Source organism: Mycobacterium sp. E787, from assembly GCF_001668725.1.
Classification (GTDB): Bacteria; Actinomycetota; Actinomycetes; order Mycobacteriales; family Mycobacteriaceae; genus Mycobacterium.
Genome location: NZ_LZKL01000123.1, coordinates 1 through 53,401, shown reverse-complemented (window position 1 = coordinate 53,401; position 53,401 = coordinate 1). Strand labels below are relative to the sequence as shown.

General features: G+C 69.1%; 46 protein-coding genes, 3 pseudogenes and 1 riboswitch. Of the genes and pseudogenes, 23 read left to right on the top strand and 26 right to left on the bottom strand.

The genetic code is table 11. The annotated features are described in order from the left end of the window. Positions 1 to 511, top strand: a pseudogene (locus tag A5705_RS24280) (hypothetical protein); the annotation flags it as partial. A gap of 17 nt (positions 512 to 528) precedes the next feature. Here A5705_RS24280 and A5705_RS24275 read toward each other — a convergent pair. Beyond that, positions 529 to 1,143, bottom strand: a complete 615-nt coding sequence (locus A5705_RS24275) for a TIGR03086 family metal-binding protein (protein WP_068280475.1) — start codon at positions 1,141 to 1,143, stop codon at positions 529 to 531. A gap of 50 nt (positions 1,144 to 1,193) precedes the next feature. Between A5705_RS24275 and A5705_RS24270 the strand changes: the two genes are divergently transcribed. Further along, positions 1,194 to 1,625, top strand: a complete 432-nt coding sequence (locus tag A5705_RS24270; protein WP_067872161.1) for a MarR family winged helix-turn-helix transcriptional regulator — start codon at positions 1,194 to 1,196, stop codon at positions 1,623 to 1,625. Here A5705_RS24270 and A5705_RS24265 read toward each other — a convergent pair. After that, a complete protein-coding gene (locus A5705_RS24265; RefSeq protein WP_064952447.1) occupies positions 1,622 to 1,768 on the bottom strand; it encodes a hypothetical protein in 147 nt (48 codons plus the stop codon). The two genes, A5705_RS24270 and A5705_RS24265, sit on opposite strands and share 4 nt — an antisense overlap. Beyond that, a complete protein-coding gene (locus A5705_RS24260; protein WP_067872158.1) occupies positions 1,765 to 2,343 on the bottom strand; it encodes an HhH-GPD-type base excision DNA repair protein in 579 nt (192 codons plus the stop codon). Before A5705_RS24260 ends, A5705_RS24265 begins: the two co-directional genes overlap by 4 nt. Positions 2,344 to 2,431: 88 nt before the next feature. Here A5705_RS24260 and A5705_RS24255 point away from each other — a divergent pair, with 88 nt between their 5' ends. Further along, positions 2,432 to 2,935 (top strand): nuclear transport factor 2 family protein, encoded by a 504-nt coding sequence (locus A5705_RS24255; protein ID WP_067872190.1) that lies wholly within the window; start codon positions 2,432 to 2,434, stop codon positions 2,933 to 2,935. Between the two features lie 24 nt (positions 2,936 to 2,959). On the opposite strand, the gene A5705_RS28275 is transcribed toward A5705_RS24255, so the two are convergent. After that, positions 2,960 to 3,136 (bottom strand): DUF5302 domain-containing protein, encoded by a 177-nt coding sequence (locus A5705_RS28275; RefSeq protein WP_197516864.1) that lies wholly within the window; start codon positions 3,134 to 3,136, stop codon positions 2,960 to 2,962. A 41-nt stretch (positions 3,137 to 3,177) separates the two neighbouring features. Further along, positions 3,178 to 3,621, bottom strand: coding sequence for a PPOX class F420-dependent oxidoreductase (locus A5705_RS24250; protein ID WP_068280472.1), 444 nt, complete (start codon positions 3,619 to 3,621; stop codon positions 3,178 to 3,180). A gap of 32 nt (positions 3,622 to 3,653) precedes the next feature. On the opposite strand from A5705_RS24250, the gene A5705_RS24245 reads away from it, so the two are divergent. After that, positions 3,654 to 4,175: a DUF1697 domain-containing protein gene (locus A5705_RS24245; protein WP_068280469.1), complete on the top strand. Its 522-nt coding sequence runs from the start codon at positions 3,654 to 3,656 to the stop codon at positions 4,173 to 4,175. Positions 4,176 to 4,196: 21 nt separating this feature from the next. On the opposite strand, the gene A5705_RS24240 is transcribed toward A5705_RS24245, so the two are convergent. Further along, positions 4,197 to 4,562, bottom strand: coding sequence for a GntR family transcriptional regulator (locus tag A5705_RS24240; protein ID WP_067872149.1), 366 nt, complete (start codon positions 4,560 to 4,562; stop codon positions 4,197 to 4,199). Between the two features lie 37 nt (positions 4,563 to 4,599). Here A5705_RS24240 and A5705_RS24235 point away from each other — a divergent pair, with 37 nt between their 5' ends. Both A5705_RS24235 and A5705_RS24230 read left to right on the top strand, forming a co-directional pair. Beyond that, entirely contained in the window at positions 4,600 to 5,313 is a 714-nt protein-coding gene (locus tag A5705_RS24235) for an NAD-dependent deacylase (protein ID WP_067872146.1), read from the top strand. A 102-nt stretch (positions 5,314 to 5,415) separates the two neighbouring features. Next, on the top strand, positions 5,416 to 6,330 hold the full coding sequence (locus A5705_RS24230; RefSeq protein WP_068280466.1) for a hypothetical protein: 915 nt from the start codon (positions 5,416 to 5,418) through the stop codon (positions 6,328 to 6,330). A gap of 3 nt (positions 6,331 to 6,333) precedes the next feature. On the opposite strand, the gene A5705_RS24225 is transcribed toward A5705_RS24230, so the two are convergent. Continuing rightward, positions 6,334 to 6,975: a methyltransferase domain-containing protein gene (locus A5705_RS24225; RefSeq protein WP_067872140.1), complete on the bottom strand. Its 642-nt coding sequence runs from the start codon at positions 6,973 to 6,975 to the stop codon at positions 6,334 to 6,336. A 156-nt stretch (positions 6,976 to 7,131) separates the two neighbouring features. Next, the gene (locus tag A5705_RS24220) at positions 7,132 to 9,456 is read right to left on the bottom strand and encodes an MMPL family transporter (RefSeq protein WP_068280463.1); all 2,325 of its coding nucleotides are present in this window, start codon (positions 9,454 to 9,456) and stop codon (positions 7,132 to 7,134) included. 307 nt (positions 9,457 to 9,763) lie between these two features. Between A5705_RS24220 and A5705_RS28925 the strand changes: the two genes are divergently transcribed. Further along, on the top strand, positions 9,764 to 9,895 hold the full coding sequence (locus tag A5705_RS28925; RefSeq protein WP_255361745.1) for a hypothetical protein: 132 nt from the start codon (positions 9,764 to 9,766) through the stop codon (positions 9,893 to 9,895). Positions 9,896 to 10,025: 130 nt separating this feature from the next. Here the strand turns inward: A5705_RS28925 and A5705_RS24215 are convergent, their stop codons facing one another. Both A5705_RS24215 and A5705_RS24210 read right to left on the bottom strand, forming a co-directional pair. Next, the gene (locus A5705_RS24215) at positions 10,026 to 10,778 is read right to left on the bottom strand and encodes a 3-hydroxyacyl-CoA dehydrogenase (RefSeq protein WP_068280460.1); all 753 of its coding nucleotides are present in this window, start codon (positions 10,776 to 10,778) and stop codon (positions 10,026 to 10,028) included. A 43-nt stretch (positions 10,779 to 10,821) separates the two neighbouring features. Then, positions 10,822 to 11,904, bottom strand: coding sequence for a CaiB/BaiF CoA-transferase family protein (locus A5705_RS24210; RefSeq protein ID WP_068280457.1), 1,083 nt, complete (start codon positions 11,902 to 11,904; stop codon positions 10,822 to 10,824). Positions 11,905 to 12,159: 255 nt separating this feature from the next. Here A5705_RS24210 and A5705_RS24205 point away from each other — a divergent pair, with 255 nt between their 5' ends. After that, positions 12,160 to 12,972, top strand: a complete 813-nt coding sequence (locus A5705_RS24205) for an enoyl-CoA hydratase (protein WP_067872127.1) — start codon at positions 12,160 to 12,162, stop codon at positions 12,970 to 12,972. Positions 12,973 to 13,048: 76 nt separating this feature from the next. Beyond that, entirely contained in the window at positions 13,049 to 14,416 is a 1,368-nt protein-coding gene (locus A5705_RS24200; protein WP_068280454.1) for a DUF2867 domain-containing protein, read from the top strand. Here A5705_RS24200 and A5705_RS24195 read toward each other — a convergent pair. Then, on the bottom strand, positions 14,379 to 15,101 hold the full coding sequence (locus tag A5705_RS24195) for a CPBP family intramembrane glutamic endopeptidase (RefSeq protein ID WP_067872121.1): 723 nt from the start codon (positions 15,099 to 15,101) through the stop codon (positions 14,379 to 14,381). The two genes, A5705_RS24200 and A5705_RS24195, sit on opposite strands and share 38 nt — an antisense overlap. Continuing rightward, complete coding sequence (locus tag A5705_RS24190) at positions 15,098 to 16,243, bottom strand: NAD(P)H-binding protein (RefSeq protein ID WP_067872117.1); 1,146 nt, start codon at positions 16,241 to 16,243, stop codon at positions 15,098 to 15,100. The genes A5705_RS24195 and A5705_RS24190 overlap by 4 nt, the downstream gene beginning before the upstream one ends. Before the next feature lie 56 nt (positions 16,244 to 16,299). Between A5705_RS24190 and A5705_RS24185 the strand changes: the two genes are divergently transcribed. Genes A5705_RS24185 through A5705_RS24175 form a run of 3 tightly spaced genes read left to right on the top strand, consistent with a single transcriptional unit; the run spans position 16,300 to position 18,916 of the window. Then, positions 16,300 to 17,388: a type III polyketide synthase gene (locus A5705_RS24185; RefSeq protein ID WP_067872114.1), complete on the top strand. Its 1,089-nt coding sequence runs from the start codon at positions 16,300 to 16,302 to the stop codon at positions 17,386 to 17,388. A gap of 14 nt (positions 17,389 to 17,402) precedes the next feature. Continuing rightward, a complete protein-coding gene (locus tag A5705_RS24180) occupies positions 17,403 to 17,906 on the top strand; it encodes an isoprenylcysteine carboxyl methyltransferase family protein (protein WP_067872111.1) in 504 nt (167 codons plus the stop codon). After that, positions 17,903 to 18,916: an NAD(P)/FAD-dependent oxidoreductase gene (locus A5705_RS24175; RefSeq protein WP_067872107.1), complete on the top strand. Its 1,014-nt coding sequence runs from the start codon at positions 17,903 to 17,905 to the stop codon at positions 18,914 to 18,916. The genes A5705_RS24180 and A5705_RS24175 overlap by 4 nt, the downstream gene beginning before the upstream one ends. Before the next feature lie 80 nt (positions 18,917 to 18,996). Here A5705_RS24175 and A5705_RS24170 read toward each other — a convergent pair whose 3' ends face one another. The 9 genes from A5705_RS24170 to A5705_RS24130 form a co-directional block, all read right to left on the bottom strand. Further along, a complete protein-coding gene (locus A5705_RS24170) occupies positions 18,997 to 19,800 on the bottom strand; it encodes a crotonase/enoyl-CoA hydratase family protein (protein WP_255380884.1) in 804 nt (267 codons plus the stop codon). Continuing rightward, positions 19,797 to 20,942 carry a thiolase family protein gene (locus A5705_RS24165; protein WP_067872104.1) on the bottom strand — a complete coding sequence of 382 codons (1,146 nt, stop codon included), beginning with the start codon at positions 20,940 to 20,942 and terminating at the stop codon, positions 19,797 to 19,799. The genes A5705_RS24170 and A5705_RS24165 overlap by 4 nt, the downstream gene beginning before the upstream one ends. Positions 20,943 to 21,099: 157 nt before the next feature. Then, entirely contained in the window at positions 21,100 to 22,584 is a 1,485-nt protein-coding gene (locus A5705_RS24160; protein WP_068280451.1) for an aldehyde dehydrogenase family protein, read from the bottom strand. 78 nt (positions 22,585 to 22,662) lie between these two features. Next, the gene (locus A5705_RS24155) at positions 22,663 to 23,880 is read right to left on the bottom strand and encodes a cytochrome P450 (protein WP_067872099.1); all 1,218 of its coding nucleotides are present in this window, start codon (positions 23,878 to 23,880) and stop codon (positions 22,663 to 22,665) included. Between the two features lie 9 nt (positions 23,881 to 23,889). Next, positions 23,890 to 24,870: an SDR family oxidoreductase gene (locus A5705_RS24150; protein WP_068280448.1), complete on the bottom strand. Its 981-nt coding sequence runs from the start codon at positions 24,868 to 24,870 to the stop codon at positions 23,890 to 23,892. Next, a complete protein-coding gene (locus A5705_RS24145) occupies positions 24,863 to 25,990 on the bottom strand; it encodes a spirocyclase AveC family protein (protein ID WP_068280444.1) in 1,128 nt (375 codons plus the stop codon). Before A5705_RS24145 ends, A5705_RS24150 begins: the two co-directional genes overlap by 8 nt. A 4-nt stretch (positions 25,991 to 25,994) precedes the next feature. Next, the gene (locus A5705_RS24140) at positions 25,995 to 27,113 is read right to left on the bottom strand and encodes an ABC transporter substrate-binding protein (protein WP_068280441.1); all 1,119 of its coding nucleotides are present in this window, start codon (positions 27,111 to 27,113) and stop codon (positions 25,995 to 25,997) included. A 64-nt stretch (positions 27,114 to 27,177) separates the two neighbouring features. Next, a complete protein-coding gene (locus tag A5705_RS24135) occupies positions 27,178 to 28,020 on the bottom strand; it encodes a CbbQ/NirQ/NorQ/GpvN family protein (RefSeq protein ID WP_068280438.1) in 843 nt (280 codons plus the stop codon). Continuing rightward, complete coding sequence (locus A5705_RS24130) at positions 27,981 to 29,720, bottom strand: nitric oxide reductase activation protein NorD (RefSeq protein ID WP_082956666.1); 1,740 nt, start codon at positions 29,718 to 29,720, stop codon at positions 27,981 to 27,983. Before A5705_RS24130 ends, A5705_RS24135 begins: the two co-directional genes overlap by 40 nt. A gap of 115 nt (positions 29,721 to 29,835) precedes the next feature. On the opposite strand from A5705_RS24130, the gene A5705_RS24125 reads away from it, so the two are divergent. The 9 genes and pseudogenes from A5705_RS24125 (at position 29,836) to metE (ending at position 40,784) form a co-directional block, all read left to right on the top strand. After that, the gene (locus A5705_RS24125; RefSeq protein ID WP_067872083.1) at positions 29,836 to 30,834 is read left to right on the top strand and encodes an SDR family NAD(P)-dependent oxidoreductase; all 999 of its coding nucleotides are present in this window, start codon (positions 29,836 to 29,838) and stop codon (positions 30,832 to 30,834) included. An 11-nt stretch (positions 30,835 to 30,845) separates the two neighbouring features. Further along, positions 30,846 to 31,991 (top strand): acyl-CoA dehydrogenase family protein, encoded by a 1,146-nt coding sequence (locus A5705_RS24120; RefSeq protein WP_068280434.1) that lies wholly within the window; start codon positions 30,846 to 30,848, stop codon positions 31,989 to 31,991. Then, entirely contained in the window at positions 31,988 to 33,082 is a 1,095-nt protein-coding gene (locus tag A5705_RS24115; protein ID WP_068280431.1) for an acyl-CoA dehydrogenase family protein, read from the top strand. Before A5705_RS24120 ends, A5705_RS24115 begins: the two co-directional genes overlap by 4 nt. Continuing rightward, positions 33,082 to 33,728 (top strand): annotated as a pseudogene (locus A5705_RS24110) (nitroreductase family protein). The gene A5705_RS24115 and the pseudogene A5705_RS24110 overlap by 1 nt, the downstream one beginning before the upstream one ends. A 133-nt stretch (positions 33,729 to 33,861) precedes the next feature. Beyond that, on the top strand, positions 33,862 to 35,142 hold the full coding sequence (locus A5705_RS24105) for a TetR/AcrR family transcriptional regulator (protein WP_068280428.1): 1,281 nt from the start codon (positions 33,862 to 33,864) through the stop codon (positions 35,140 to 35,142). Positions 35,143 to 35,219: 77 nt separating this feature from the next. Next, complete coding sequence (locus A5705_RS24100; protein ID WP_067872184.1) at positions 35,220 to 36,062, top strand: SDR family oxidoreductase; 843 nt, start codon at positions 35,220 to 35,222, stop codon at positions 36,060 to 36,062. A gap of 28 nt (positions 36,063 to 36,090) precedes the next feature. After that, entirely contained in the window at positions 36,091 to 36,747 is a 657-nt protein-coding gene (locus A5705_RS24095; protein WP_068280425.1) for an SDR family oxidoreductase, read from the top strand. 141 nt (positions 36,748 to 36,888) lie between these two features. Continuing rightward, positions 36,889 to 37,743 carry a cytochrome P450 gene (locus A5705_RS24090; RefSeq protein WP_068280422.1) on the top strand — a complete coding sequence of 285 codons (855 nt, stop codon included), beginning with the start codon at positions 36,889 to 36,891 and terminating at the stop codon, positions 37,741 to 37,743. Positions 37,744 to 38,170: 427 nt separating this feature from the next. Continuing rightward, positions 38,171 to 38,377: riboswitch (cobalamin riboswitch) on the top strand. A gap of 136 nt (positions 38,378 to 38,513) precedes the next feature. Then, positions 38,514 to 40,784: a 5-methyltetrahydropteroyltriglutamate--homocysteine S-methyltransferase gene (metE, locus tag A5705_RS24085; protein ID WP_067872060.1), complete on the top strand. Its 2,271-nt coding sequence runs from the start codon at positions 38,514 to 38,516 to the stop codon at positions 40,782 to 40,784. Between the two features lie 55 nt (positions 40,785 to 40,839). On the opposite strand, the gene A5705_RS24080 is transcribed toward metE, so the two are convergent. The 3 genes from A5705_RS24080 to prpD all read right to left on the bottom strand — a co-directional run bounded on the left by A5705_RS24080 (position 40,840) and on the right by prpD (position 47,744). Beyond that, the gene (locus A5705_RS24080) at positions 40,840 to 42,606 is read right to left on the bottom strand and encodes a DUF3556 domain-containing protein (protein ID WP_068280419.1); all 1,767 of its coding nucleotides are present in this window, start codon (positions 42,604 to 42,606) and stop codon (positions 40,840 to 40,842) included. Between the two features lie 132 nt (positions 42,607 to 42,738). Next, positions 42,739 to 46,122, bottom strand: coding sequence for a pyruvate carboxylase (locus A5705_RS24075; protein WP_068280416.1), 3,384 nt, complete (start codon positions 46,120 to 46,122; stop codon positions 42,739 to 42,741). Between the two features lie 116 nt (positions 46,123 to 46,238). Then, positions 46,239 to 47,744 carry a 2-methylcitrate dehydratase PrpD gene (gene prpD, locus A5705_RS24070; RefSeq protein ID WP_067872182.1) on the bottom strand — a complete coding sequence of 502 codons (1,506 nt, stop codon included), beginning with the start codon at positions 47,742 to 47,744 and terminating at the stop codon, positions 46,239 to 46,241. A gap of 125 nt (positions 47,745 to 47,869) precedes the next feature. Between prpD and A5705_RS24065 the strand changes: the two genes are divergently transcribed. Together A5705_RS24065 and A5705_RS24060 are read left to right on the top strand one after the other, a co-directional pair. After that, positions 47,870 to 48,931, top strand: coding sequence for a diguanylate cyclase (locus A5705_RS24065; RefSeq protein WP_156738204.1), 1,062 nt, complete (start codon positions 47,870 to 47,872; stop codon positions 48,929 to 48,931). 142 nt (positions 48,932 to 49,073) lie between these two features. Then, positions 49,074 to 50,450, top strand: a complete 1,377-nt coding sequence (locus A5705_RS24060; RefSeq protein ID WP_067872048.1) for an FAD-dependent oxidoreductase — start codon at positions 49,074 to 49,076, stop codon at positions 50,448 to 50,450. Between the two features lie 824 nt (positions 50,451 to 51,274). On the opposite strand, the gene A5705_RS24050 is transcribed toward A5705_RS24060, so the two are convergent. Both A5705_RS24050 and A5705_RS24045 read right to left on the bottom strand, forming a co-directional pair. Further along, positions 51,275 to 52,381 (bottom strand): PPE family protein, encoded by a 1,107-nt coding sequence (locus A5705_RS24050; RefSeq protein WP_067872042.1) that lies wholly within the window; start codon positions 52,379 to 52,381, stop codon positions 51,275 to 51,277. Between the two features lie 21 nt (positions 52,382 to 52,402). Then, positions 52,403 to 53,401: pseudogene (locus tag A5705_RS24045) on the bottom strand (hypothetical protein); the annotation flags it as partial.

Genomic DNA, 53,401 nt, shown 5'->3' with positions numbered 1-53,401 from the left:
GGCCGGTGCCGGTCCCGCGCCGGCCGCCGCCCCGGGACCGGCACCGGCCCCCGCTCCGGCGCCGGGCCCGGCGCCGGCCGCGACGCCGGAGTTCGGCCCGGACGCCCCGCCCACGCAGGACTTCATGTATCCCTCGATCGGCACCAATTGCCTTGCGGACGGCAGTAGTTCGATCGCGACCGCGCTCTCGGTGGCGGGGCCGGCCAAGATTCCGACCCCGGGGCCGGGGCCCGGCCAGACCGCATATGTGTTCACCGCGGTCGGCACGCCCGGGCCCGCCGAGGTGCAGAAGCTGCCGTTGAACGTCACCTGGGTGAACCTGACCACCGGCAAGTCCGGGACGGTCACGCTCAAGCCGCGCACCGACATCAACGGCGACGGGCCGACGACGTTGACCGCGATCGTCGACACCGGCTCGGGCAGCATCATGTCGACGATCTTCGGCCAGGTCACCACCAAGGAAAAGCAGTGTCAGTTCATGCCCACCATCGGCTCGACGGTGGTGCCGTAGCGTATTCGCTTGTGCCGTCAGGGTTTCCAGCCGGGTGAGCGGCCGAGGTGGGCGAGAATGCGGTCGAGGTCGGCCGCGCCGTCGGGCGCGGCCACGGCCGGGCGGAACGGCGCGCCCGCCGTGGTGCGGTAATCGCCATCCGGAATGACGAAGACCAGGGGTAGCACGGCGGCCAGGACCTCGTCCGGCAGCGCAAACGGGATGCCGACGCTCCGCGCGACATCCCAGCCGTGCACCACGTAGTCCACGAAGTGAAAGCCGATCGCTATCGCCCCGGGAAATCTCGCCCCGGGGCCGAACTCGGGCAACGCGAAGGTCGCGTCGAGCACCCCGTCTGCGGTGAACGCATCGAGCACCTCGGCGGCGGCCGCGGCATAGGTGCCGCCGGGATCGGCCGCGACGTCGCCGGCGACGCGGTCCGGAGCCCACACGGCCGGGCTGTCGCCGCCGCCGCGTGCGGCCGCGGCGAACCCGTGGTGCTGCGCGGTCATGTGGGAGAGCAGGTCGAGCAGGTTCCAGCCCGCGCAGGGCGTCGGGCGGCGCAGATCCTCGCGGGTGACGGCCGCGACGACGTCGACGGACGCCTGTATGGCGGCCCGGTGGAATGGTCGAACATCCGAAATAGTATGCATTCGTAGACGATAAGCCTGCGCTTATTATCTGTCAACGCTACGCTTCCGGCATGGCTCCGAGGGCACGGCGTCCCGACCTCGCGGCGATGATGGGGCCGCTCGTTCGCGAAATGATCGCCGCCGAGGTCCCCGTGCTGGAAGCGCACGGGTTGTCGATGTGGGGCTATATCGTGCTGAACGCGCTCGACCGCTCGCCGGTCCGCACCCAGGCCGCGCTGGCCGAGGCGATCGGGGCGGACAAGACGCGCATCATCCCCACCCTCGACGAGTTGCAGAGCCGGGGCTACATCGAGCGCCATCCCGACCCGGACGACCGGCGGGTGCGGCTGCTCGCGCTCACCGAGGCGGGCCGGGCCGCCAAAGACGCCACGCAGGAAGACATCCAGCGCGGCGAGGAGCGCTGGCTGGGGAAGTTGTCGGCCGACGATCGTCGCGCGTTCCTGCGCGCCCTGCGTCAGCTGTCGGCCGCCGACGGCGGCTAGTACGCCATGAACAGAATGGCGTCGCGGTCGTACTCGAGGCCCGGATGGGCGCTGGCAAGGTGGGCCTGGGTCAGCTCGACCAGTTCGTCCTCGTCCTTGCCGACGATGGCTTCGCCGCACGGACACGTTATGTGTGTCTTCACGTTGCCGCCTTTCCCTTCGCTGCTGCTTTCATCTGCTTCTTATACGACCGCACCTCGCCCAGCGAACGGGCGTCGACGATGTCGGCGACGGACAGGTGGGTGCCGGCCTTGCCGAAGTCGCCGGCCGCCTCCCGCCAGCCCGCCGGCGTCACGCCGTACTGCTTGCCCAGCAGTGCCAGGAAGATCTTCGCCTTCTGCTCGCCGAAACCGGGCAACCCCTTGAGCCGCCGCAGCAGCTCGGGCCCGTCGGGGTCACCGGCCGTCCACAACCCGGCCGCGTTGCCGTCGTAGCGGTCCACGATGATCTGCGCCAGGGCCTGGATCCGTTTGGCCATCGATCCCGGAAAGCGGTGCACCGCAGGCCTTTCCGCGCACAGCGCGGCGAACTTGTCCGGGTCGTACGCGGCGATCTGTCCCGCGTCCAGGCCGCCCATCCGGTCCGCGATCTTCTTCGGGCCGGCGAACGCCGTCTCGAACGGCACCTGCTGATCGAGCAGCATGCCGACCAGCAATGCGAACGGGTCGTCGTCCAGCAGCGCGTCGGCGGCCGGGTCTTGGGCAAGGCAAAGTTTCACTCTCAACGACCTTCCTTCCGCTGAACACCCTACGACCGGGGCCCAATGGTTCGACACTTACCTGGTGGATGAAGCCGAGTTGACACTGATGCTGGCCCGAGACGAACTGCACCGGCTCGTCAATGCCTATTGCCGGGCCGTCGACCGCGCCGATTACGAAGCGCTCCGGGGCCTGTACCACCCCGACGCGACGGACTCGCACGGCTCGTTCTCGACGGGCGGCGTCGAACAGTTCATCGCGCAACTGCGGGCCGCCGAACCGTATGTGCGTGTCTCCCAACACAACGTCACGACGACGAACTTCGTGATCGAGGGCGACACGGCCCGCGGCGAGATCTACTGCCTGGTGTTTCACACCTTCGCCGGTCCCGAACACGACCTGGACGTGATCATCGGCGGTCGCTACCTGGACGGCTACGCGAAACACGACGGCCGCTGGAAGTTCCGCCAGCGCACCATCGTCGCGGACTGGGCATACCGCAACGACCCGTCCCGGGTGGACTTCGGACACCCCAGCACGCGGGGCAGCCTGCGCGGCGAACCGGGCCAAGCCGACCCGTCGATCGGCCTGTTCGCATCGCCCTCGGGTTGAACCGCAGCGGCTTTAGCGCAACCCCTACCCGCTCTTGCGGCGGAATTCGCGGCGGCTTTCCAGCGGACCGTGCGCCCGCGTGTGCTTGTCGCCGCCGTCCTTGTGATCGGATGCGCCCGCCGACTTGGCCTTCTTGCGATCGAGGGCTTCGCGGAACTTGCGCTTCGTGTCGTCCGCTTGTTGGGGGTCAGATTCGGCCATGACGGCAGCCTAGCCTGCAATGTGCGGCCCGGCTCGCGGTTTTAGCGCTTGCCGGGCGGCATGCCGTAGACGTGCGAGATCCGCAGCGTCATGAGGACCCGGCGGTCGGTGACCATCGCCTGCCGAAAGTCGTCCCAGTCGGGATGCTCCCCGGCGATGTTGCGATACAAGGCAATCAGCGCCTCGACGGTGTCGTCGCCGGGGGCGGCGGCCGGGGGCGTCAGATCCGCGGTGCCCTCCGCAACGGCGTACGACCATCCGTCGTCGGCGTCGACCAGAATCGAGGCCCGCGGGTCGCGGCGCAGGTTGCGGGTTTTGGCGCGGGGCTCGGTGATGGACACCCGCACCACCATTTCCCGCGGGTCGAAGTGGTAGCTGACATTCGACAGTTGGGGTCGCCCGTCGCGTTTGATGGTGGCCAGCACGCCGAGGGAGTTCCCGCTGATCACGGCCAACAGCTTGTCGTCGAAGACTTGGCGTCCCATGGGAAGAGCCTACGTCGTGGTGAAATCGGGGCATGACCACATACGCGGCGTTCCTGCGGGGCGTCAACGTCGGCGGCGTCAACCTCAAGATGGCCGAGGTCGCGAGGGCGCTGACCGATGCCGGATTCGCCAACGTCCGCACGATCCTGGCCAGCGGCAACGTGCTGCTGGAAGCGTCGGCCGGGGCGGCCGCCGTGCGCAAGAAGGCCGAAGCCGCGCTGCGCGCGACGTTCGGCTACGACGCGTGGGTGCTGGTGTACGACATCGGCACCGTGCGCGGCGTCGTCGGCGCCTATCCCTTCGAGCGCGAGGTCGACGGCTACCAGTCCTACGTCACCTTCGTCGCCGACGAAGCGGTGCTCGACGAGCTCGCGGGGCTCGACAAGGGCGCGGGCTCCGACGAGAAGATCGCCCGCGGCGACGGCGTGCTCTATTGGCAGGTGCCCAAGGGCAACACGCTGGACAGCACGATCGGCAAGACGATGGGCAAGCCGCGCTACAAGTCCTCGACGACGACCCGCAACCTGCGCACCCTGGCCAAGGTGTTGCGCTAAAGCCCGGCGCGCCAAGCGCGCTCAGTCGTCGGGCACGTTGGTGAGGTAGCGCATCGCGTCGGACTTGGTCAGCCCCAACGCCTTCGCCACGTCGACGTACTCCCTGGCCGCGGCGGCCATCGCCGCGTCGGTGGGATCGAAGCGCGAGATGAAAGTGCCGAAGCGCCCGCGCGTTTCGACGATCGCCGCGGACTCCAGCTCGCGGTAGGCGCGGGCGACGGTGTTTGCCGCGACGCCGAGCTGACCCGCCAGGTCGCGCACCGTCGGGAGCCGGGAACCGGGCGGCAGCGCGCCGGCCCGGACGCCGTCGATGACCTGGGTTCTGAGCTGGTCAAACAGCGGTTTGCCCGCTTTGACATCGACCTTCAGCCAGTCCCGCAGCTCCACGTCTTCAGTATGTCCCAAGCACGACTATCTTTGTGGGATGCGAGTAACTGTGCTCAGCGGCGCGGGGATCTCCGCGGAAAGCGGAGTGCCGACATTCCGTGACGACAAGAACGGACTGTGGGCGCGCTTCGATCCCTACGAGCTGTCCAGCACGCAAGGGTGGCGCAAGAACCCCGAGCGGGTCTGGGGCTGGTATCTGTGGCGCCACTACCTGGTCGCCGACGTCGAACCCAACCCCGGGCACCGCGCGATCGCCGCCTGGCAGGACCACGCCGAGGTCACCGTCGTCACCCAGAACGTCGACGACCTGCACGAGCGCGCAGGCAGCGCCGCGGTGCACCACCTGCACGGCAGCCTCTTCGAATTCCGTTGCGACCGTTGCGATATGGACTACACGGGTCCGCTTCCCCGGCTGTCCGAGCCAACGCTGGAGGTCGAACCGCCGGTGTGCCACTGCGGTGGGCTGATCCGTCCGGACATCGTGTGGTTCGGTGAGCCGCTGCCCGACGAGCCGTGGCAGCGCGCGGTCGAGGCGACGCAGTCCGCCGACGTGATGGTCGTGGTGGGCACTTCGGCGATCGTCTACCCGGCCGCGGGCCTGCCGGACCTGGCGCTGTCCCGTGGCACGGTCGTCGTCGAGGTCAATCCCGAGCCGACGCCGCTCACGCCGACCGCCACGATCAGCATCCGCGAGGGCGCCAGCCAGGCGCTGCCCGAGTTGCTGCAGCGGCTGCCAGCGCTGCTGCAGTAGGCCTTCGCCGAGCCTGCGCACAGATCGCGGTTGGTCCACAACATCGCGCACTGAGCGCAGTTTCGATGCGCATGCGTCGGCGCGGTCCGCGAGTGTGCCGGAATGACGAGCCACCAACCCTTCATCGGCAGCGAGGCAGTGAAAGCCGGAACGCTGCGGAAGCACCAGCTGCGGGGCGGGTTCCGCGCCGTGTACCCCGACGTCTACGTTCGGCGCGATCAGCGGCTGACGTTGTGCGAACGCGCGGTGGCGGCCTGGCTGTGGTCACACCGTCAGGGGGTGCTCGCGGGATTGACCGCGGCGGCGTGGCACGGCTCGAAGTGGGTGGACGAGTGCCTGCCGGTCGAGCTGGTGTGGTCGAACGCGCGGCCGCCGCGCGGCGTGCGGACCTACGACGTCCGACTTCTCCCGCACGAATCGCGGCTGGTCGCGGGCGTTCCCGCGACCACAGCCGAGCGCACCGCCTTCGACATCGGGCGCCGCGCGCCGATCGGTACGGCGATCGCTCGCCTGGATGCGCTGACGAGGGCGACCGAAACGAAACCGAGCGAAATCCTCGCGCTGGCTGACCAGCATCGCGGCACACGCGGGATCAGGCAGCTGGAAACGGCGCTGGAGCTGGTGGATCCCGGTTCACAGTCGCCGAAGGAGACGTGGCTGCGACTGTTGTTGATCCGCGCGGGCTTTCCCCGCCCAGCGACCCAGATTCCCGTGCTGACACACGGAGGACAGGTGTATTACCTCGACATGGGTTGGGAGGACCTCATGGTCGCGGCAGAGTATGACGGCGAGCAACACCGCCTGGACCGCTGGCAATATGCATGGGACATTCGCCGCAGCGAGGCGCTGGCCCGGGTCGGCTGGATCGTCATCCGGGTGACCGCAACCGACCGCGAACCCGACATCGTCCGGCGCGTTGGAGATGCGCGGGGATCACGCGCATCGAGCCTGCGCACAGATCGCTGTCGGTCCCGAAAATCGCGCGCTGAGCGCAGGCTCGGCGAAATCGGCGGGTAAAGGCTACGGCCGACGCGCCCGGCCCAGCGCCAGTTCCGACACCGGCAACGGCGCCCACACCGGCAACGTCCATTCCCGCCGCGACGTGTCCATCCGGAACCCCGCGTCGATGATGGCGCGCTCGGTGTCGCGGTGGGTGTGGCAGTTGCCGAACAGCCTCGGCCACAACGTTGCGTCGGCGAGCCGCTGCACGCGTCCCCGACCGCCTGCGCTGGCCACATGCTCGAGAAAACGCAGCTCACCGCCGGGTCGCAGCAACGAGTAGACCCGCTGCAGCACCCCGCCCGGGTCGCGCACCGAGCACAGCACCAGCGAGCACACCACCGCGTCGAAGGGCTCCGCGTCGCTGAACGCCTCGGCGGTCTGCCCGATCACCGCGACCGGAACGGGCGCCACGGCGGCCGCGGCGCGGGCGTGGGCGGCCAGCCGCGGCTCCGGCTCGACCGCGATCACCTGTTCGACCGCCGGCGGATAGTTGGCGAAGTTCGTCCCCGCGCCCGCGCCGATTTCCAGGACCCGGCCCGACAGGCCGGCCAGGTTCTCCCGGCGCAGCGCCCGCACGGCCGGGGCCTCGTGGGCGGCGACGACCGGCCAGATGCGCGCGAAGAATGGATGGTCGAGCGCCGACTCCGCTACCTGCGTCATATCCGAGCGCCTTCCCGCGGCCGGTGCGCCGCGACCCATGCCGCCAACGTGTTGGTGTCCCGGCCGCAATGCCCCATCACCAAGTGCCCGCAGAATACCGACGCCAGCGCCCGGTCGGCGAACGCCCCGGCCCGACGCGGACCTCCAACCGACGCGTCAGCCAATACGGGTCACCGACTCCGTGACCGGGCGCCCGTTGTGCTGCACCGGCTCCCCGCCCGGCTCAGCCCGGAGGGCGATCTCGGAGGGCGCCTCGCTGATGCCGAACCGCTCGTGCACCCACACCAAAGGCTTTGGCGCCCACCAGTTCCAGCGGCCCATCACGTGCATGAACGCGGGAACCAGGACCATCCGCACGAGGGTCGCATCCGCGAACACGGCAAGCACCAGGCCCAGGCCGAACATGCGCATGAACGACACGTGCGCCGCGATCAGCGCGGCGAACGACATCGACATCACCAGCGCCGCCGCGGTGATCACCCGTCCGGTGCGGGCGACGCCGTGCGCCACCGCCTCGTCGTTGGCGGCGTGCGCCTCTTTGGCGGTGGGTTTCGCCGGCCGGTACTCCAGCCAGTACTCGCGGATCCGGGAGATCAGGAACACCTCGTAATCCATCGACAGCCCGAAGGCGATGCAGAACAGCAGCACCGGCATGTTCGCCACCAGCGTCCCGCTCGGCGTCGTGCCCAGCGCGCCGAGGTGGCCGTCCTGGAAGATCCACACCAGCGCCCCGAACGCCGCGCTCAGCGAGAGCACGTTGCACATCAGCGCCTTCACCGGCAGCACCACGCTGCCGGTGAGCAGGAACAGCAGAATGAATGTCACGGCGGCCATCAGCCCGAGCACCAGCGGAAGCCGATCCGTCACCGCGTCGACGCTGTCCCGGTTGACCTGCGCGACCCCGCCCATCTCCACGGATCGACCGCCCGGCCCGGGCACCTGGTGCAACCGTCTGAGCTGGGTGTCATTGGCCTGCGAAAACAGCGGGGCGGTGCTGCTCACGGTCATAAACGCGCTGCCGTCGGCCAGCCCGGTGGCCGCGGACGGCGGTCCCACCCGGTTGCCGCCCACGAAGGTCCCGTCCGGTGCCGAGACGCCCGATACGTCGGGTACCCGCGACAGGTCGGCGGCGTAGGTGTCCAGGGCCGCCGCGCTCAGCCCGCGGACGTCGGGGACGACGACGGGAACCGCGGTCGCGGAGTCGTGCGCGAAACCGGTGCGCAGTTCGTCGCCGACCTGATGCGACGACGCCGACGTCGGCAGCACCCGGTCGTCGGGAAAGCCCCACTTGACCGAGAAGAACGGCAGCCCGAGCAACAGCAGCAGTGCCATCACGCCCAGGCCGATCGGCGCCCAGCGACGCATGACGAACTTGCTGGACCGATACCAGAACCACTCCTCGACCGGCCGGTGCAGCGGGTCGGGGCGGCGTAGGGCATGGCGGATCAGCCGGCGCACGTCCAGCGCGTCGAGCCGGGAACCCAGCAGCACGATCGCGGCCGGGGTCACCACTATGGACGCGGTCGCGACGAAGGCCACGGTGGCAACGCCGGCATAGGCGAACGACTTCAGGAAATACATCGGGAACGCCACCGTCGCCAACATCGACAACGCCACGGTGACCGCCGAGAACAGCACCGTGCGGCCGGAGGTGGCCATGGTCCGGATCAGCGCCTCGTGGGGGTCGCTGCCCTCGGCCAACTCGTCGCGGTAGCGGCTGACGATGAGCAGCGTGTAGTCGATGGCCAGCGCGAGGCCCAGCGCGGTGCTCAGGTTCAGCGCGAAGATCGACACCTCGGTGGTGAACGTGATGAGCCGCAACACCGTCATCGAGCCGACGACGGCCAGCGCCCCGAGGGCCATCGGCAGCGCCGCCGCCAGCAGCCCGCCGAACACCCAGATGAGCACCAGGAAGCTCAGCGGGAGCGCGATCATCTCCATCAACACCAGGTCGTCCTGGTTCTGCTTGTTGATCTGGGCGTACTGCATGGCCGGTCCGCCGGCGCGAACGGTGACGCCGTCGCGGTCGTGGACGAATTGGTCCGCCAGGGTTTGGGCGTTGCTCTGCGCGTAGTTTTCGCCGCCCCTGAGGTTGATGACGATCAGCCCCGACTTACCGTCCTTGCTGAACAGGTCGGCGGCGGCCTGCGGTGGCGCGGTCCAGGCCGCGGTCACGTTGTACACCAGCGGCGACCCACCGACGTCGCGGGCGACGTCGGTGCCCGCCTTGCGCGCCTGTTCGCTGTTGGCGCCCGCGGGCGACGTCACCATGATCAGCATCTGCTGACCGCTCTGGCCGAACTTGTCGGTCAGGATTTTGATGGCGTGGGCGGATTCCGAGTTCGGGTCCTGGAAGCCCCCCGGCGACAGGCTCTTGGCGACGGGTATGCCGAAGATCGCGGCGCCGATGAAGACGAGGATCGCGATCGCGATGATTCGTCGTGGCGCGGCAATGGCCAGTCGAGCGATCGCTTGCAACATATTCCCCGGTCCTCCCCGCCGCCGTGCCCGCTACGCTGGACCGCCCCCGTCTGCGGAACTCATCAGCGGTAACTGACAGGTGTAAAACAACCTTACCCACTAGTACGGTTCGGCGTGGGCGGATGGTTCAAACTGGCTCCGCCCTAAGATTTCGCCAAGAAACTGGCCCGCATCTAAGCCGCTCAGGGCGGTTACGGCGCCCGACGACCCGTCCTTACCCGCCGGAAACCTACCCGCGGGTAAATTGCCACCATTTTCCGAATCGTGACTCAAGGAATCCTTAGAGGCGGCCCATACGCTCAGTGTCATGTGGATCGACGACTCGAGCGCAGACGTCATCAAGGCTGACTTCGACGCCCTCTACCACGGCGACATGCTGGTGGAAGGCGAGACCTCGGAGCAGCTCGAAGACTGGCACCCGCTGCAGACGGCGAGCTGACCGCCATGAGCGTATTAGCGCGGCTCCTCATGGCCGAACCCGCCGTCAGTCGATGGTTCCGTCGATAACCACTGGTCTTGCTTACGAACGAAAGCCCCCCGCTCACCGCGGGGGGCTTTCGTTTGTCCGCCTAACGGGGGGCCATGCGGATGGCGCCGTCGAGCCGGATGACCTCGCCGTTGAGCATCGGGTTCTCGATGATGTGGACGGCAAGGGCGCCGTACTCGTCGGGATCACCCAACCGGGCCGGGTGGGGCACCTGCTTGCCCAGCGACTTCTGCGCCTCCTCGGGCAGCGAACCCAGCAGCGGGGTCTTGAACAACCCCGGCGCGATGGTCACCACCCGGATCAGCTCACGCGCCAGGTCGCGCGCGATCGGCAGCGTCATGCCGACGACGCCGCCCTTGGACGCCGAGTAGGCCGCCTGGCCGATCTGGCCGTCGAACGCGGCGACGGAGGCAGTGTTGACGATGACGCCGCGCTCCTCTCCGAGCGGCGCGGTCTTGGCGATCCGCTCGGCGGCCAGCCGCAACACGTTGAACGTGCCGATCAGGTTGACCTCGACAACCTTCTTGAACCCGCTCAGCGGGAACGGGCCGTCCTTGGACAGCGTCTTGATGGCGTTGCCGATGCCCGCGCAGTTGACGTTGATGCGCAGCGGGCCCATCGCCTCCGCGGCGTCCAGCGCCTTGGCGACGGCCGCCTCGTCGGTGACGTCGGCCTCGGCGAAGCGCGCGCGGTCGCCGAGCTCGCGGACCGCTTCTTCACCGCGGAGGTCGATCACCACCACCTGGGCACCGCGGTCGAGCAGCCGCTTGGTGGTGGCCAGGCCCAGGCCCGACGCTCCCCCGGTGACGACGGCTACCGAGTCCTTGATCTCCATGCGAGTCCTTCCCTCCACGTCCAGCCAACCAGTTGGTTGGGGACTATACCCAGTCCTCGAGCACCGCTTCGATGCCGGTCGCGGGCGCGGCCGGGCGCGGCGTGTCCGGCGCGGTGCGGGAGAACCGCGGCGCCGGCAGCGGCTGCAGGGCCCCGTCCACCTCGTAGAAGGTGTCGCGCTCGGTGATGTGCGGCTCGGTCTGCACCTCGCCGAAGGCCAGCACCGGGGTCACGCAGGCGTCGGAGTCGGCGAACACCTTGGCCCAGTGGTCGCGGTCGTGCCCGGCGAACTTCTCGGTCAGGATCGTCCGCAGCTCGGGCCAGCGGCCGACGTCGTTCTGCGGCGGCAGGTCGGCGCCGTCCAGGCCCAGCCCGGCCAGCATGGCGGCGTAGAACTGGGGCTCGATGGCGCCGACGGCGACGTAGCGGCCGTCGGCGCATTCGTAGGTGTCGTAGTAGGGCGCGCCGCCGTCGAGCATGTTGGTGCCGCGCACGTCGGTCCACATCCCCGAGGCGCGCATCTGCCACATCATCTGGACCAGCACGCTGGATCCGTCGACCATCGCCGCGTCGATCACCTGACCCTTGCCGGAACTGTGCCGCTCCCACAGCGCGGACAGGATGCCGACCAGCAGGAACATCGAGCCGCCACCGAAGTCGCCGACCAGGTTCAGCGGCGGCACCGGCCGCTCGTTCACCCGGCCGATGGCGTGCAGGATCCCGTTCAGAGAGATGTAGTTGATGTCGTGGCCCGCCTGCTGGCTGCGCGGGCCGGTCTGCCCCCAGCCGGTCATGCGGGCGTAGATCAGCCGGTCGTTGACCTTCGCGCAGTCCTCGGGGCCCAGCCCCAGCCGCTCGGTGACGCCGGGGCGATAGCCCTCGATCAGCACGTCGGCCTTGGCGACGAGCCTGAGCACGAGCTCGCGGCCCTCGTCGGACTTGAGGTCGGCGGTGACAATGCGCCGGTTGCGGCTCATGGCGTCCTTGACCACCCCGCCGGAAGGCCCCGAGGGCTTGTCGACGCGCACCACTTCCGCGCCCAGGTCACCCAGGATCATCGCGGCGTGTGGCCCCGGCCCGATGCCGGCCAGCTCGACGACGCGCAGTCCTTGCAGCGGTCCAGCCATGATGTTGCCCCTTCGTCCGCTTTGACGTCGTTGGCATCTTCTCAGCCGTGCCCGACGGCCGCGCAGGCCGGTCACCGGTGGTGATCGCGAACGCGGCGAAGCCGGGCGAAGCGGGTCGCCACGAGGGGGCGGGTGGTGATCGCGAACGCGGCGAAGCCGGGTGAAGCGGGTCGCCACGAGGGGGCCGGTGGTGATCGCGAACGCGGCGAAGCCGGGTGAAGCGGGTCGCCACGAGGGGGCCGTAGTGTGAGGCGCATGCCGGATTCTGGAATCGCCACGCTCGCACCGGTTGCGGGTCTCGACGTCACGCTGACCGACGGCGTGCTGTCGGTGACCGTCAATCGCCCCGACAGCCTGAACTCCCTGACGGTCCCGGTGATCACCGGGATCGCGGACACGCTGGAGCGGGCGGCCACCGACCCCGCGGTCAGGGTGGTGCGGCTGGGCGGCGCGGGCCGCGGCTTCAGTTCGGGGGCTGGCATCAGCGCCGACGACATGGCCGGCAGCGGCGGCGTCCCGCCGGACGAAATCGTGCTGGAGATCAACCGGCTGATCCGGGCGATCGCCGCGGTGCCGCACCCCGTGGTCGCGGTGGTTCAGGGACCGGCGGCCGGCGTGGGGGTTTCCATCGCCCTGGCCTGTGACGTCGTATTGGCTTCTGACGCAGCGTTTTTCATGCTCGCCTTCACCAAGATCGGCCTGATGCCCGACGGCGGCGCGTCGGCGTTGATCGCGGCCGCGGTCGGCCGGATCCGGGCGATGCAGATGGCGCTGCTGCCCGACCGGCTGCCGGCCACCGAGGCGCTGTCCTGGGGACTGGTCAGCGCGGTCTATCCGGCCGACGACTTCGAAGCCGAGGTGGACAAGGTGATCGGCAGGCTGCTGGCGGGCCCCGCCGTGGCGTTCGCCAAGACCAAGCAGGCGATCAACGCGGCCACGCTCACCGAGTTGGATGCCGCGCTGGATCGCGAGTACGAAGGCCAGTCACGCCTGCTGGTGTCGCACGACTTCAAGGAGGGCACAACGGCTTTCCAGGAGCGCCGCGGCCCCAACTTCACCGACCGCTGAGAGGCTTACTCCCCCCAGAACCGGCAATCCTTACTCGCGTTGGGTTCCGAATAGAGATCCGAGGAACGGAGGGGCGATGGTGCGCTGCCTGGTGACCGGGGCGACCGGCTACATCGGCGCGCGGCTGGTGCCGCGGCTGCTCAACGAGGGCAACCAGGTGCGTGCCCTGGCGCGCAATCCGGACAAGCTGGCGAACGTGCCGTGGCGCGAGCGGGTTGAGGTGGCCCGGGGTGATCTCGGTGACGTCGAGTCGCTGATCGCGGCGTTCGACGGCGTGGACGTCGTCTACTACCTGGTGCACTCGATGGGCGGCGCCAAGGACTTCGCCGCCGAGGAGGACCGCGCCGTGCGCAACGTGGTGACCGCCGCACGCCGCACCGGGGTACGACGGGTGGTGTATCTGGGCGGGCTGCACCCCGAGGGCCGCAGGCTGTCCGAGCACCTCGAATCGCGCGCGGCCGTCGGCCAGGCGCTCATCGACTCCGGTATCGAGACGGTGGTGCTGCAGGCCGGGGTGGTCGTCGGGTCGGGTTCCGCGTCGTTCGAGCTGATCCGCCACCTCACCGACCGGTTGCCCGTGATGACCACGCCGAAGTGGGTGCACAACCGGATCCAGCCCATCGCAGCACGCGACGTGCTGTATTATCTCGCGGCCTCCGCAACGGCACCCGTGCCGTCCTCGCGGACGTGGGACATCGGCGGCCCCGACGTCTTGGAGTACGGCGACATGATGCGCGTCTACGCCGACGTCGCGGGTTTGGGGAGGCGCTATCTGATCGTGCTGCCCTTCCTGACCCCGACGATCGCGAGCCTGTGGATCGGCGCCGTCACGCCGATCCCGCCCGGGCTGGCGCGCCCGCTGATCGAATCGCTGGAATGCGACGCCGTGATGCGCAATTCGGACATCGACGGCATCATCGCGCCGCCGGCGGGCGGCCTGACGAGCTACCGCCGAGCCGTCGAATTGGCGCTCGACCGGGGGACGCGCGGCCTGACCAAGGCCACCTGGGCGTCGCTCGACTCGGACCCCGCCGAGCCGCTGCCCAGTGACCCGGATTGGGCCGGCGAGATCATCCACTCCGACGTGCGGACCGCCGAGGTCGCCGCCGAAGCCGGCGAGGTCTGTCGGGCCGCCGAGCAGGCGATCGCCCGACGCCGCCCGTTCCGGGACTGGAGCGTGGAGCAGCGCGAACCCGGCCGCCGGCTGCGACTGCGCTCCGGGGCGCGCTCGGTGGGCCAGGGGTGGCTCGAGGTCAGCGTCGCGCCCCGGCACGGCGGGGGCAGCGTATACACCCAGCGGGCGATCTTCGTGCCGCGCGGCCTCCCGGGGCGGCTGTATTGGATTGCCGTGCGGCCGTTGCGGATTGCCGCGCTGCGCGCGCTGGCGCGCGATGTCGCCGCCGCGGTCAGACGCCGAACAGCGGGGGCAGGGCGAGCACCATGATCAGGCCCCACACGAAGTGGGTCAGCACCGGCGCCAGCACCCCGCCGCTGGCCCGGCGCTCCACGGCGCAGACCGCCCCGAGGATGACCGCCGCGAACCCCAGCATCGGGTTGCCACTGGCCAGGGTGGCGCAGGTGTAGAGCAGCGTCGAGATGAGCAACGGCCGGTGCCGGCCCAGCGCGGTGTAGAGCGCGCCGCGGAAGAAGATCTCCTCGGCGATGCCGTTGATGAGGGTGATCGCCACGATGAACGGCAGGTAGCCGTGGTGGGCGAAGAGCAGCACCCGGGTGATCAGCGCCGCAACGGGGGGTATCTCCCGGGCGATCAGCCCGCCGACCAGGAAGGCGCCGCCGAGCAACAGCCCGACGGTGGTGCCCGTGATCACCGGCCGTTGGTTGCGGCCGCGCCAGCAGATGCCCCCCAGGTGCAACGGGCCCGAGAGGAACCCGCCGGCGATCCACACCGCCGCTTGCACCAATGTCAGCCAGTAGAAGCTCGACTCGCCCGGGTGCCGGCGCAACGACAACCCGACCACCGCGGCGCCGATCACCAGCGTGATCGCGACGACGACGCGCCGGCGCCGCACCACGCCGGGCGGTTCGTTGCACGGCACCGCGACGTTGGTGATCGCGCGCCGGAACTCCGAGAAGACGCCGGTCCGGTATGGGGCGGTCGACTGGCTCATGCCGGCCGCACCTTGGCGTTCAGGGCGAACAGCAGGTCGAGGCCGGTGCGCAGCGCCCCCGCGACCGGGCCGGGGACGCTGTTGACCAGCCGCAGGGTGGGCCGCGCGACGGCCGGGGTGACGGCGCGGGCGAGCCGGCGGATGCGCAGCGCGTCGCCGCCGGCCCACGCGGGATCGCTGTCGGCCAGCTGGTGCGGATCGATCAACGCGTTGACGGGCCGGGGCCGGCACCCCGACCCGGCCAACGCCAGGGCGATGGCATCCTCGATGCCGAGCAGCCCCCCGGGCGGGTCGGGCACGCGGTCGCGCAGGCCGCTGACGGACGCCACCATGGGATGGTCCAGCGACTCGACCAGGTCCGCGGCCAGTCCCGGAGGCACCGGCAGGGCGACGCCCGTGACCAGCGACGCCAGCGCGGTGTCGACCCTGCCGACCGGGACGGGGGCATGCCACCTGCGGGAGACGCGCGCATACGTCTTGAGCAGCCCGCGGTAGGTGGTGGTGGTGGGACCGGAAATGTCGTAGGCGCCCGCGGGCACCCGGCTCGGGTCCGCCGCGGCGACGAGATAGTGCAGCACGTCACGGATGGAGATCGGGTCGATCGGATTGTCCATCCAGCTCGGTATGGGAATGAGCGGGAACCGGTCGCCGACGTAGCGCATCATCTCGAAGGACGTCGACCCGGCGCCGATGATGATCGCCGCCCCCAGCCACACCAGTTCGGGCCCGTCCTCGACCGTCAGGGCCTCGGCCACCTCGGCCCGGCTGGTCAGGTGCTCGGACAGCGCCTCGTCGGCGGGCACGAAGCCGCCGAGGTAGACGATGCGCCGCACGCCGGCGTCGCGGGCCGCCACCGCGAGGTTGTGGGCCGCCGCCCTGTCGGCGTCGCGGAAGCCGGGCTGGCCGATGGCGTGCACCAGGTAATACAGCGCGTCCACCGGGCCCGCAGCCGCCAGGCCCGCCCGCACCGACGCCGGATCGGACGCGTCGAGGGTGACCGGGGTGACGTCGTCGAACCAACCTAAACGCTTGAGGCGCTTCGGGTTTCGGGTGGCCGCCACGACCTGATGCCCATCCCCCAGCAGCGCAGTGACCAGACGCGATCCGACATAGCCGGTGGCGCCGGTGACCAAGATCCGCATACCCCGACACTAGCCAGACTTTTGAACCGATGCGCCGTCCGCACCGTGACCCCCACATGGAGGAGATCACCGGGGGCAGTTCCACACGCCTGAGCACCAAACAACCAACAGCGGACCCGTCCATCGCGGGCGTCGCCGTCACATTCCCACCGAACCGCTACACGCAGGACGAAACCATCGGGGCGCTGACCGACTTCGCCGGTCCGGAGTTCCGGCGTTTCGCGCTCAGCAGCGGGGTGGAGTTCAGGAACATCGCGCTGCCGCTGTCGCGGTACGGCAAGCTGAGCGGCTTCACCGAGGCGAACGACGCCTACATCGAAATCGCCCTCGACCTGGCCGAGCAGGCGATGCTCGACGCGCTTGACCAGGCGAAGATCGAGCCGTCGGAGGTCGACGCCGTCTTCTCGACGACGGTGACCGGGTTGTCCGTGCCGTCGCTGGAGGCGCGGCTGGCGACGCGGATCGGGTTGCGCCCGGACGTCAAACGCATCCCGCTGTTCGGCCTGGGTTGTGTGGCCGGTGCGGCCGGCATGGCCCGCGTGCACGACTATCTGCGCGCGTTTCCCGACGAGGTGGCGGCGCTGCTGGCGGTCGAGCTGTGCTCGCTGACCGTGCAGCGGCAGGACAATTCGATCCCAAACCTGGTCGCTTCCAGCCTGTTTGGGGACGGCGCCGGCGTCGTCGTCGCGACCGGGGCCGACCGGGCAGCGGCGGGGCCGAAGGTGCTGGCCACCCGCAGCCGGACCTACCCGGACACCGAGGACGTGCTGGGCTGGAACATCGGCAGCAACGGGTTCGGAATCGTGCTGTCCGCCGAGATCTCGACCATCGTCGAGAAGTTCGTGGGCGACGACATCCGCGCGTTCCTGGCCGACCACGGGCTGGCCACCACGGACGTCTCGACGTGGTTGTTGCACGCCGCCGGCCCGAAGGTGATCGACGCGGTCGAAGCCGTGTTGGAGCTGCCGCCGGATGCGCTCGCGGTCACCAGAAACTCGTTGCGCAACAACGGAAACCTCTCGTCGGTTTCGGTACTTGATATACTGCACGCCACCATGGCCGACCCACCGTCGCCGGGTTCGATCGGGCTGATGATCGCGATGGGACCGGGCTTCTCCGCCGAATTCGTCCTGCTGAGCTGGTAGGGCCGGATAGAGCTATGTATTACCTGCTGATCCTTGCGGTCGCCATCGAGCGGGTCGCGGAGCTGGTGGTGTCCAAACGCAACGCGCAGTGGTCTTTTGCCCAGGGCGCCAAGGAAGTTGGCCAGTCGCACTACCCCGTGATGGTCGTCCTGCACACCGCGCTGCTGCTCGGCTGCCTCATCGAGCCGTGGGCGCTGCACCGGCCGTTCCTTCCGTGGCTGGGCTGGCCGATGCTGGCCATCGCGGCGCTGAGCCAGGTGCTGCGCTGGTGGTGCATCACGACGCTGGGGCCGCGGTGGAACACCCGGGTGATCGTGCTGCCGGATGCCCCGTTGGTGCGGCAGGGCCCCTACCGGTGGCTGCACCACCCCAACTACGTCGCGGTGGTGGCCGAAGGGTTCGCGCTGCCGCTGGTGCACACGGCGTGGCTGACCGCGGCCGTCTTCACGCTGGCCAACGCGGCGCTGCTCGGGGTGCGTCTGCACGTGGAGAATTCGGCCCTGGGCTACACGTCATGACCTACGACACCGATCTGCTGATCGTCGGCGGCGGCCCCGGGGGCCTCGCGACCGCGTTACACGCTCGGCGGCTCGGGCTTTCGGTGATCGTCGCGGAGCCGCGGGAGGGTCCCGTCGACAAGGCGTGCGGTGAGGGGCTGATGCCCGGCGGCTTGGCCGAGCTGACGTCGCTCGGGGTGGACCCGGCCGGCATGCCGTTTCGCGGCATCGCCTATGTCAGCGAGCGTCGGCGGGCGGAGGCGCTGTTTCGCGGAGGGCCGGGCCGGGGCGTGCGGCGCACCACGTTGCACGCCGCGCTGGCGGCGCGGGCCAAAGAGGAAGACACCGAATGGATTCGGGCGCGGGTGACCAGCGTCGAGCAGGACGCGCACGGCGTGACCGCCGCGGGCGTGCGCGCGAGATGGTTGGTGGGCGCCGACGGGCTGCACTCGGCGGTGCGGCGCGCCGTCGGCATCAAAGCCACCGCGGGAACGCCGCGCCGCCACGGCGTGCGGTGGCACTTCAAGGTGCCGGCGTGGTCGGAGTTCGTCGAGGTGCACTGGTCCCGCCGGGGTGAGGCGTACGTGACGCCGGTGGAGCCCGATCTGGTCGGCGTGGCGATCCTGTCCGGCGGGCGGCCCGACCTGGCCTGGTTCCCGTGGCTGGCCCGTCACCTGGAGGGCGCACCGCGCGGGCAGGCCCGCGGCTGCGGCCCGCTGCGTCAGGTGGTGTCCCGTCGAGTCGCGGGGCGGGTGCTGCTGGTCGGCGACGCCGCCGGCTACGAGGACGCGCTGACCGGCGAGGGCATCAGCCTCGCGGTCAAGCAGGCGGCCGCGGCGGTGGACGCCATCGCCCGCGATGCGCCGTCGTCGTACGAGGCCGCGTGGCATCGGGTCACCCGCAATTACCGGCTGCTCACCCGGGGGCTGGTGCTGGCCAGCGCGCCGCCGCTGCTGCGGCGCGCCATCGTGCCGGCGTCGGCGACGCTGCCCGCCGTGTTCGGCCGGGCCGTGAACGTTCTGGCCCACTGACGCAGGTACCGCGAGCAGACGCAAAAGCCCCCCACGCCTCGGCGTGTCGGGGGCTTTTGCGTCTGCTCGCGTAACACTCTCTAGCGCGCCTGCCAGACCGGTTCCCGCTTCTCGGCGAACGCGAGGGGTCCCTCCTTGGCGTCCTCGGACCTGATCAGGACGCGCATCTCGCGCACGGTCCGCTCCCAGCCCGGCTCGTCGCCGGTGATGACGCCGTCGTCGACGCCGTAGGCGATGCGCTTGCTGGCCTGCACCGACAGCGGCGCGTTGGCCGTCACCCGCGCGGCCAGCGCCAGCGCGGCGTCGAGCACCTCCCCCGGGCCGACGACCCGGTTGATCAGGCCCCAGCCGAGGGCGTCGGCCGCGGTGATCGGCTCGCCGGTCATCAACAGCTCCATCGCCACCTTGCGGGGCAGCTGGTCCATGATCCGGAAGACGCCACCGGCGGCCGCGATCAGCCCGCGCTTGACCTCCGGCAACCCGAACTTGGCCCGCTCATCGGCGACCACCAGGTCGCTGGCCAGCGCGAGCTCGGTGCCACCGCCCAACGCGGTGCCGTTGACCGCCGCGATCGTGGGCTTGTCGATGAAGTGATGCACGTAGCCGGCAAAGCCCCACTCGCCGTGATCGGGGTGATACAGGTTCTCCCGGCGCGAGATGGCCTTCAGGTCGGCGCCGGCGCAAAACGACTTGTCGCCGGCGCCGGTGATCACCACCGCCCTTACGTCGGGGTCGTGCTGGGCTTCCTCGAGCGCGTCCCCGACGGCGATGCTGACGGCCGCGTTGACCGCGTTGCGGGCCTCCGGCCGGTTGATGGTGATCACCATCACGTTGCCGCGGCGCTCGACGAGCGCTCCCGGTTGGCCGTTGTCCCCTTGGCTCACAACAGTTCCACGATGGTGGCGTTGGCCTGGCCGCCGCCCTCGCACATCGTCTGCAGGCCGTAGCGGATTCCCTTGTCCCGCATGTGGTACAGCAGCGTCGTCATCAACCGCGCCCCCGATCCGCCGAGCGGGTGGCCCAGCGCGATGGCGCCACCGTGGGGGTTGAGCTTCTTCTCGTCGGCCCCGATGTCCTTCAGCCACGCCAGCGGCACGGGCGCGAAAGCCTCGTTGACCTCGTACGCCCCGATGTCGCCGATCGAGAGGCCGGACTTCTTGAGCGCCTTCTGCGTCGCCGGGATGGGCGCCGTCAGCATGATCACCGGGTCGGCGCCCGCCAGTACAGCGGTGTGCACCTTGGCGATTGGCGTGAGGCCCAGTTCCTTCGCCTTCTCCGCCGACATGAACAAGAGTGCCGCCGAGCCGTCGGTGATCTGCGAGGAGTTGCCGGCGTGGATCACCCCGTCCTCCTTGAAGGCCGGCTTCAGCGACGCCATCTTCTCCATCGTGGTGCCGCGGCGGATGCCCTCGTCCTTGAGCACCACGTTGCCGTCCTGATCTTTGATGCCCACGATCTGGTCGTCGAACGCGCCCGAATCCTGTGCCGCAGCGGCCTTTTCGTGTGATACCAGCGAAAACTCGTCGAGCGCGGTGCGGTCGAAGCCCCACTGCTCGGCGATCATCTCGGCACCGAGGCCCTGGTTGGGCGTCTTGTGATAGCGGTCCTTGAAAGCCTGCGGGTAGGGGTTGCCGCCACCGGCCAGCGACGAGCCCATCGGGGTGCGCGACATCGACTCGACACCGCCGGCGACCACGACGTCGTAGTGTCCGGCGACCACGCCCGCCGCGGCGAAGTGGATGGACTGCTGGCTCGACCCGCACTGGCGGTCGACGGTCACGCCGGGCACGGTCTCGGGCCAGCCGGCGGCCAGCAGCGCGGTGCGGCCGATGTCGAGGGCCTGTTCACCGGCCTGCATCACGCAGCCCCAGATGACGTCATCGACGATTCCCGGGTCGATACCGGCCTTGTCGACCAGCCCGTTGAGGACCTGCGCGGACAGGTCGGCCGGGTGCACGCCCGACAGGCCTCCGTTGCGCTTGCCGAGCGGTGAGCGGACAGCCTCGACGATGACGGCTTCAGCCATGGTGGGGTCTCCTTTGACGTGTGGGTCTTGCGTCGATTGTCAACCAAGGGGTTGGACGGGCCGAGGCCGGGGTGCGGGCAGCCACCGGCGAGCGTGCGCAGAATGTCGCTCCGCGCGGGCGTGTCGCGGTGCAGACGCGCACGCTCGCGGCGCGGACCTACCCGGCGGGGTACCCCACCGACTTGACCTCGGTGTACTGGTCGAACCCGACCACGCCGTTCTGGCGGCCCACCCCGCTGTACTTGTAGCCGCCGAACGGGGTGTCGGCGGCGTACGGTGCGCCGCCGTTGACGCCCATGAAGCCGGCCCGGATCCGGCGGGCCACCGCCAGCGAGCGCTCCAGCGAGCCCGACATCACGTTGCCCGCCAGCCCGTACTTGCTGTCGTTGGCGATCCGGATCGCGTCCTCCTCGTCGTCGAACGGGATGACGGCCAACACCGGGCCGAAGATCTCCTCCTGCGCGATCGTCATGGAGTTGTCGACGCCGGTGAAAAGCGTTGGCCGAACGAAGAATCCCTTGTCGAAGCCGGTGGGCGCATCCGGTCCGCCGACCAGCGCGGTGGCGCCTTCCTCGACGCCCTTGCGGATGTAGCCCATCACGCGGTTGCGCTGCACCTCCGAAATCACCGGGCCGCACAGCGTTCCGGGGTCCTGCGGGTCGCCGCACGTGACGTTCTCGTAGATGCTCTTCAGAATCTCCACACCCTCGTCGTAGCGCGAGCGCGGCAACAGCATGCGGGTGGGGTTCGCGCAGCCCTGCCCGGCGTGCATGCACGGCGCGATGCCGATCGCGCACGCCGCCCCGAAATCGGCGTCCTCCAAGACGATGGTGGCCGACTTACCGCCGAGCTCCAAGAACAGCCGCTTCATCGTCGCGGCGCCCTTTTCCATGATCCGCTGCCCGACCACGGTCGACCCGGTGAACGAGATCAGGTCGACCTTCGGCGAGAGCGTGAGCTCCTCGCCCACAAAGTGATCCGACGCGGTGACGACGTTGACGACGCCCGCGGGAATGTCGGTCTTCTCGGCGATGAGCCGGCCAAGCCGGGTCGCGTTGAACGGCGTGTTGGGCGCCGGCTTGAGAACCACGGTGTTGCCGGTGCCCAGCGCCTGGCCGAGCTTGTTGATGGTGACCTCGAACGGGAAGTTCCACGGCACGATCGCGCCGACCACGCCCACCGGCTCGCGCCAGACCTTGCGGGTGGTCAGCGTTCCGGTCAGGCTGATCACCTTGTCGCCCAGGTCGGTTTCCCAGGCGTACTCGTCGATCAGCCGGGCGGGGTAGCGCAATCCGTCTTCCAGCGGGGCGTCGAGCTGGGGGCCGAACGTGATCGCGCGGGGGGAGCCGACCTCGAGGATGAGCTCCTCGCGCAGCTCTTCCTTCTCCGATTCGATCGCCTCGTGCAGCTGCAGCAGGCAGCGCTTGCGCAGCTCGCGGTTGGTCGACCAGTCGGTCTCGTCGAAGGCGCGCCGCGCGGCGTCGATGGCGCGGTGCATGTCCTCCTTCGACGCGTCGGCGACCTCCCCGAGTGCCTCCTCGGTGGCGGGGTTGATGTTGGTGAAGGTGCCGGCCTGGCCGTCGACGAGCTTGCCGTCGATCATCATCTTCGGCTCGAAACGAACCTTTACAGCCTCGGTCATAACTGTCACTCTCTTCTGAGTCGCGGAGGGGCTATGGAGAGCCTTACCGGAAACTAGCCGATTGGCAAGGTGCAACCGCTACCGGGGATCGAAAAGCACCGGTAGCGCGGTCGGCGACCGGAAGACCTGCCCGCGAATGTGGGGGTCGTCCCCGTCGGGGTCCAGCCGGAGATTCGGCAGCCGGTCGAGCAGAAGGTTGACCGCGGTGCGCATCTCGAGGCGGGCCAGGTGCATGCCGAGGCAGACGTGCACGCCGTGGCCCCACGCGAGATTCGGCTTTTGCGTCCGGTGGATGTCGAACGTATCCGGCTCGGGATAGCGATCTTCTTGGCGATTCGCCGAGCCCAGCATCGGCATCACTGTCGCACCGGCCGGGATCGCGACCCCGCCGAGTTCGGTATCGCGGGTCGCCACCCGGGTGATGGTCAGCAGCGGCGGTTCCCACCGCACCCCTTCCTCGATGGCCTGCGGCAGCAGCGACCGGTCCGCGCGGATGGCGTCCAATTGCGCCGGATCCGACAGCAGCCCGAAGAGCAGGCTCCCCAGCGCCCGGTAGGTCGTCTCCACGCCGGCGGGCAGCAGCAGCCGAAGGAACGAGAAGATCTCCTCGTCCGCCAGCTTCTCCCCGTCGATCTCGGCCGCGCCGAGCGCGCTGATCAGGTCGTCCTGCGGCTCGACGCGGCGGGCTTCGAGTATCGGGGCGAAGTAGTCGCACAGCGCGGCCGAGGCGGCGAGCCCCCGCTCCGGGTTCATCAGCCAGCTCAGCAGCGAAATCGACCACCGCTGGAACTGCGGGTAGTCGTTCTCCGGTAAGCCCAGCAGGCCCGCGATGATCTGGCTCGGGTAGTCGAAGGTGAACTCCTTCACCAGATCTGCCTTGCCGTTGGGCGCGAAGTCGTCGATCAGCTTATTGGCCACGCGGCCGACCAACTCGTCCTGCCAGCGCGCCAATGACTTCTGCGAGAACGCCTTTGACACCAGCGAGCGCAGCCGGCCGTGGATCGGTTCGTCCATCCCGAGCATCACGCCTTCGCCAAGCACCGGGCCGAACGCGGCGATGACGGCCGCCGACGAGAACGTCTCGTTGTCGCGCAGCATCTGCTGGATATCCTCGTGGCGATGCACGATGAACATCGGCAGCGACTCCTCGTGCGGAAGCGCTCCCGACGTCTCGAGTCGCTGGACCGGTTCCTCGCGGCGCAGCCGCGCCAGTTCGGTGTACGGGTCACGCACGTCACCGGATATCGCGTCGTCGAAGGCGCCGAAGTCCGCCAGGTCGTCGAAAAGCTGTTCCATCGGTGCTCCTCAAGATCCTTGACGTCGTGCGGCCAGGCGCTGCAGCACCGCCTGCGGAAGAATGCGGGCGACGAGCACCATCGCCTTTTGGGCGGTCGTCAACGGCCACGCCCCGCCCCGCATCGAGCCCTGTGGCGGAATGCCGAGCACGATCCGCGACACATGGTGCATGCCTGATGCCGGGAGAATCCGGTTGGCGGCCAACAGCATCGAGGCGTCCGGGCCGACCCCACGGCGACGGAACGGGCCCCGGTCGCCCAGCGCCTTGAGCAGGCCGTCGGTGAACCGCTCGGGCGGCCGGGCCAGCTTCATGGCGAAGCGCCCGCGAGTGTTCATCGTGGTGTGGATCCGGGCGTAGGGGCCGCCGAAATTGCGATTATCGGTGGTGCCCGCGTCGGTGATGATATCGGTGTCGTACGTGCCGGCCACCAGGACGGTGACACCGAGACCGAAGGGCGCGATCTCGCAGGCCATGGATTCACCCCACCGCTCCAGCGCTCCCTTGGCCGCCGAGTACGGGGCGGTGGCCGGCTGCCCGCGCACGCCGGCCGCGCTGGACACCAACACGATTCGGCCCTCGCCCGCCGCCCGCATCGAGGGGAGCAGGGCCTGAGTGAGCGCGACCGGGCCCAGGACGCTGGTGGCGAACATGCGCTGCCACAGCGCCATGTCGGTCTCCTCCACCACGCCGGCGGCGGAGATGCCCGCGTTGTGCACCAGCGCGTAGGGCGCGCCCACGGCCTCCTCAATCGCCTTGGCCGCCGCGGAGATCGACGCGGCGTCCGTCAGGTCGAGCTGGACGCCGATCAATCGATCGTCGTCCGCACCGGCTCCCGCTGATCCGATGGCCCTGCGCAGCAACGCCATTCTCCGGTCGGGCGTGCGCATCGCCGCGACCACGCGCCATCCTTCGCGATACAGCCGCAGCGCCGACGCGAACCCCAGTCCGCGCGACGCGCCGGTGACGACGACTGTGCGCGGCTCAGCCATTCTTGCTCGCACACGCGCCCACCCCGGGCGGTGGCGGTTCGACGTGGGGCCGCCCGTTCGGCTGCCCGCTCATCCACGTCGACCAGATGCCGACCGAGTACGGGCCCTGGGCGCCGGCCTTTTCGTAAAACCCTTGCGGGTCATAGACCTTGGCCTCCGGGTACGGCCACGGGCACGCGACCGAGGTCGCAGCCTTGGTGGCTTTGATGACGGCGAACCATGCCCCGTAGGCGAAATAGGACACGTTGATGATGGTGAACATCACCAGGAACGTGCCGAGCACCGGGTGGCCCGGGAAGATCCTCGCCTTCGCCGCGAGCTTTTCCGCCACCGACTTACCGGTGTCGTCGCGATAGCACAGGATCGCCGCGGGCACCATCACGAACGTCACCGAGAAGGACTCCCAGATCAGCGGGAACTGGAACGTCGTGCCGGTGAACACCGAGCCCCACGGAATCACCTGCGAGTAGATGTACATGCCCATGTGGACCAGCTGGATCTCCAGCCATGCATCGAACACGAAGCCGATGGCGCAGGTCAGCACGCCCAGGCTGACCAGAGGGTGCCGCGACACGAAGGCCTCTGGCCCCTTGCGCTCCTGCAGTTTGCGCAGGATCCAGATCGCCGGGAAGTACGGACCGAAATAGAAAGTGACGTAACCGAATACCACAAACGGTTCGACGGTCGGCGACAACGACACCAGAGGCCACGACTCCGGCCAGTGGATCAGATCGGGGTTGTACACCGCGAACGGCGCCCAGTTCATGATCGGGTCCTGCCACACGATCAGCGTGGTGCACAAGAACATCAGCATCACCGGACTGCCCGGATTGCGGCGCCAGCCCCTGATGAACACCACCAGCAGCACCAGCAGCATGACGACGGTCGAGATCTGCAGGAAGGCAATGTAATCCAGGCCGAAGAGGAACTTCACCGGGCGAGGCCGCCCTTGCACGTTCGGGTTGGCGACGCGCGGGTCGAGGGCGACGCGGCAATTCGCGATGAAGAAGAGCGCGAACGCCGCCAGCGCGGCGCCCGCGATCCAGCCGCCCCATCCGCGCCTGCCTGTCCGCCGCGGGGGCTCCTCCGTTTTCAGAGGTGTGGACTGTTCCGTCGCCATGACGTCAGCCGTCCTCTCCGAAACGATCGACCAGGTGCGAGTTGACGCCGTCGGCATCGAGGGTTCGGGCCACCAGATAGCCGGCGCCCATCCAGGCGCGCCGAGTCCACTTGCCGAACGACACCCGGGTGCCGGCCGCGCCCGAGGCGGCGGGCATCATCTTCACCCGCTCAAGCGCCTCCTTGACGCCGCGCGGGCTGAGGGGGTGCGCATCGGCGAAGGCGCGCGCGAGTGTGGCGGCGACGTCATGGTTGACCACCAGCACGCAATATTCGGGACGGCTGCCGTCGTACTTGGCGGCGTAACGATCGAGAAAACCCTGGCCGACTCGGTTGCCCTCGTCGTACTGGTCGACCCCGACCCAGCCGATGAAGGCTTCCCACATGATCGGGTTCACCCAGGCGTTCTGGAAGGCCGTGGTGGTGAAGCGCGGCGGGTCCCAATCGACGGCCTGCAGCGCGGGGTTGATGAACACGATCCCGAAGCCGAAGCCCAGGTGCACTATCGCTTCGGCCTTCGCGTCGTGCAGCGTGCGCACGGCCTCGTTGATGTCCTGCGCGGTCTGCGCGATCGCCGCCTCCGCAACGATGCGAATGCCCTTGCGCCGGCAGGCGCTTCGGAGATTCTTCAGGTAGCTCTCGCCGATCAGGTTCTGCTCGACGAGGACCCCGACCTCGGCGAGCCCGCGTTTGGCGACGAGGTCCGCGATGAAGATCGGCTCGTCGGTCATCGAGCCTTGCGGGAAGGCGAACGTCCATTCGCCCAACCAGTCGTCGGTGCCGGTGACGCTGATCGCGGGGATCTTGAATCGCTCCTCGATCGCCTCGCGGGCGGGCACGCAGTTGTCGGTGATGTGCGGCCCGAATACCACCAGGCAGCCCTCGTCGACCAGCTCCCCGAAGGCATCGATCACCGACTTGACCGATCCCTTGGGCAACCCCTCCACCTCGCGGTAGATCATTTGCACCGGGCGATCGATCAGGCCCTGTTCGCGGGCTTCCTCGAAGACGAGGTCGAAGCACCGGGTGAAGCTCGCCATCAACTCCCCGGGAAAGCCCGGCGGGAGGGCGAAGTCCATCAGGTAGCCCACCTTGATGGGTTCGGCGCTGCTTTCGTAGGACATCCGGCCTCCGGATCAGAAACCTAATATTTGTTCAGACACTAGCCGCGCGGCTAGGCAGCGTCAATCACTCACCCGCCGCGTCGAGGTAGATCTCGATCATCTCGCCCAGCGCTTTGCCGACCGCCGCGTCGTCGGTGAGCGGCCCGGCGATCGCCGCCCGGGCGGCCTCCCGCATGGTCAGGCCCTCGGCGACCAGCCGGCCCGCCGCGATCAGCACGCGGGTCGAGGCGACCTCACGCAGCCCGCCGGTTTCCAGCCGGCGGATGGCATGCCCCAGGCGCACCAGCTCGGCGGCGGTGGCACCGTCGACGCGCGCCTCGTGCGCAACGATCCGCTCTTCGACGTCGGCTGCGGGAAAGCCGAATTCGATGGCGACCATCCGCTGGCGCGTCGAATCCTTGAGGTCCTTGAGCACGCTCTGATAGCCGGGGTTGTAGGACACCACCAGGCCGAACCCCGGCGCGGCATCCAGCGTGACGCCGAGCCGCTCGAGGGGCAGCTGCCGCCGGTGATCCGAGAGCGGGTGCAGCACCACGGTGGTGTCCTGCCGGGCCTCCACCACCTCGTCCAGGTAGCAGATCGCGCCCTCGCGCACGGCCCGGGTCAACGGGCCGTCCACCCACACAGTCTCGTCGCCGCGCAGCAGATACCGGCCGACCAGGTCCGCGGTGGTGAGGTCGTCATGGCAGGCGACGGTGATGAGCGGCCGGCCGAGGTCGTGGGCCATCGCCTCGACGAAGCGCGTCTTGCCGCAACCGGTCGGGCCCTTCAGAACCAGGGCCAGCCCCTGGCGGTAGGCGGCCTTGAAAACGGCCTCCTCATTGCCGATCGCCTGGTAGTAGGGCCGCACGCCGTCCGCCTCGGGGGTCATGCCGTTCCGGTGAGCGAGCCCGCTCCCGCTGGCCATGGCTTCCCTCCTGTCGACGCGAGCCTATCCGGAACAGATGTTTGTTTCAATGGTCGCGCGCGCCGCCGAACCTCCGCCGAGCGCAGCGCGGACCGAAACAGCGGGCCGATCACCCCGGCGAGTCGATCCGGGCGCGCGACCGTCGCATGCGCCGCGCTGCCGAACACTCTGCGCAGCGACCGCACGTCGGTGCCCGCGCCGATCGTCAAGCACACGCAGCCGGTCCCCCGCCTGCGGGCCTCGGTCAGGGCGCGGCGCGCGTCGGCGGCGCCGTAGGCGCGTTCGTATCCGTGGTCATAGGCGAGTCCGTCGGACAGCACCACCAACAGCCGTCGTGACGTGCCGCCGCGCGCTTCCAGGACCGCCGACCCGTGCCGGATGGCCGCACCGAGACGCGAGTAGGCGCCGGGTTCCAGGCTGTTCAGCCGCCGGATGACGTGCGAGTCGAGGTGATCGTCGAACCGTTTGACCGGAATCATGCTGACCGCCCGCCGGCCCTGCGAGTAGTACGCGTACAGCGCGACGCGGTCACCCAGATCGTGCAGGGCGACGGTGAGGTTCGCGACGGCCGCGCGCTGTTGCTGATGCACCGTGCGCCCGGCCGTTCCGGGCTCGGCCGCGGAGCCCGACACGTCGAGAAGCAGCAGCACCGACAGGTCCCTGCGCCGGCGCAGGCTGTCCAGGTAGACCGCCTCGTCGGGGATCGACCCGGCCCGCACCTCGACGCGGGCCTCCACCGCGGCGTCGATGTCGATGTCGTCGCCCTGCGACTGCCGGCGCCGGCGGTGCAAGCCCATGCCGAGCCGCGAAAGCGGCCGCCGCACGCCGATGGCGGCCTCGATCTGCTGGGTCGCCGAGGCCTTGATCGTCGGCTCGACCTCGCGCACCGTGCACCACGCGGGCCGGTAGCTCCTGCGCGCGGCATCCCATTCCGGGTACCGCACGCCGTCCGCGGCCGCCGTCGGTTCGTCGTCGATGTCCTCGCTCGAGGCCGACACGAGCGATGAGACGGCATGCGCGCCAGCGATTCCCGAGTTCGTGCGGTGCGTGGGGGTGTCCGCGCCGGGAGGCCCCCCGCCGCGGCCGGTCTTGCGGGCGGAAGACAGCAGCCTCTTCAACCACTTGCCGATGAAGCCTCCCCCGCCGACGGGGCTGGTGAACAGGTCCGGATCGTCGGAGTCGTCGACCGCGCCGTCGTCGAGCTCCTCCAGTTCGCCCGCGCCCCCGCGCCGCCCAACGTGCTCGGGATTCGCCCGGTCCGCGCGGTCGGCCGCGCGGGACGCGGCCAGCACCTTCGCCGCGCGGATCACGCCGAATTCGGCCGCCGGGCCGTCGATCGCCGCCCGTCCCGTCGCGAGGCTCAGCGAGGCGGCGGGCGAGCAAGTGCGACAGGCGATCTCGCGGTCGCCCAACAACGCCAGGATGCCCGGAAGCACGTCGGCGTTGGCGACCAGCGCACGGTGGGCCTCGATGGCCAGGTAGCGCTTGGCCAGTCGGGGGTGGCGGACCAGCGGGCGCACCGCATCGGGGTCGAGGCTGCCTGCCGCGATCATCGACGCCTGCACGGCAACCGCTTCGATCCTCTTGCGGGCCCGCCAGGCCGCGTCGACGTAGATCGTCCGGCCGTCCGTCCACGGGGGTTCGCCGGGTCGCAGTTCGGCCACGGTCACCGGTCGGCCCGCGAGCGCGGAGGCCAGCATGCCGAGGCCCTGCAACCGGTCGTCCGCCACGCCCACCTCCGAACCCGGGGAGTTTGTTGACCAAATATCTGTTCCACAGTATGGTCCGGTGAAACCGCCGTCAATCAGGGGACGCATGATCGACTTCACCGATCGGGTGGCAATCGTCACGGGGGCCGGTCGTGGGCTCGGACGGCTCTACGCGCTGGACCTGGCTCGCCGGGGCGCCGCGGTGGTGGTCAACGACCTCGGCGGCTCGATGCGCGGCCTGGGCGCCGACTCGGCCGTCGCCGACGACGTGGCCGACGAGATCGCGAAGGCGGGCGGCACCGCGATCGCCTCCCATGACTCGGTCGACAGCCCCGAGGGCGCGCAGGCGATCGTCGACGCGGCCGTCGGGGCGTTCGGGCGGCTCGACGCGGTCGTGAGCAACGCGGGAATCTTCGGCAGCGTGCCGTTCGAACATCTTTCGCACGACGAGTGGGCGCGCATGCTGGGCGTGCATCTCGACGGCGGCTTCTACCTGTCTCAGCCCGCGTACCGCGTGATGAAGGACAACGGGGGCGGAAGATTCGTGTTCGTCTCCTCTTCGGCCGGGGTCTTCGGCCAGCCTATGGAGGCGCACTACGCCGCGGCCAAAGCCGGCCTGGTGGGGTTGGCCAACGTGATCGCCATCGAAGGCGAGGCACACGGCATTTCCGCCAATTGCGTTATGCCGACCGGCTTCTCACGCATGGTGACCGAGACGGTCGGCGACGAGAGATTCCTCGCCGCATCCGGCTTCATGCGGGCCATCCGGCCCGAACTCGTCGTGCCGTTGGTGACGTTCCTCGCCAGCGAGGCCTGCACGTTCACCCACCGCAGCTATTCGGCCACCGCCGGACGCTACGCGCGGGTGTTCGTCGGGCTGAGCGAAGGCTGGCTGGCCGACGCCGAGAGCGAGCCGACGGCCGAAGACATCGACGCGCACCTCGAGCAGATCTCTTCCACGGACAGGTTCTACGTGCCCACGTCGATCGTCGACGAGGTGCTGGAAGTGTGTGGACGGCGCGGCATCAGCGCGATGCCCGACGACGCCGAGGTCGCCTTTCCCGAACCGCACCGCAACATTGACCCACTATCTGGTCAACCGTAAAGTCCGGAAAAATGGATTTCTCCTACCCCGCGGAAGTGGAGCGGTTCCGCAGCGAGCTGCGCGACTGGCTGTCCGCGAACCTGACCGACGAGCTGGTGGCCGCACGCCGGCCCGCCGGACGCGACGACGCGGCAATCGAGCTGCTGCGCGCCTGGAGCGCGACGATGGCCGACGCGGGATGGGCCGCCGTCTCCTGGCCCCGTGAATACGGCGGCCGCGGCGCGACAATTCTCGAGCAGCTGGTCTATACCGAGGAAACCACCCGCGCCCGGGCCCCCATGCCGCTCAACGTCATTGGGATGAACAACATCGCCCCCGCGATCATGCAGTACGGCACCGAGGAACAGAAGACGACGCTGCTTCCCCGCATGATGCGCGCCGACGACATCTGGTGCCAGGGCATGTCGGAACCCGAGGCGGGCTCCGATCTCGCCGCGCTGCGCACGCGCGCGGTGCGGGATGGAAACGACTTCGTCGTCAACGGCCAGAAGATCTGGACCTCGCTCGGGCACCGCGCCCACTGGTGTCAGCTCTACGTGCGCACCGATCCCGACGCCCCGAAGCACAAGGGGATCTCCTGCCTCATCGTCGACATGGCGCTGCCCAGCATCGAGGTCCGCCCGCTCGTCACGCTCAACGGCGACACCGACTTCGCCGAGGTGTTCTTCCATGACGTCCGGGTGCCGGGCGACGCGTTGCTCGGACCGCTCAACGCCGGCTGGCAGGTGGCCACCACCACGCTCAGCCACGAGCGCGCCGGGGCCGCCCGGCTGTACGCCGAGATGCAGGTACGGCTCGAGGAGCTGGTGGACGACATCGCCACCCAGAGCGACGCGATCGACGATCCCGTGACGCTGCGGCGCCTCGGCGAAATCGCCGTTCGCATCAAGTATCTCGAGGTGCTCTGCCAGCGGTCGATCTCGGCGACGCTGCACGGCGGCGACCCGTTCGCGTCGGCCAGCCTCGCCAAGACCGTGTGGGGTGAGATCGGACAGGAGATGGCCGCCCTCGCGTTCGACGTGCTCGGCGCCACCGGCACCGGCGCCCCGTGGGCCAACTACCGCCTCAGTTCGCGTTCGCTGACCATCGCGGGCGGAACCACCCAGATCAACAAGAACATCACCGCGCAGCGCGTGCTGGGACTACCCCGCAAATGAACCTCGAACTCACCGACGAGCAGGTCGCGCTGCGCGATACGGCGCGGCGCTTCCTCGCCGAAAAGGCACCGATCTCGGGTCACGTGCGCGAACTGCTCGACGATCCGACCGGCGTCGACGAAGCGGTCTGGCGCGGCCTGGCCGACCTCGGCGTGACCGGCCTGCTGGTCCCGGAGGAATACGGCGGCGCCGGGATGACGATGGTCGAGGCCGGCGTGGTGGCCGAGGAGCTCGGCTCCGCATTGCACCCGGGCCCGTGGCTGTCGAGCGCGGTCGCCGCCGCGCGTACACTGACGCGGCTGGACGGCAACGACAGTGCCGCAACGATTTTGGCGGGGATCGCCGACGGAACCACCATCGCCACCGTCGCCACCGTGGACGACTCCGTCGGGGTGGCCGGGCGAGCTGACGGCATCGCCCTGCGCGGCCAGCTCGCCGGGGTGCCCGACGCCGCGGCGGCCGACACCCTGCTGGTGTTCGCCGCCGAGCCGGCGGGCGCGGGGCTTTTCGCCTTGACGACCGGCTCTCCCGGGATCTCCCTGACATCCGAGCCCGGGATTGACCAGACCCGCAAGCGCTTTCGCGTCGACCTCGACGGGGCACCCGCGCAGCGACTGGCCACGGTGTCCCCCGACGACGTGGCGGCCGTCGTCGATGACGTGCTCATCGCAACCGCCGCCGACGCGCTCGGCGCGGCCCGGGCGGTCATGCAGCTCGCCGTCGAATACGCAAAATTCAGGCGGCAATTCGGTCAGGCCATCGGCTCCTTTCAGGCGGTGCAACACCTGTGCGTCGACATGTACGAGACCGTCGAGCTGGCCCGCAGCGGCGTGATCCACGCGCTGTGGGCGGCGGACAATGCCGCGCCCGACGAACGGCACCTGGCCGCCCTGCGGGCGAAGGCGTTCGCCGGGCGGCTGGCCACCGTGGGCGACACCGCCATCCAGGTGTTCGGCGGCATCGGCTACACCTGGGAGCACGACGCCCACCTTTACCTCAAGCGCCTGCTCAGCTGGAGCGGGTATCTCGGGAGGCCCGACCGCTACCTCACCGAACTCGGTGCGCGCCTTGCCAAGAGAGGTCGTCTGTGATGGACATCGAGTACCTGCTCACCGCCACCCGCTCGGCGCGCAAGTCGCTCGACCTGGACGCACCCGTCGACCTCGACGACATCCGGGATTGCCTGCGCGTCGGCCTACAGGCGGCCAACGGCTCGAACCAGCAGTCGTGGCGGTGGCTGGTGGTCGCCGACCCGTCGTTGCGGGCCGAGATCGCCGCGCTGTACCGCGAGGCGTATCTGCGGCGCGTGGGCGGGCAGCCGATCGCCGGTCTGCTGCCGGCGGGCACACCGGAGAGTCGCATCATGTCGTCGACGGAGTGGTGGTCGACAACATGGCGCGCGTGCCGTTGCTCGTAATCCCCTGCTATCAGCCCTACCTCCCGCGCATCGACGGCGACGAGTCGTTTCACCAGGCGACGCTGTACGGCTCGATCTTCCCGGCGGTGTGGAACTTTCAGCTCGCCCTGCACACCCGCGGATACGGGACCTGCATCACGACGCTGCACCTGCACCGCGAGGAGGAGGTCCGCCGTCTGCTCGGCATCCCGCAGGCCTACACCCAGGGCTGCCTGCTCCCGGTCGGGCGCCTGCGCGCCGGGCACGCCTTCCGGCCGGCCCGCCGCCGGCCCCTTGAGGAGGTGGCCACGCGCGACGGCTGGGACGGCCCCGCGGTCTGAAGTTGGCGGCACTTTGCGCGGCGCGTTCGTTTCTCCCAGGTCTGATAGCCTCTAACAAAGATTTGTTTCGGAGCGAAAGGACGACGCGTATGCTCGCGAATCCGCAATCGTCCAGAGCCGCCAGCCGCTGACCATGGCGAAAGCGCATCCGCTGCGGGTGGGCGCCGACGACGACTCCCCGACGCGCCGGACGGAGATCCTGCAGACCGCGGCGTCGTTGATCGCGTCGTCCGGACTGCGCACCTCTTTGCAGGAGATCGCGGACGCTGCGGGCATTCTGCCCGGCAGCCTGTACCACCATTTCGAGTCCAAGGAAGCGATCCTCGTCGAGTTGACCCGCCGCTACCAGGAGGATCTGAACCGCATCGGGCAAGACGCCCAGGCGAGGCTGGACGAACCGGATGCGCGACCCGCTTCCGAGAAGATCGTCGAGCTGGGAAAGGCGATCGCCAACTGCGCCGTACGACATGGGGCGGCGCTGCAGATGTCGTTCTACGAGGGGCCGAACGACGATCCGGAGCTGATGCGGCTGACCCGGGAGGCGCCCCACGCCGTTCAGGGGGCGATGCTGCAAACGCTGCGCGCCGGCCGGTGGAGCGGCTACATCAAACCCGACATCGACCTGCCCACCCTGGCCGACCGGATCTGCCAGACGATGCTGCAGGTCGGGCTCGCCGTCATGCGGCACAAGTCCCCCGCCGACCAGGTGGCCGGGCTGCTGTGCCGAATCATCTTGGAGGGGTTGGGGGTCCGCCCGCCCACCGACGCGGCATTGGATCGGTCCAGGGCTTTCGCGGCCGCCAACGCGGTCATCGACACGTGGGCCGAGGACGGCGAAACGGCCTCCGACGACAAGGCGGCCCACGTCCTCGCGGTGGCACGAACGGAGTTCGGCCGCAGGGGGTATGAGGTCACGACCATCAGGGACATCGCGTCGGCGGCCGGTCTCGGCACCGGAACGGTGTATCGGGTGATCGGGTCCAAGGACGAACTCCTCGCCTCGATCATGGAATCTTTCGGACGAAAGGTCGAGGCCGGCTGGGTCGGGGTGCTGGGCTCGGATGCCACGGTCATCGAGAAGCTCGACGCGCTCAGCTGGGTCAACGTCAACGCGCTCGATCGGTTTCCCGACGAGTTCAGGATCCAGCTGGCCTGGATGCGGCAATCACCGCCGGATACGCCCAACCCCGGCTGGCTGTACGCCACCCGGCTTCGGCAAATGAAATCGCTGCTCTCCGAAGGGATCCGGTCGGGGGAGATCGGCATCGACGCCCCGTCCATCACGATGCTGGCGCGGTGCGTCGTCGGCCTGCAGTGGATACCGGAGAACATCCTTCGCGCTGTCGGGAAACGCGCGGCGCTGGTGCATGTCCGCGACACGGTTCTGCGTGGCGTCGCCGTTCGCGGCACCTAGGTATTGAGCCAAAAAACTGTTACCCATACAGTTGGGCAATTAGAACCGGGTTGGCAGTGAACGAGAAGGAGATTTCCATGACTGTTGTCGATCGGTTGCGCTACGACGGCAAACGGGCTCTCGTCGTCGGCGGCGCCACCGGCATGGGCGCCGCGGCGGCCAAGTCGGCGGGCGAGCTGGGGGCCGAGGTGATCGTGATGGATTACGCGCCGGTGAACTACGACGTCGCCAAGTCCATCCAGGTGGACCTGCGCGACCCGGCATCGATCGACGCCGCCGTCGAGCAGCTCGACGGACCGATCCACGCGCTGTTCTCGGCCGCCGGCATCGCCGACGGGACGACCGACCTGATGGCCATCAACTTCATCGGCCATCGCCATCTCATCGACCGTCTGCTCGCGAAGAACCAGCTTCCCGCGGGCTCGGCGATCTGCTTCATCTCCTCGGTGGCCGGCATGGGCTGGGAGAACGACCTGGAGCTGCTCACGGAGTTCCTCGCCACACCGGACTTCGCGGCCGCCCGGGACTGGGTCAAGGCGCACGAAGCGGAAGGCATCATCCACTACGGCTTTTCCAAGAAGGTCGTCAACGCCTACGTCGCGACCCAGGGCTACCCGCTGCTGAAGAAGGGCATCCGGATCAACGCGATCTGCCCGGGCCCCACCGACACCCCGCTGGCCCAGGCCAATGCCGACCTCTGGCTGACCTTCGCCCAGGACTACCGCGACGAGACCGGCTCGAAGGTCCACACCCCGGAGCAGATGGGCGACGTGATGGCGTTCCTGAACAGCGCCGCCGCCTTCGGCGTCAACGGGATCACGCTGCTGGTCGACTACGGGCACACCATGGCGTCGCTCACCGGCGCTTACCCGCCCGGCAAGCCGATCATCGACCTGATCATGGGGCGGGTGAAGCTGTAGAAGCGGGTACGACGCTACCGTCGAAGGCATGGCGCGAGTCATCATCATCGGCGGCCACGGCAAGGTCGCGCTGCAGCTGGCCCGCATCCTGGCCGGCCGCGGCGACGAGGTGAGTTCGGTTTTCCGCAACCCCGACCACACCGACGACGTAGCCGCGACGGGCGCGCAGCCGGTCGTCGCCGACATCGAGCGGCTCGACACCGACGCGCTGGCCGGCCTCATCGCCGGGCACGACGCCGTCGTCTTCTCCGCCGGGGCGGGCGGCGGCAACCCGGCGCGGACCTACGCCGTCGACCGCGACGCGGCGATCCGGGTGATCGATGCCGCCGCGCGGGCGGGTGTCAGGCGGTTCGTGATGGTGTCCTACTTCGGCGCCGGGCCGGATCATGGTGTGCCGAGCGACAATTCGTTCTTCCCGTATGCGGAGGCCAAGGCGGCCGCGGACGCGCATCTGCGCGCCAGCGACCTGGATTGGACGGTACTGGGTCCGGGCCATCTAACGCTGGAGCCGGCCACCGGCCGAATCGTCATCGGCAAGGGGAAAGGCGAGGTCTCCCGGGAAGATGTCGCGCTCGTGGTGGCCGCGACACTGCACGACGACTCGACCATCGGCCGCACCATCGACTTCAACAACGGTGCCGGTGGGAACGGCGTCCCCATCGCCGAGGCGCTGGCTGACCGGTAAACTCCGCTGCCGCGGAGGCTTTCGGGGCGCGGATTTGCTCTCAGGCATGGAAGGAGGAGGCATCTGAAGCTTTCCGACTGCCCCGTCTTTCCCGCCGAGGCGGGAACCGCCCTCAGCACGGACCGCGGCTTGGGTTGGCGCTTGGCACGACAGGCCGGCCCGGTTCTGCAAGACCCGGGAGCCAACTGGGTGTTTGTCGTCGGGCGGGAGGAGGTGCTGGCGCATCTGGACGATGCGAGGCTGGATCGCGCCCGCGCTGTTCCCGACCGCGACCTCGAGGTCCACCAGCAGCTGTTCGCGCCGAAGGCAGCCCATGACATTGCGGCGGCATTCCGTCCGACCGCCGCCGCGCTGATCGATCGTTTCGCCGCCGCCGGTGGCGGAGACGCGGTGGCCGCCGTGACCACGCCGATGGCCGGCGCCCTTTTCGACATCGTGGCACGCCTGCGGCTATTGCCCGCTGAACACCTGGCGGGGCGATCCGGCCACGTCTTTCTCGAGGCCTGCCGCAATCTGTTCAAACACGCCGGCTGGCACCTGTTCGAGTTGGCGCGCCACCCCGACTTGTGCGAACTGCTTCGAGGTCAGCCTGAGCTGATACGCGGGTTCGTTGAAGAGGTCCTGCGGTTGGAGCCGATGGTGCAAGGCTGCCAACGTTTCACCACCCAGCCGACGACCGTCGGTGGGGTAGAGCTGCCGCCCGGCATGGTGGTGATGTTGTGTATCGCCGCGGTGCAGCGGGACGGCAGCGACGCCATGTCCACCGATGACCTTGTCATCGGCGTTAGGGCGCACCGGCATTGGAGTCTGGGTGCGGGGTCGATGCGGTGCCGCGGCGGGCACATCGTCCGGCAGGTGTTGCGCGTGCTGGTCGAGGAATGGGTCGACCGGGCCGGGCACCTCGGGCTGGTGCCCGGTTTCCGGCCGGTGGCCGGGTTCCCGAATACCGAGAGCTCGTTGTGGCTGCCGGAGCTACCGCTGGTGACGAGGGCTTAGTACCGGTCGGCGCCCCGTCCTCAAGGTTGCGCGGGACCGGGCGCGGGCGCCTTTCCCGACAGGCACTGCTGAAGCTCCGGACTACCGGGGGCGAAGTCGAAGCCGCAGTTGCAATCGCGAGCGTCCTTGGGCGGGAGCGCATTGCAATAGTCGGAGCCGGCCGAGGCCGATGGCGCGGTCCACACAACACCGGCGGCCAAGGCCGCCGCTGCAGCGCCGAACGTGGCCGTCAATCGTCTCGTCTTCATGTTGGGATTCCTTTTCTCTGGAAGGCCCCGCTCGTTAGCGGCGTCTGCCCCGCCGACCTCTGATGACGGGCACGCTAACAGAGGATCGGTTACGGCTCACCTCGAGCGACCGCCTCGTTCGGACGTTCACGCGGTAAACTCCGCTGCGCAGCTGGTCTGCCGTCGCCGCAACCGCGGCGCCGGCATCGAGCGAGGCAGGTTAGACGTGCGTCGCGAGAGGGAACCCGGTGGGAGTCCGGGACTGTCCCGCAGCGGTATGCAGGAACGACCGCCGTCACAAGCACTGGTCTGAGAAACATCGGAGACCGGGAAGCGACGGCCACTAGGAGCACCACCGCGGTGCGCGCCTGCGAGTCCGAAGACCTGCCAGCGGTGCCGGGCGCGCCGCGTCCGGCCGGCTCACCGCCTCGTGGAATGGGCGTTTGGCCGTACCGGTGCGGTGTAACCCGAAGGCGTTCACCGTGTTCGGATCGGCTGCGCGTCCGCGGCGGTGAGCGCCCCGTCGATCGATAGGACGAAATCGTGACCTCTCAACCCTTCACGGCAACGGTTACCGGCTCCCCGCGCATCGGCCCGAAACGCGAACTCAAACGCGCGACCGAGGGTTACTGGGCCGGACGCACCAGCCGAGCGGACTTGGAGTCCGTCGCCGCCTCGCTGCGCCGCGACATGTGGTCTCACCTGGCGTCGGCAGGCCTGGACTCGGTCCCGGTGAACACCTTCTCCTACTACGACCAGATGCTCGACACGGCCGTCATGCTCGGCGCGCTGCCGACGCGGGCCGGCGATGTCCCCGACGAGCTGGACCGCTACTTCGCCCTCGCTCGCGGCAACTCCGACGTCGCACCCTTGGAGATGACCAAGTGGTTCGACACGAACTACCACTACCTGGTCCCCGAGATCGAGCCCGCGACCACGTTCGCGCTCAACCCCGACAAGGTGCTCTCGGAGCTGAAAGAGGCTTTCGCGCAGGGCATTCCCGCTCGGCCCGTCGTCATCGGCCCGATCACCTTCCTGCTGCTGAGCAAGGCCGTCAACGGCGGCGGCGCGCCGATCGAGCGGCTGGAGGAGCTGGTTCCGATCTACGCGGAACTGCTCGCCCGGCTCGCCGACGGCGGGGCGCGATGGGTGCAGTTCGACGAGCCCGCGCTGGTCACCGACATCTCGCCCGACTCGCCCGCGCTGGCCGAGGCGGTGTACAACGCGCTGGGCGCGGTGAGCAACCGGCCCGCCATCCACGTCGCCACCTACTTCGGCGACCCGGGCGCATCGCTGGCGGGGCTGGCCCGCACGCCCGTCGAAGCCATCGGCGTCGACCTGGTGGCCGGCGCGGACACCGCGGTGGCGGGCATCCCGGAGCTGTCCGGCAAGCTGCTCGTCGCCGGCGTCGTCGACGGGCGCAACGTGTGGCGCACCGACCTGCAGGCGGCGCTGGGCAAGCTGACCACCCTGCTGGGTTCGGCTGGCGCGGTCGCGGTTTCGACGTCGTGCTCGACCCTGCACGTGCCGTATTCGCTGGAGCCCGAAACCGGTCTCGACGACAACCTGCGCAGCTGGCTGGCGTTCGGGGCCGAAAAGGTCCGCGAGGTGGTCACCCTCGCGCGCGCACTGCGCGAGGGACGTGACGCGGTCGCCGAGGAGATCGCGGCGTCCAACTCCGCCGTGGCGTCGCGCAAGGGCGATCCGCGGCTGCACAACGGTGAGATTCGGGCGCGCATCGACTCGATCCTCGAGGCGGGGGCGCACCGCGGGGACGCGGAGCAGCGCCGCGCCAGCCAGGAGGCGCGGCTGCACCTGCCGCCGCTGCCCACCACGACCATCGGCTCCTACCCCCAGACCTCCGCAATCCGCAAGGCGCGCGCGGCGTTTCGGGCGGGTGAGATCGACGAGGCCGAGTATGTCGCCAAGATGCGCAGGGAGATCGCCGACGTGATCGCCCTGCAGGAGCAACTGGGCCTCGACGTGCTGGTGCACGGCGAGCCGGAGCGCAACGACATGGTGCAGTACTTCGCCGAGCAGCTGGAGGGCTTCTTCGCCACGCAGAACGGCTGGGTCCAGTCCTACGGCAGCCGCTGCGTGCGCCCGCCGATCCTCTACGGTGACGTCGCGCGGACCCACCCGATGACCGTCGAGTGGATCAGCTACGCCCAGTCCCTGACCGACAAGCCGGTGAAGGGCATGTTGACCGGGCCGGTCACGATCTTGGCCTGGTCGTTCGTCCGCGACGACCAGCCGCTGGCCGACACCGCGAACCAGGTGGCGCTGGCCATTCGCGACGAGACCGTGGACCTGCAGGCCGCAGGCATCGCGGTGATCCAGGTCGACGAGCCGGCGCTGCGCGAGCTGCTGCCGCTGCGCCGCGCCCAGCAGGAGGACTACCTGCGTTGGGCGGTGGCGGCTTTCCGCCTGGCCACCTCCGGTGTCGCCGACTCGACGCAGATCCACACCCACCTGTGCTATTCGGAATTCGGCGAGGTGATCGGCGCCATCGCCGACCTGGATGCCGACGTCACGTCCCTCGAGGCGGCCCGCTCGCACATGGAGGTGCTCGACGACCTGAACTCCGTCGGCTTCGCCAACAGCGTCGGCCCGGGCGTCTACGACATCCACTCGCCTCGGGTACCGAGCGCCGGCGAGATGGCCGAGTCGCTACGCGCCGCGCTGAGAGCCGTGCCACCGGAACGGCTTTGGGTCAACCCGGACTGCGGGCTGAAGACCCGCAACCCCGACGAGGTGACCGCGTCGCTGCGCAACATGGTCGCCGCGGCCCAGGAGGTCCGGGCGAGCGCCTAGCTTTGGCGCGAGCGTAACCACGCTGAGATTCTGGGACCGAAATTTCGCAGCGCGGTTACGCTCGCGGCGACTCCGGCCTTTCGGCCGGCACGTCGGCCGGTTCCGACAGCACCTGGACCGGCACGTCGTCGGCCCAGGGCTGCCGGGTCACCATGTCGGCGACGCGCACGATGCCGCGCTCGAACTCGCCGGTGGCGGCGTCCACCAGCCGGTAGGCCTGGGTCTGCTTGTGGATGGGCTGCGCGTCGAGCAGGACGACGCGCACCTCACCCGGCTCGAAGTGGCAGCGCTGCTGCATGGCGGTGATGAGTTGCTCGTTGTGCATGTGGCCGTCGCCGAAGTTCCAGCCGATCGCGGTGCTGCAGATCCGCTCGCCGTCGGTGATGACGTAGTCGTCCTCGTTGTGCCCGGCCATGGCGCGGTGGGCCAGCGTGAACAGGGCCCGGCCGTGGGTGTTGAACCCGCGGAACGCATACCCCATGTAGATGGGGATCTGCGCGGCCTCCGGGCTGCCGTAGAACCGCTCCAGCTGGGCCTGCGGCATGCTGGCGATCGCAATGATGCCCCGGCCGATCTTCTCGTTGGCCGACGGCTTGATGCACCACAGCGTGGTGTCCCAGTTGCCGGCGTAGTAGCGCATGCCCGGCAGGAACGAGATCTTGCGCGGAAACATGTTGCCCAGCACGACGATTCCGGCGATGACGACGAACAGGATCGCGACCAGCACCGGATGCCTCAGGTCGCTGAGCCCCAGGTTGGCGTGCGCGACGAACAACGACAGCACGCCGAAGATCATGAAGACGTTCCACTCCAGCGGCACGCCCATCGGGATCGACACCAGGATGCCCAGGTGGAAGCACACCATCACGATCGCGGCCACCGTCGTCGGCCAGCCGCCGTGGCAGAAGAACAGCGGCAGTGGCACCAGCATCTCGATGGCGGTGCTGACGTGGGCCAGGAGCCGGGACAGCCGCCCGGGCCGCAGGTCGTCGGGGAACTTTTCGAAGAAGCGCCGCTTGAGCCACCGGGGGCGCACCAGCGGGTTGTTGGACATCATCGTGGAGATCACGAACGGGAAGTGCTTGTTGAGCTTCGAGGTGGCCGCGCCCATCCAGATGACCAGGAACACCACCTTGGACCCGACGATCATGTCGGGGCCGCCGAACAGGAAGGTCACGGCCATCGCCGCATACACCTCCCCGCGGGCGGCCAGGAAGATCACCTTGTCGCGCAGCCCGGCCGCGGCGAGGATCAGCAGGATCCACACGATCTCCCACGTCGGCAGCAGCCCCACTTTGGTGCCCAGCTCCGGCACCGGGCCGGTGCCGTCGGAGAACAACGCCCACAGCGTCAGCACCAGCAGCGCCGCGTACAGGAAGACGTCCACCGGCCTGCGGGCGGTGCCCTTGGTGAACGGAACGCGGTCCGGCCACGGTGGCAGTCGGATGGTGCCGAACCGCATCCAGTACAGGATCGAGCCCATCGGCGGGAAGAAGCGGTTGTTCAGCGGGCCGAAGCCGCAGCCCAGCCCGATCACCTCGAACAGCATCGTGTAGAGCACGACCTTCTCGAAGACGATCGGCTCGGACCACCAGTGCGCGACGCCTGCGAATCCGCCCAGTCCCCTCGTGGCCGAGGCGAACAGCCAGCCGCCCAGGATGTAGAGCAGGATTTTCAGGACGTAGAACAGGTGCAGCGCGACCGGCGTGCCGAAGCCCACCTCCGCCCAGTGCCGGGCCATCGGACGGATCTTCTCGCTGCGGGTGCCCTTGTTCCACTCCGCCATGTCGAGCTGGGGCAGGTCGGGTTTGAGAAATCCCATGGTTTGACAGATTAGAACGCGTTCTAGGCGCGCGGCTTGGGTTGGGGCAAAGAATCCTTTGCCCGCGAGTTAAGCGCCGGATACCGTCAAGTCGCCAGGAGAACTTCCACGCCCTGATCGACGTCGGCGCCGTCAGCTGATCACCACCAGGAGGTCGCCGCCCTCGACCTGGGCGGTCTGGGCGACCGCGACCCGCGCGACCTTCCCGGCTTTGGGAGTGGTGACGGCGGCCTCCATCTTCATCGCTTCGATGGTGGCGATCGTCTGGCCGGCTTCGACCTCCTCCCCCACGTCGCTGGTGACGGTGACGACACCGGCGAAGGGGGCCGCGATGTGGTCGGGGTTGGTGCGGTCGGCCTTTTCGGCCGCGGGCACGTCGGCGGCGATGCTGCGGTCGCGCACCAACACCGGCCGCAACTGCCCGTTGAGGATGCACATCACGGTGCGCAGGCCACGTTCGTCGGGATCGGAGATCGCCTCCAGGCCGATCAGCAACTCCACACCGCGCTCCAGTTCGACGCGGTGTTCGTCGCCCTGCCGCAACCCGTAGAAGAACTGATTGGCGCTCAGCCGGGAGGTGTCGCCGTATCGCTCACGGTGGTCCTCGAGTTCCTTGGTGGGCCCCGGGAACAGCAGCCGATTCAGCGTTGCCTGGCGCTCGGCGCCGGGCGCGGCCAGCGCCAACTCATCGCCGGCCGAAAGCTGCTGCTCCGGCCTCGCCGGGCCGCGACCCTGTAATGCCTTGGTGCGCAAGGGCTCCGGCCATCCCCCGGGCGGATCGCCGAGTTCACCGCGCAGGAAGCCGATGACCGAGTCCGGGATGTCGTAACGCGCCGGGTCGTCGGCGAAGTCCCGGGCGGTGATGCCCGCCCCGACCAGGGCCAGCGCCAAGTCCCCGACCACCTTGCTCGACGGGGTGACCTTGACGAGGCGCCCGAGGATGGCATCGGCGCCGGCATAAGCGTTTTCGATGTCCTCGAACCGGTCCCCGAGGCCGAGCGCGATGGCCTGCTGCCGCAGGTTCGACAACTGCCCGCCGGGGATCTCGTGGTGGTACACCCGGCCGGTCGGGGCCGGCAGCCCGGATTCGAACGGCGCGTACACCCTGCGCAGCGCCTCCCAGTACGGCTCCAGGTCGCACACCGCGGTCAGCGACAACCCGGTGTCGTAGGCGCTGTGGGCCGCGGCGGCCACGATCGACGACAGTGCCGGCTGGCTCGTGGTGCCCGCGAGCGGTGCGGCGGCGCCGTCGACGGCGTCCGCTCCCGCGTGCCAGGCGGCCACGTAGGTGGCGAGTTGGCCGCCCGGCGTGTCGTGCGTATGCACATGCACCGGCAGGTCGAAGCGCGCCCTGAGCGCGGACACCAGCGTCGTGGCGGCCGGCGCGCGAAGCAGTCCCGCCATGTCCTTGATCGCGAGCACGTGCGCGCCCGCCATGACGATCTGCTCGGCGAGCTTCAAGTAGTAATCGAGCGTGTAGAGGTTCTCGGACGGATCGCTCAGATCGCCGGTGTAGGACATCGCGACCTCGGCCACCGCCGTCCCGGTTTCCCGCACGGCGTCGATCGCCGGCCGCATCGATTCGACGTTGTTCAGGGCGTCGAAGATCCGGAAGATGTCGATTCCCGTGCCGGTGGCCTCCTCGACGAATGCCGCCGTCACGGTTTCGGGATAAGGCGTGTACCCCACCGTGTTTCGGCCCCGCAGCAGCATCTGCAAACAGATGTTGGGCATCGCCTCGCGCAGCGCCGCCAACCGCTCCCAGGGGTCTTCCTTCAAAAACCGCAGCGCCACATCGTATGTCGCCCCGCCCCAGCATTCCACCGACAACAGCTGCGGCATCATCCGCGCGATGTAGGGCGCGACCTTGACCAGCCCGCTGGTGCGGACCCGGGTGGCCAGCAAGGACTGGTGCGCGTCGCGGAATGTGGTGTCGGTGACGCCGACGCGCCGCGACTCGCGGAGCCACGCCGCGAATCGCTCCGGCCCCAGTTCGGCCAGGCGCTGCTTGGAGCCCGCGGGCGGGGTCCCCGACAGGTCGATGTCGGGCAGCTTGTCGTGGGGATACACCGTGGACGGACGCTCACCGTGCGGCTTGTTGACCGTGACGTCGGCAAGGTAGTTCAGGATCTTGGTGCCGCGGTCGGCCGAACTGCGCGCGGTGAGCAGCTGCGGCCGCTGCTCGATGAACGACGTCGTGACACGGCCGGCCTGGAAATCTTCGTCGTCCAGCACCGCCTGCAGGAACGGAATGTTCGTTGAGACACCGCGGATGCGGAACTCCGCCACCGCACGCCTGGCCCGGCGCACGGCCGTCGCGAAGTCGCGCCCTCGGCACGTCAGCTTGATCAGCATCGAGTCGAAATGCGCGCTGATCTCGGCGCCCAGCGTCGTGCCGCCGTCCAGCCGGATTCCCGCCCCGCCGGGGGTGCGGTAGGCGGTGATGCGGCCGGTGTCCGGGCGGAAACCGTTGGCCGGATCCTCGGTGGTGATCCGGCACTGCAGCGCCGCGCCGTGCGGAGTGATCGAATCTTGGCTCAAACCAATGTCTTCCAAGGTCTGCCCGCCCGCGATCCGCAGCTGCGCCGACACCAGGTCGACGTCGGTGATCTCCTCGGTGACGGTGTGCTCGACCTGGATGCGGGGGTTCATCTCGATGAACACGTGATTGCCGCGCTCGTCGAGCAGGAATTCGACTGTGCCCGCACACGTGTAGCCGATGCTGCGCGCGAAGGCCACCGCGTCCGAGCAGATCCGTTCGCGCAGTTCGGGATCCAGGTTGGGCGCCGGGGCGATTTCGATCACCTTCTGGTGCCGCCGCTGCACGCTGCAGTCCCGCTCGTAGAGGTGGATCACGTTGCCGTGGTTGTCGGCCAGCACCTGCACTTCGATGTGGCGCGGGTTGAGCACCGCCTGCTCGAGGAACACCGCGGCGTCCCCGAACGCGGACTCGGCCTCGCGGCTGGCCGCCTCGATCGCCTCGGCCAGGCCCGACGGCTCGCTGACCCGCCGCATTCCCCGGCCGCCGCCACCGGCGACCGCCTTGACGAACAACGGAAACGCCATCGACTCGGCGGCGGCCACCAGCTCGTCCACCGACGTCGAGGGCGGCGATGAGCTCAGCACCGGAAGGCCCGCCGCCCGCGCCGCCGCGATCGCCCGCGACTTGTTGCCCGTCAGCTCCAACACCTCGGCCCTCGGGCCGACGAACGTCACACCCGCCGCCGCGCACGCCGCCGCCAGGTCGGGGTTTTCCGACAGAAAGCCGTAGCCGGGGTAGATCGCGTCCGCGCCGCAGGCCAGCGCCGTCTCGACGATCTCGTCGATGGAAAGGTAGGCCCGCACCGGATGCCCCGGCTCACCGATCTGGTACGACTCGTCGGCCTTCAACCGATGCACAGAGTTGCGGTCCTCGTACGGGTAGACCGCCACGGTGGCCATTTCCAGTTCGTAGGCCGCGCGGAACGCGCGGATCGCGATCTCCCCGCGATTGGCGACCAGGACTTTCGCTAACACGCTAATCACGATAGAGCGTCGCGGCGGCCCGACATACTCGCTGAGCCGGCGGCATGCGCCGGCGCATCACGAAATGCGCTGTCGGGGTCCCGATGTCGAAGCCCGTCCGCCGCCCGTCAGAAGATCCCAGGCGGGATGGTCGGCGCCGCGTCGAGCACATGCGGCCCGACCGTGATGTTGAGCGCACCCAGAGCGCCGGGCGGCAGGCCCGGAAGCGCGTCGACCGCCGAGAGGAACCGCCGCCGCTCGGCGTGGCCGACGACGCCCTCGGCCAGCCCGGTGAACTTCCCGATGTACTGCGGGCGCTCAAACGGCCTGGCCCCCAACGGATGCGCGTCGGCGAAGGCGATCTCGTCGATGATCACGTCGCCGTTGTTCATGGTGATCACCGCGCGGGCGCCGAACGCCTTTTCCGCCGGATCGGCGGAGTGGTAGCGCCGGGTCCATTCGGGATCCTCGACGGTGGAGATCTTGTGCCAAAGCTCGACGGTGTCGGGGCGGTGCGCGCGCTGCGGCGCGTAGGACCGCTCGTGATGCCACGCGCCGTCCTGCAACGCGACCGCGAAGACGTACATCGCCGAGTGGTCGAGCGTCTCCCGGGACGCGTCCGGGTCCATCTTCTGCGGGTCGTTGGATCCGGTGCCGATCACGTGGTGGGTGTGATGGCTGGTGTGCAGCACGATCGTCGCGACTTCGCCCGGGTCGCCGATTCGGCCGCGCACCCGGCGCGCCAGGTCGATCAGGGCCTGGCACTGATACTCCGCCGAGTGCTCCTTGGTGTAGCTCTCCAGGATGGCCCGCTTGGGCTCACCCGGCTCCGGCAACGGAACGTGATAGCTGCGCTCGAAACCCGAGAGCAACCGGGCGATCACCCCGTCCTCGCCCTCCCAGATCGGCGCGGGTGAGCCTTCCCCGCGCATGGCGCGGTCGACGGCCTCGATCGCGACCTTGCCGGCCCAGGCCGGAGCGAAGGCCTTCCAGCTGGAGATCAGGCCCTTGCGCGACTGGCGCGTCGCCGTCGTCAGGTGCAGAGCCTGACCGATCGCGTGATAGATCGTCTCCGGTTCGAGACGCAGCATGGCGCCCAGGCCCGCCGCCACCGACGGGCCCAGGTGTGCGACGTGATCGATCTGGTGTTCGTGCAGGCAGATGCCCTTGACCAGGTCGATCTGGATCTCGTAGCCGGTGGCGATGCCCCGGATCAGGTCCGCGCCACCGATCCCGAGATGCTGGGCAACGGCCACCAGGGCGGGGATGTTGTCGCCCGGATGGGAGTAGTCGGCGGCAAGAAACGTGTCATGGAAGTCCAACTCGCGCACCGCGACGCCGTTGGCCCAGGCCGCCCATTCCGGCGAATAGTCGCCCTCGACGCCGAACACCTTCGCCCCGCGCCCCGGTCCGCGGTGCGCCAGGGCCTGAGCCCGCGCGGCCGCCACCGGACGACGGATGACCGAGGCGGCCGAAACGGCGGCATTGTCGATGATGCGGTCGATCACCATCGCCGCCGTGTCCGCGGGCACGGCGACCGGGTCGGCCGCGACCTGCGCGATCTTCCACGCCAGGTGTTCGCTGCGGGGGAAGTGTTCGGCACTGCGCCGCGCCCGCACCACATGCACCAACATGCTGCGCACCCTAGGCAAGCTGGCGGCGCGGCCGCACCGAACCCCGCAAGGTTCGTCGATTTCGCACATGTGCGCCGTCAATGGCTGTTGGATACTGAGCTATCTCCTGAAAGGAGGTGCGCGGCGTGCCCCGATTCGGGTCGTGGCTGGGTCAGCCCGACCAGTTCGATTGGATTACGGATATCTTGCGCGAGCGCGGAGTGCTTCGCGCGGCCCAGTGGACCCTGGCGGCCATCTCGTCGATATCGGCGCTCGTCCCGGTGACCACCATGCTCAGCGCGCGTCACCCGACGGCCGAGGTGGTGCTGGTCGACGCAATGGCGGCGATCTTCGTCGTGGCGGTGAGCGTGTTCTGGCTGACGCACTGGCCGACCCGGGTCCAATCGGAGATCTTCGGGGTGGTCGCCGCGACGTGCATCGCGGGATGGAGCCTGACCCAGTCGACCGCCGCCCTGGCGGCCGTCGGCTGCTGCGCGATGGCCACCAACAGCGGCTATGTGGCCCTCTTCCACGGCAACAGGCTCCTGGTCTTCAGCGCCGCCCTGGCGGTCACCGTGTCCGTCGCGACCGCGGCGCATCTGGCCCGCGAGTTCGACTTGGGGACCGGGCTCGCCGCGTTCTGGGTGATCACCATTCTCAACCTGTCCTTCCCGCTGGCGATGCGAGGGATGTCGCGGGCCCTGGGGACCTACGCGGTGCGCGCCGACGAAGACGCGCTGACCGGGCTCTTCAATCGCCGAGGGTTCATCGCCGCCCTCACCCGGATGCTCGGCGATCCGGACGCCGACGACACCCACCTGATGATGATCATGATCGACCTCGATGCGTTCAAACGCATCAACGACACCTTCGGTCATGCCGCGGGTGACCGCGCGCTGATCGCTGTCGCCGACGTGCTGCGGCAGCAGCTGCCGCCGACGGCGGTGCTCTGTCGCGCGGGCGGCGAAGAGTTCCTCGTCGCCGCGACCGGTCCGTCGCCGAACGCCGAGGAAATTTCGGCGCGGTTGGGCGCTGCGATCGCCGCGCTTCCTCAGGGATTGACCGCCAGCGTCGGTACGGCCACCGCCGACCTGCCGCCCACGGGCACTTTCGACATCCCGGGGCTCATCGAGAAACTCGTCGAGGTCGCAGACAGCGCGATGTACACCGCCAAACGCCGCGGCGGCAACCAGGCCCATCATCTCTGAGTAGCCAAGGGCCACAAGGGGTTTGCCGTCACTGGCGGATGGATGGCTTTGAATCGCCCGCGAATTCCGGGTGAACACACTTCTGCCGCTACCGCGAGCGGTGTAGTTTGCTGCTGGGGCGGACCAGGTGAAGGAGCCTGTCGTGTCGGAGGTCGATTACTGCGTGGTCGGCGCGGGATTCGCAGGTTTGACGGCCGCCCTGCGATTGCAACGAGCGGGCCGAACGGTGGCCTTGCTGGAGGCGCGCGACCGGGTCGGCGGCCGGACGTTCACCGAGTATCGCCCGGACGGGTCGTGGGTCGACCGCGGCGGCGCGTGGGTCGGCCCGGGGCAGGACCGGATTCACGCCCTCATGACCGAATTCGGCGTGCCCGAATACAAGCAGAACCACGACGGCGACGCCATGATGATCGTCGACGGCAAGAAGCACCGCTACGGCGGCACCATCCCGTGGAGCATGAGCCCGTGGGCGGTGGCCAACCTCGGCGCCGGTCTGCTCGAGGTGGACCAGATGTGCAAGACGATTCCGCGCGAAGCGCCGTGGGAGGCGAAGAAGGCCGAGGAGTGGGACCGGATCAGCCTGGGGGAATGGCTCGACAAGAACACAATGTCCCGTCCGGCGCGGGAGATGCTGGACATGGCCCTGGCCGGAACCTACACGTCGGCGGCCTCGGAGACGTCACTGCTGTGGGTGCTGACGCAGATGGGGTCATCCGGGGGCGGTGCCACCTTCGTCATCTCGGGCAAGGGCGGCGCCCAGGACGCGCGGCCGGTGGGCGGGATGGGCGCCATCTACGGCCCGATCGCCGCGGAACTCGGTGCGACGCTGCATCTTTCGCAGCCCGTTCGGCAGATCACCCAGGACGCCGGCGGCGTGACGATCACCGCGGACAAAATGACGGTGCGGGCCCGGCGCGTCATCGTCGCGATCCCCTTGGCGATCGCCGACTCGATCGTCTACGAGCCGATGCTGCCGGTGGACCGCGCGTTTCTGCACCGGCGCATGCCCGGCGGCGCCGTCATCAAGACCTCGGTCGTCTACGACGAACCCTTCTGGCGGGCCGACGGGCTGTCCGGCCAGTCGGCCGCCCCGGGGTCCCCGGCCACCCTCACCATCGACGCCTGCACCGACACCCCCAACCCCGGGATCATGTGCATCATCACCGAGGGGCCCGCGGCGCGCCGGCTGACGCGGCTCGACGACACCGAACGCAAAGCGGTGCTCATCGGCGAGCTCGTCGACCGGTTCGGCGGCAAGGCGAACGCGCCGCTGGACTTCCACGAGCAGAACTGGACTACCGATCGCCACTCCGGTGGCGGGATGATCAGCCACGCACCGACCGGGGTGCTCACGCAATTCGGCTACACCCTGCGCGAGCCCTGTGGTCGCGTCCACTGGGCCGGGACGGAAAGCTCGGCGATCATGTGCGGGTGGATCGATGGCGCGATCCGCTCCGGCGAGCGCGCGGCGGCCGAGGTGATGTCGGCCGAGACGGCTGCGGCGGCGATGCAAAGCTGACGGGGGGCCCGAAAAGACCGTTGCCTGCCGCAGCGCGGGAAACACGGTTCCCGACAGCTCGCCGATGACCGTGGTGATCAACGCCGACTGTCGCCGCGAAACGTGTTCTTCCTCCCGCACGACCACCACGACATAGCCGGTGGCGGCGGCCGCGAGGAGCAGGTGCCCTGCCGTCATCGCCGGCGTAGCCCACAGCGCGACGACCAAGCCCGCCACGATCGGGTGCCGCACCGGCGAATACGCCCGCCATTGGCCGAATCCCCGGTTGGCACTGCGTTTTTCACGCCACAGGAACCACCGGATCCGTAGCTCGAAGCAGGCGATGCGCCGGATGCCGATCGCTGCGAACACGACGATCGCCCATGCCAGCCAGAACAAGGCGTGCAGGCCCAGCCGGCCCACCGGCGATGGCACGTTCCAGACGACCGTTGGCAGGGTGCGCCATTGCCAGTACAGCGGGCACAACGCAAGGCTCGCGAACAGCCACCGGCTGTGCCCCGGATCCCGGATGACGCTCTGCGCAAGCACGAACAGGGCAAGCAGGGCCAGATCGACCAGGATCGCGTTGCCCCGGGGGGCCGCCACCGCGTGGTCCATGCTTCGCGGAACCGCGACGTTTCCGGTGAAGCCGATCCCGTACAGCAGTGCGAGGCAGGACAACACGTAACCAACGGCGCCATGACCATTGGCCATGCCGTCCCGCACCGTCATATCTATCCTCCTTGGAGCGCAGGACGTCTCCCAATTGATTGTTGGTGTCTGATCACTTGCCGCCGCATCACGTTCGGCGGCGAGTCCGCAAAGCCCGGCCGCTCACCCCCGCCCTATCCGACCCCGACACGCGGCACCACGGTGGGCCGCGACTGCAGCACATGCGGACTCGCCCCGCCCCGGCCCAGCATCCCGGCGGGCGCTCCGGCGCCCATGCCGCCCATCGGCATCGGCATCATCGGCATGCCGCCCATGCCGGCCCCGACTCCCGCCGCGGCGGCGGGCGTTTCGCCGCCCAGCGCGGACGTGGCCGCGCTGACCACGCGGGCCGGCATCGATCCCTGCCATGTCGGGGGCACCGACATCGAGCCCACCAGCCGGGCCTTGCCCAAGCCCGCCGACATGGCCGGCCCGAGGCCCGCTCCTCCGCCCAACGGTGTCATCGCCGGGGCGGCGCTGCTGACAAACTTCGGGACGTCCGCGCCGACCGCCGTGGCATCGGCCAGCCCCGCGGTGCCGGCGTTCGCGCCCTGCGCCAGCGACATGATCGGTGACATCAGCATGCTGATCGGCAGCGTCGCGACTTGCGCAAGCGACGACAGCGACTGCAGCGGCGCCCCGGAAAGCAGCGACTGCAAGGCGGTCACTACATCCGCGGCTCCCTGCATGGCGGGAGACACCAAGCCTGCCAGGCTGATTGGCGGCGCCGCGAACGGCGTCAGCGCCGCCGCCACCGACATCGCCCCGGCGTGGTAGCCGGCCATCGCGGCGACGTCCTGGGCCCACATCTGGCCGTAGTGGAACTCGGTGGCCGCGATCGCCGGCGTGTTCTGGCCCAGAAAGTTGGTCGCCACCAACGCCATCAGTTGCGTGCGATTGGCCGCGACTGCGGCCGGATGCACGGTCAAGGTCTGCGCCGCCTCGAACGCCGTCGCCGCCGCCCGCGCCTGCGCCGCCGCCGCCTCGGCCTGTGCGGCCGACTCCGACAGCCACGATGCGTACGGCGCCGCGGCGCGCACCATCGCCTCGGAGGCCGGGCCCGACCACGGGCCGCCGATCAGACCCGAGATCACCGAGTCAAACGACGAGGCCGACGCCCGCACGTCGGCCGCCAACCCGTCCCAGGCCGTCGCCGCCGTGAACAACGGTCCGGCCCCGGCGCCGGCGTACATCCGCGCCGAGTTGATCTCCGGCGGCAACAACGAAAAGTCTGACATCACAATCCTTTTGGAAGAAGCTCCTTATTGGAAGAAACCCGCCTGCGCGTCGCGCCTGTTGAAGAAGCCCGAGTCGTCGTTGCCGGAGTTGCCAATTCCGGAGTTGAAGACGTTCGAGTTGCCGATGCCGATGTTGTCGAACCCCGTGTTTCCGATGCCGGCCAGGAAGCTGCCCGTGTTGTTGATCCCGGCGTTGTTGCCGTTGCCCGAGTTGCCGAAGCCCGACTCGAACGCGAGTCCGGTGTTCTGGAAGCCGGAGGTGTCGCCGCCGGAGTTGAAGAAGCCCGACGAGTCCAGGCCGGTGGTGCCGAAGCCGGAGTTCTTGACGCCGACCGGGGTGACCGTGCTGCCAAAGCCGGTGTTCAAGTTCCCGGAGTCGAAGCCGCCCGTGTTGCTGGCGCCCGAGTTGCCCAAACCGGTATTGATGGAGCCCGCGTTGAAGTCGCCGGTGTTGAGAGAGCCCGCGTTTCCGCTGCCGGTGTTCTGGAAGCCGGAGTTCCCCATCCCGAAATTCTGGGAACCGCCGTTCAGCATCCCCATGTTGTTGGCCCCGCCGTTGCCGACCCCGAAGTTGCTGAAACCGCTGTTCAAAAAGCCGGTGTTGCCCTGCCCCGAATTCGTGAAGCCGGTGTTGAAGCTGCCCGAGTTCTCGACACCGAAGCTGTGGTTGCCGGAGTTGAAGAAGCCGACGTTTCCGGTGCCCGAGTTGAAGAAGCCGATGTTGCCGGTGCCCGAGTTGCCGAAGCCGATGTTTCCGGTCCCCGAGTTCAGTGCGCCGAAGCCGATCTGGTTGTCGCCGGTGAGCCCGAAGCCGATGTCGTTGTTGCCCGTATTGCCGAGGCCGAAGTTGTGGTTGCCGGTGTTCGCGATGCCGACGTTGTTGCTGCCGCGGTTCCCGACGCCCATGTTGGAGTCGCCCCGGTTCCCGCTGCCGACGTTGCCGCTGCCCAGGTTTCCGTTGCCGACGTTGGTGTTGCCGATGTTTCCGCTGCCCATGTTCCCGAGGCCCGCGTTCCCGAAGCC

Excerpts from the sequence above, each read along its gene's own strand:
- A5705_RS24105 (WP_068280428.1), top strand. The coding sequence starts at position 33,862 with ATGGCGAAAGCGCATCCGCTGCGGGTGGGCGCCGACGACGACTCCCCG.
- A5705_RS24120 (WP_068280434.1), top strand. The coding sequence starts at position 30,846 with ATGGATTTCTCCTACCCCGCGGAAGTGGAGCGGTTCCGCAGCGAGCTG.
- A5705_RS24205 (WP_067872127.1), top strand. The coding sequence starts at position 12,160 with ATGCCGGATTCTGGAATCGCCACGCTCGCACCGGTTGCGGGTCTCGAC.
- A5705_RS24080 (WP_068280419.1), bottom strand. The coding sequence starts at position 42,606 with ATGGGATTTCTCAAACCCGACCTGCCCCAGCTCGACATGGCGGAGTGG.
- A5705_RS28925 (WP_255361745.1), top strand. The coding sequence starts at position 9,764 with ATGTGGATCGACGACTCGAGCGCAGACGTCATCAAGGCTGACTTCGAC.
- A5705_RS28275 (WP_197516864.1), bottom strand. The coding sequence starts at position 3,136 with ATGGCCGAATCTGACCCCCAACAAGCGGACGACACGAAGCGCAAGTTC.
- A5705_RS24100 (WP_067872184.1), top strand. The coding sequence starts at position 35,220 with ATGACTGTTGTCGATCGGTTGCGCTACGACGGCAAACGGGCTCTCGTC.
- A5705_RS24225 (WP_067872140.1), bottom strand. The coding sequence starts at position 6,975 with ATGACGCAGGTAGCGGAGTCGGCGCTCGACCATCCATTCTTCGCGCGC.
- A5705_RS24245 (WP_068280469.1), top strand. The coding sequence starts at position 3,654 with ATGACCACATACGCGGCGTTCCTGCGGGGCGTCAACGTCGGCGGCGTC.
- A5705_RS24190 (WP_067872117.1), bottom strand. The coding sequence starts at position 16,243 with ATGCGGATCTTGGTCACCGGCGCCACCGGCTATGTCGGATCGCGTCTG.
- A5705_RS24160 (WP_068280451.1), bottom strand. The coding sequence starts at position 22,584 with ATGACCGAGGCTGTAAAGGTTCGTTTCGAGCCGAAGATGATGATCGAC.
- A5705_RS24135 (WP_068280438.1), bottom strand. The coding sequence starts at position 28,020 with ATGGCCAGCGGGAGCGGGCTCGCTCACCGGAACGGCATGACCCCCGAG.
- A5705_RS24230 (WP_068280466.1), top strand. The coding sequence starts at position 5,416 with ATGACGAGCCACCAACCCTTCATCGGCAGCGAGGCAGTGAAAGCCGGA.
- A5705_RS24250 (WP_068280472.1), bottom strand. The coding sequence starts at position 3,621 with ATGGGACGCCAAGTCTTCGACGACAAGCTGTTGGCCGTGATCAGCGGG.
- A5705_RS24210 (WP_068280457.1), bottom strand. The coding sequence starts at position 11,904 with ATGGCTGGACCGCTGCAAGGACTGCGCGTCGTCGAGCTGGCCGGCATC.
- A5705_RS24270 (WP_067872161.1), top strand. The coding sequence starts at position 1,194 with ATGGCTCCGAGGGCACGGCGTCCCGACCTCGCGGCGATGATGGGGCCG.
- A5705_RS24155 (WP_067872099.1), bottom strand. The coding sequence starts at position 23,880 with ATGGAACAGCTTTTCGACGACCTGGCGGACTTCGGCGCCTTCGACGAC.
- A5705_RS24140 (WP_068280441.1), bottom strand. The coding sequence starts at position 27,113 with ATGTCCTACGAAAGCAGCGCCGAACCCATCAAGGTGGGCTACCTGATG.
- A5705_RS24175 (WP_067872107.1), top strand. The coding sequence starts at position 17,903 with ATGACCTACGACACCGATCTGCTGATCGTCGGCGGCGGCCCCGGGGGC.
- A5705_RS24095 (WP_068280425.1), top strand. The coding sequence starts at position 36,091 with ATGGCGCGAGTCATCATCATCGGCGGCCACGGCAAGGTCGCGCTGCAG.
- A5705_RS24185 (WP_067872114.1), top strand. The coding sequence starts at position 16,300 with ATGGAGGAGATCACCGGGGGCAGTTCCACACGCCTGAGCACCAAACAA.
- A5705_RS24200 (WP_068280454.1), top strand. The coding sequence starts at position 13,049 with ATGGTGCGCTGCCTGGTGACCGGGGCGACCGGCTACATCGGCGCGCGG.
- A5705_RS24165 (WP_067872104.1), bottom strand. The coding sequence starts at position 20,942 with ATGGCTGAAGCCGTCATCGTCGAGGCTGTCCGCTCACCGCTCGGCAAG.
- A5705_RS24275 (WP_068280475.1), bottom strand. The coding sequence starts at position 1,143 with ATGCATACTATTTCGGATGTTCGACCATTCCACCGGGCCGCCATACAG.
- A5705_RS24125 (WP_067872083.1), top strand. The coding sequence starts at position 29,836 with ATGATCGACTTCACCGATCGGGTGGCAATCGTCACGGGGGCCGGTCGT.
- A5705_RS24195 (WP_067872121.1), bottom strand. The coding sequence starts at position 15,101 with ATGAGCCAGTCGACCGCCCCATACCGGACCGGCGTCTTCTCGGAGTTC.
- A5705_RS24130 (WP_082956666.1), bottom strand. The coding sequence starts at position 29,720 with ATGCTGGCCTCCGCGCTCGCGGGCCGACCGGTGACCGTGGCCGAACTG.
- A5705_RS24150 (WP_068280448.1), bottom strand. The coding sequence starts at position 24,870 with ATGGCTGAGCCGCGCACAGTCGTCGTCACCGGCGCGTCGCGCGGACTG.
- A5705_RS24115 (WP_068280431.1), top strand. The coding sequence starts at position 31,988 with ATGAACCTCGAACTCACCGACGAGCAGGTCGCGCTGCGCGATACGGCG.
- A5705_RS24220 (WP_068280463.1), bottom strand. The coding sequence starts at position 9,456 with ATGTTGCAAGCGATCGCTCGACTGGCCATTGCCGCGCCACGACGAATC.
- A5705_RS24215 (WP_068280460.1), bottom strand. The coding sequence starts at position 10,778 with ATGGAGATCAAGGACTCGGTAGCCGTCGTCACCGGGGGAGCGTCGGGC.
- A5705_RS24235 (WP_067872146.1), top strand. The coding sequence starts at position 4,600 with ATGCGAGTAACTGTGCTCAGCGGCGCGGGGATCTCCGCGGAAAGCGGA.
- A5705_RS24255 (WP_067872190.1), top strand. The coding sequence starts at position 2,432 with ATGCTGGCCCGAGACGAACTGCACCGGCTCGTCAATGCCTATTGCCGG.
- A5705_RS24180 (WP_067872111.1), top strand. The coding sequence starts at position 17,403 with ATGTATTACCTGCTGATCCTTGCGGTCGCCATCGAGCGGGTCGCGGAG.
- A5705_RS24145 (WP_068280444.1), bottom strand. The coding sequence starts at position 25,990 with ATGGCGACGGAACAGTCCACACCTCTGAAAACGGAGGAGCCCCCGCGG.
- prpD (WP_067872182.1), bottom strand. The coding sequence starts at position 47,744 with ATGTTGGTGCATGTGGTGCGGGCGCGGCGCAGTGCCGAACACTTCCCC.